Below are 54,146 nucleotides of genomic sequence, written 5' to 3' on the forward strand. Positions count from 1 at the left end.
CCGCTGACGGCACTCACCAGCCAGTGCACGATGCCCGCGCCCAGGCCCATCGCGCGCTCGACGCGCAGCGTTGGAATCACGCGTGTGAGGAGCCCGAGCACCAGCGCGCCCGCGATAACGAGGAGATACCGAACCGACTGGCCGGCCGCCTCGCCCGCCTTCAGTGCCTTCCGGCCGTAGAGCGCGAACGCGATCAGGGCCAGTAGCGTCCCCGAGATGCCGATGCCGGCGGCCCCCAGGAGACTCGACACGAGGTCGCCACCGACCAGTGGCACCAGCGCGATTCCGGGGGCAAACCCGAACAGCGAGTGCTGACTGGCTCCTCCCCCACCGCCCCGCTTGTCCCGGAGTACGCGCGCGCGTTCTGTGCGCGCGGCGCCGCAGCGCGGGCCGCCGCCGGGAGTCGCGAATCGAGCGGAAATCGAGCCGAGTTCGGCGCTCAAATCGACGCACCTCCGTCGGTCGCGACCGGCTGCTCGTCGCCATCCGATTCCCGGGGAATCGGGTCGCGAGTGTTGATCTGGAGCGAGTACGACGGCATCAAGTCGGCCGCGTTCGGCCAGTCGACCTCCTCGAAGTTCTCCGGCGAGAACAGCGTGCCTTCGCCGGGGTCCTTGCCCTTGTTCACGTTGCTCTCGAAGGGTGTCGAGCCGAACCCGAGCGGTGCCGCGCCATCCGTCGTCGGGACCGCACGGCCCGCGGTGTGGAGCCGGTAGTGGATCTTCCGGCGCCAGCGCGCCGACACCGCGACCTCGCCGTGGCCGGCGCCGACTAAGGTCACGTTGCGCTTCCGGAGGTCGGCAGTGAGGTCACCGCCCAGCTGGTGGACCTTCTGGTAACTGCCGAAGGTGTCTTTCTTCGCGTCGTCGGGGGCGATGTCCTTGATCTCGTCCCAGATGAGCGCCAGCGGCGTCGACCGGTCACGGCCGTCGACGGCCGCCAGCAGGAGCGCGACCCACCAGTGTGGCGTCGGGTCGCCCGGCGCGAACAGGTCGTCGCGCTGGGCCGGTGGCTCGACGGTCCGGGATGGAATCGACTCGAAGAGCCGCTGGCAGTGTGAGAACGTTGGGTCCGGGTAGACGACGTTGATGCCGCCCGCGCGACACTTCCGCAGCGCGTCGACGGGCCCCTGGTAGTGGACGACCTCACGGGCGAAGTTCCCGAGTTCCGGGTCCCGGCCCACAGGGTCGACCGGCCGCTCGGGCCGGAGCGTCGCGTCGATCTCGGCACGGGCCGGGAGGATCAGCCGGACCCACGGCGCCAGCGGGAGCCACTCCGAGCGCGATGGGGCGCCCCGCCAGACGACGGCCTCGCCCATCCGGTGGCCGTTCGCTTCGAGGAATCGCTGGGCACAGGTCCGGAGCAGCGTGCTCTTGCCCTTCCCGGGCGGGCCCAGCACCAGTCCGAAGATGCCGCCCTCGGTCTGGTCGGCCGGCGGGTTGGTCCAGTAGTGCTCGTAGAGGTCCGCGACCGGGCCCCAGCCTGCACCGTCCGAGCGCCACACCGTCGGGTCGTAGTGCGGGATGCCGTGGAGCCGCCGGATGCTGGCGGCGTCGGTGTGGGCGTTGCCGTTCTCCGGCGTCAGCTCCGCACTCCGCAGGTCGGCGCCGATGGCGACCGGCCGCCCGGCGTCGTCGTGGACGACCTCGCCGACGGCCAGCTCCCAGGCGTGGTGATCGCGAGCATACGCGTCGGCCATCTCACGCCCCGTATCCACGAGGTCGCCTCGGAGCCCGTAGTCCGGCGTCCGCGGGTCCTCGTGCGGCCGCAGGTCGATGTCGTCGTCGGGCGTGTTCGGTACGTCGTCGTCCGGGTGGGTGTCGTCGGTCATGGTCACATGGTCTTGCTGCGGCTCTCGGTCTCGCGGTCGCTCGACTCCGCAGCGTGGTCGTAGCGAGCCCGCGTCCCCGCGCGGAAGCGGCCGCACAGCTTCGCCGCGACCGTCTCGCGAGCGCGTCGATGCACCGGTGGGTCCGGGTGGGCCCCGTCGCCGCCAGCCAGGAGCACCCGCCGCATCGCCGGGTCGTTGACCGCGTCGGCGACCCAGTTGCTCGGGAGGGTGCCGTGACAGGCCAGCTCCAGCACGTCGCCCCAGCGGAGAATCGCCGAGAGGTCCTGGAAGCCAGCCAGCAGGCCCACCAGCGCCTGCTGCTGGTGGCGCTCGATAGCCGAGAGCGAGGGCCGCATCGCGACGTGGCGCTCGCGCTCGGGTTTGGTCGGGGCGTCCTCGCCGGACCGGCTCGGGGCGTGTTCCTGGGCGTCGTCACGGAGCGCGCGGATGGCCTTCGAGTGAGCCGGCGCCAGCGTCGAGGCCGCCAGCCGGGCCCGGATGACACGGGGGGCCACGCCGTCGACGGCGTCCGGCCGGTCGAGCAGCGCGCCGACCAGCGGCGTCGACTCCTCGCGTGCGGCGGCGACCATATCGGCGTGGATGGCCTCGTACAGCGCCTTCGGGAGTCGGCCCAGCGTCGCGCCGGTGACCGAGACCAGCCACGCGAGCACGTCAGCGCGCGAGTTGAACCCGTCCAGCAGCGCCTCGCGGTGCTCCCGGTGGTCACGGGAGAGCCGTTCGAGCGCGGGCTGGCGGCGCTCCTGCAGGTCGCTCGCGAATGCCTGGGCGCCGACCGGGTCCGCCATCGGGTCCGGAGCGTCACTCGGTAGCCAGCGGCGGACGCCACGGCTCACGGTTCCTCACCTCCCGCGTCGCCGCCGTCTCTCGGCCCGGTGGCGAGGATGCTCGCGGCCTCCGAGCGGCTGATACTGCCGTTCTGGAGCAGCCGCGCGACCCGGTTCTCGTCGGGGTGGTCGGTGTCGCCGCCGGGCGTCGTCGTCCCGCCGGCCACGTCGAGGCCGTCGCCCCCACCGTCGGCCGCCGGCGTCTTCCCGGCGCCACGGTCGGCGCGGTCGCGGCCGGCATCGTCACCGAGAATCGTCGAGAGGAACGAGCCCGCACGCTCGCTCGCCTTCTCGGCGGCCCGGCGCTCGGTCTGGGCCTCGGATTCCAGCCGCTTCTGCTCGGATTCCTCGGCCGATTTGGCCGCGTCGATTTCGCGGGCCAGCCCCAGCGCCGTCGCGAACGCGCGGCGCATATGGACGGTCGCGAACGGGATGACGGCACTCCCGTCGGACGCGCCGATGAACGCCAGGCCCCAGCCCAGCAGCGCGACCAGCACGGCCAGCGGCACCGCGCCCATGCCGGTCGGGGCCAGGACGGCGTAGGTCGCCCCGCCGACCAGAATCGGCAGCGCGATGCGGACGAAGTTCCCGAGGAACGTGTCCCGGGACTTGAGCGTGAACGACGGCGCCGAGTAGCTCGACAGGAGCGACCGGCTCGTATCGGCTTCGGGGTCGACCAGGAGCAGCTCGTCGTGGTGGCCGGACATCCGGATGCGCGAGTCGGCGTCCGCCCAGTTCTCGACGGTCGCCGTGCCGCCCAGGGCTCGCGCGAGGAATCGCAGCCAGCCCGGGAGCACGACCGCCATGTCCCCATCGTCATCGCCGTCGCCCTCCTCGGCGCCGGGCATCGGCGCGAGCAGGTAGACCCGCGAGGTCGCCGACAGCCAGTCGTGCCCGCGGTCACCGCTCGGAGCTGGGGCCTTCGACACGTCGGGTTTGAGCGCGAGCGCACGTCGGATGCGCCGCTCGCCGACCAGCTCGATGCCGACGATGAGGAACGCCAGGAACGTCGCGACGGCGAGCACCACCGGCGCCGCCGCGACCAGTGCCTGCCCGACCGTCAGCCACAGGCTCAGTGCGAGCCCGGTGTAGAGCAGCGCTATCGCCGCCGCAGTCTTGATCCAGCCGTAGCCCGGAGGTGCGCGGGCCCGGTAGAGGGCCGCGCTGGCAGTTCCGACGCCGGTGAGCGCGCCAGCCACGACGGGCAGCACCAGCGTCAGCATCCCCCACTCCAGCAGGTCCGAGTTGCTCGGGTCGTCCGGGACCGGAGCGTCTTGACTCAGTGCCGAGGAGCGATGCTGGAAGTGCCAGCGCGCGATGGTCTCGCCGTCGTCGGTCCGGAGCAGCAGCGCCACCTGTCGGGCGTGGTCGTTCGTCGGCGGCAGCGCCACCGAGACGTTCGACCAGCCACGCGAGAACGCGACGGACTGCTGCCGGGTGGAGACGTTCCGGACCGTCGTCGAGCCGTTCGCGTCCGTGCTCGTGCGGTAGGCCACGACGACGGCGGTGAAGCTGTCGGCGTCGAGCAGGTCCGGGTCCTGCGAGAGAATCGTCCGGAGCCGGACCGTGTCACGTCGGACGGTCGTCGACGGCGAGATGAACCGCCACGCGCTCCGGGCGCCTTCCTTCGCGGCCGGGTTCGAGGCCGGCGTGTACGTCGCCCAGAGGCTCATCCCGGGCGGGTCGGCGATGCGGTAGCCCGCCGGCGAGCCCGAGACGCGCTGGCCGGGTTTCTGCAGCTCCGAGAGCGTCCACGTCGTGTCGTCCGCGTTGGCGACCTCGACCGGGCCAGCGCTGGCCGGGGTCGGTGTCGCCGTTGCCGTCGCCGTCCGGGTAGGGGTCTGTGTCGGTGCCGGCGTCGGCGTCGCGGTCGCAGTCGACTGGGGCGTCACGGCCAGCGGCGGCGTCGCGGTGGGCGATGTGGTCGGTGTCGTCGTGGCGTTGTTCGCGGCGGCCGCCGGGGCGACACCGACCGCGAGCGCCGGCGCGAGCAGGCTGGCCATCGCGACCAGCGACAGCACGACGGCGCAGACCCGGCGACCGCCGTCGCTCACTCGTCATCACCTCCGTCGGCATCCTGCGGCGTCTCGTCACTCCAACCAGGCCCGACGGCCGCGGCGAACGCGACCGGCGTCTCGCCCCCGTCGGCGACTGTCTCGGCGCTGCTGGATGGGCCGGTCGCGTCGGCTTCGTCGGCGATGGTGGTCGCCTCCGGGGCCGGCTCGATGTGCTCGGTCAGCTCCGAGCCGACGCCCCGGACCCGCGCCGGGATGTCCCACTCGCCGACCGCCGTCGGTATCACGTCGCGGTCGCCGTCGGCCCACGCACGGTCGGCCTGCTTGCAGGCGCCACAGCGCCAGCGCTGCTCGGCCTCGGTCGCGTCCGCGGCATCCGGGCGGACCGAGGCCCCGAGGCCACAGACGAGCCGTGAGGCCGCCCGTGCGCCGGGCACGGCGACGAGAGCCGTCAGGACGAAGCCACCGATGGCCCCGCCGACGGATGGCTCAGCGGCACCCAGGCCCACGAGGGTCCGGACCGACATCCCGAGCAGGAGCACCGCGAGCGTGAGGAGGCCCCCAGCCGCGAACGCGTCACCTCGAATCGTCGAGGAGTAGCGCAGTGCGCCGAGCCAGCCGAACCGGCCCTCGCGAACGCGCTCGACACGGTGGGCCTCCGGGCCCGAGACTCGCGACGGGATGCCGTGTGGCGCCGGCCAGCCGCCCGTCGGGCCTATCGCCTCGTCCGGATGGCCGCCGTGGCCGGGGCGCTCGGTCGCCGCCGGGCGCTCACCGAGGCCGATGTCGGCCAGCCGGTCACGCAGCCAGATTGCGAGCCGGTGGCGGTAGTCCGCCCACGACCCGGGCGTCCGGCCGGCCTCGCGGTAGGCCTCCTCGTAGTGGTCGGCGTCCGCCGGGCGCTCGGGCGCACCGGGCATCGGGTCAGTCACGGCGCTCTTGCACCTCCTGGGCCGCGTGGACCGCGACCAGCCCGCCGAGGATGACGACGACCGCCACCGGCACACGACCGAGCGCCAGCTTCGACGCGCCGGCGGCGACCAGCGCCAGCAGCGCGACGGCGTAGATGCCCGACACCAGGAACGACACCGAGCCCAGCGTCCCCGACGACTGGGCCCGGAGCGACGGGTCGTCGTCACTCCCACGCAGTCGTGAGACCGTGTAGACCGCGATGAGCACCAGGGCCGCGATGGCGACCATCGCCGCGGCCGCCTGCATCGGCAGCCCGTTCAGCAGCGCGACCGGCAGGAAGCCGACCGCGCTCGTCCCGGTCTCGTCGCTCGTCCGCGTCGCGAGATACACCACGACGACGACCAGGATGGCACCGGCGACCAGCTGCACCGCACTGATACCGATGAACCCGCGGAGACCCAGCGCCCCCAGCGCCGCCGTCAGCAGGTTGCTGCCGGCGAGCGGGTGGTTGCCGAGCCAGCCGAACAGGCCGCCGGCCACGTCGGCGAAGAAGACGAGCGACGCGAACGCGCCGCCCAGCACCGCCGCCACCAGGCCACGGGCCCAGGTCTGGGTGCGGTCGACGGCCTCGTCGGCATCGACATCGTCCTTCCCGATGGCGGCCGTGAACCGCAGGCCGATTCCGAGGACGGCCACGCCGACCAGGACCGCGAAGCCGACCAGCAGGATCATGCCGAGGCTCGCCATCACCGACCACCCCCCGGATGCGGGGCTGGGCCCCAGGTCGGGCCTTGTGGAGCCTGCGGCGGCCGTCGATCACGCCGACGGATGGCTCCGTCAGCTGCCGATACATGTGTCTCGTTGGTGTGGATCATGTCTCTCTCCGTTGTCGTGTCCGCGTCGGTGCCGAGCCGGGCGCTCCGGCTGGGGATGATGCGACAGGTCGTTGCGAGGTGGCCGGTCAGTCGCCGTCGACGAGCCGGTCGGCCCGGCGCCGCAGCCGGACGATAAGGGCGATGGCGAACAGCGGCACCGCGATGACGATGCCCGCCGTCACCAGCCAGGGCGGAAACACCGGCACCACCCTGTTGAACCGCGCCCCGGCGCCGACGACCGACATCAACGTCGGGCCGAGCAGCAGCGCCGCCTGGATGAGCGGGTCCAGAAACCCACTCGCCAGCGCGGCGATGCTCGACAGCACCCCGACCGTCGCCGACACCGGCCCGGCCGCCTCGCGTGCGTTCTTCTTGTCCATATCGAGTCGCCCGCGTCTCCGTGCCGCTCATCGGAGCAGCCCTCCCGCTCCCGGTAGGACGCGGTCTACCAGGAGCGACAGTCCGACCACGACGCCGCCCGCTGCGGCCGCGGTTACCCCCGCAGCGACGACCGGAGCGAACGGCCCCAATGGCGTGAACGCGCCCGCGAGGCCCGCGTAGAACCCGCCGATGACGCCCAACGTGCCCGAGACGACCGGGCGGGCGCCCTCGACGCCGGCAACGGCGAGCTTGAACAGCTCGTTGCCCAGCAGGATGAACGGCGCCGCGAACGCGCCGGCGAGCCACAGCCCGCCGCCGATGATGACGTTCACGAACCACCGCCGGATGATGGCCAGGATGGCCGGAATCACGCCGCCTTGCTGAGCGACGAAGTTCCCGAACGCCAGCAGCGGGCCCGCGACCGCGGCGAGCTTGCTCAGCCGCTTGGCCGTCGTCGTGCTGAACTGTTTGACCGTCTCGCGTGTCGCCTCGTTGGTCTCCTCGCCGGCGGGGACGCCGGCGCCCAGGGCCGCGCGGAACAGGTCCAGCGTCGAGATGCTGTCGTCGTCGTCAGGCACGGGCCGTCACCTCGCCGAAGACCCGCAGCGCCACGTACGCCGAGAGCAGCATCACCGCGACGCCGATGACGATGGCGACCGGTCCGAAGCTCCGGATGGACGGCACCGCAGCCTGACCGGCGCCGGCGAGTACGGTCGCGCCGCCGCCCAGCAGCGCCGCGACGATGCCACGGACGGCCGCGCCGGCGAAGCCGATGAGCAACTCGACGCCGTCGACGAACCGAGCGATGAGCATCGCTATCGAGCCGACGAAGACCCGGACGATGCCGCCGAAGACGAACAGGCCGAGGTCGGACCAGCGGATGCCGGACTCGCCGACGTAGCCGCTCGTCGGGAGCGTCACGCCCCCGCCGCCACCGCCGCCCGGCGCCGGCGCATCAGCCATCGCGGGTCACCTCTCTCGACGGCGCCGTGGCTGTCCGCACCGCCGCGAACCGAGCGCGGCGGGGGCCAGCCATCGTCAGTCCTCCCCTTCCTCCTCGGTTCCAAGAGGGCCGAAATCGATCCCGGTCCCGAGGAAGAAGCTGTCCGTCGTCTCGCGCTGCTCGCGGAACTTCGCGACCAGGAACGCCGCGAGGAGCACCATCGCCACACCGACCGGGAGCCCGACCAGGGCGAGCTGCGACCCGGGGCCGACCGCCGAGGCCGTCCCGAGTGCGCCCGCGAAGATGGGGCGAATCAGGCTGTTGAAGAACCCGACGAGGAGGTTCTGTGTGCCGACCGCCGCGCCGCCGATGACGGCGACGAAGAAGTCGACCACACCGCCCATGATGCGGACGAGGCCGCGGGCGCCACCGAAGATGATGACGCCGATGCTGGTCGTCAGGATGGCCACGAGGGACTCCGCAGCCCGGGCCCGCGCGAAGAGGCGCGTGATACGTGACTCCTCGGTCGACGAGATGCTGACCGACAGCGGGTCGTCCGAGGCGGACATCGGTCAGTTCCCCCCGCCCATCCAGCTGAACAGCTTGAAGCTCCCGAGCCCGAGCAGCCCGGCCAGCCCGCCCAGGATGCCGAACCCGAACAGGCCGTTCCCGCCACCCTGGCGCGGCGGCCCGCCGGCAATCGCGCCCTGGGGCGCCATGACCTCATCGGCCTCGCTGTCGGTGTAGAGGATCTCCGCACCGATGGCCGCGTCGTGGTCACTCGAGGCCGAGAGCCCGGTCGCGAGTTCGACGCGGTCGCCGATGGCGCCGCTGAACTGACTCGTCGCGTCGGTCGTCGACGCCTCGGAGTAGTTGCCGGCGTAGCCGGTGGCGTAGTCGACGCTGACGTACTGGGAGCTGGGCTGGCGCTGCTCGGCGACCAGCGTCAGGGTCCCGTGAGTCACGTCGACCGGTGCCGGGATGTCCCACACCGCGAGGGGTTCGCCCTCCAGCCGGTCGCTGTAGCTGGCGTAGTTCTTCGCGTCCGTGAAGTTCACCTCGCTGCCGTCGGCCATCGCGAGCGGGTAGTTGACCGTCGCGTCACCCGCGCCGACGACGAGGTCGTGGACGTGGGCGTCACCGAAGTGGTCGGCGAGGCCGTCCAGGGACCGCATCCGGACGGCGCCGCCGTCGATGTTGGTCCGGGTCTCGGTCTCGTAGCGGTCGTCCGAGTCGTCCTGGTAGGCGACCGTGCCGAAGGTCTTCGTCTCCTTCGAGGAGATGTCCATCCCGGTGATGGCGAGGTCGGCGTCGGCGTCCGTGACGTTCAGCCGCACGTCCTCGATGTCGGTCATCGTCCCGTCGCCGGAGCCCTGGACGCCGTTGGCCGAGACGAGCGTGTCCACGCGGACGCTCGCGTAGAAGGCGCCCGTCTCGTTCGCGAACGTCTCCGCGTTGGTGTCGGCCGCGCCCTCGGAGATGTTCGCGTAGGCGTAGTCACCGTCGGCGTCGACGACCTCGAAGCGGACCTCGGCGCTGCTGTCGAGCGTGTTGACCTTGCCGGCCGTCGTCAGCACGCGCTTCCGGGCGTTGTCGAGGCTGACGTTGTCCGAGTAGGTGAACGACACCACGTCGCCGCCGGTCATGCTGCCGTCGGTGGCGAGCTGGGTCGGCGCCGCGCGGAAGTTCGGGGCCGCGCTCCACTCGGTCGCGCTGCCCTTCGCCGAGGCACCGCCGCCGATGGTCCAGTCGCCCTCCTCAGCGACGAACGACTGGTCCTCGACGTTGGCCTCGTCGTCGGTGACCGGGCCGTAGAGGTCCGGGTCGTCGATGTACGCCGGCGACACCTGGATGGGCGCGTCGGCGTCGGAGGCGTTCACCTCAGCTGGCAGGTCGGTGTTGCTCCCGTCGTCGGCTTCGTACGCGAGCGGATCGTCACCGTGCTCGCCCATCCGATGCTCCGCGATGGTCACGTCGGTCTCCTCGACCCACGCCGAGGGACTCTCGTCGCTGTCCGGGTTGATCGGTGGCGCGCCGTTCCCGCGGTCGTCGTGGTCGGCGGCGACCGGCGCCGCGACCATCGAGGTCGCCAGCAGGATGGCGATGAGCGCGACGAAGCCCTGCTTGGCCAGCGCTCTCATCGGCGCCCCTCCAGGTCGAAGATCTCGAACAGCTCCTCGTCGACCGTCGCGAGGTCGCCGACCGGGAGCGTCGAGGCGATGTCAGCGCGCGTCGCCGCGCTGTCGATACCACTGGGTCGTGCCTCCTGCGAAAAGGAGGTCGAGAGGGGCTCGCGCCCGCCCTCTGGTGTTGCGCTCATGGGTTGCGCTCCGCCCCCAGGGGCGACCTGAGGACTTCCACCAGCCCAGTGCCGGATAAAATGTCAACCGCCGGATTATACTGCGCATATACTGCGCGTATCACTCGCGGATACTGTGCAGATACTGTGCATCAGCGGTCGGCAGCGGTCGGTCTGGGCGGAGGATTTGTTACGATTCCCCCCCCTGGGTATCGTATGTCAGCGCAGAACTGTTCTATCCGGTCTCTGATGTGTCTCGGCACACGGCGGCACGGGGTGACGCTGGCGCCGCGGTGGGTGGCCGAGGCCGGACTGGAGGTTGGCGAGGCAATCGGTATCGACCGTGGAACCGGGAAGTACACCGAGCGCGGCGCGACGCTCTATCTCGGCGACTACGACCCGGACGTGGTGGACTACGAGCGGACGCTCGGCGAGTGTGGAGACTCGGTCGCGGTGACGCTGCCGCCCGGCATCCGCGAGTGGCTCGATGCCGAGCTGAAGGAGTCGCTCTATCTCATGCGGACGGCCGACGGCGAGGACATCCTCGTCGAGGCGCCGTAGATCGATCTCTCAGCAGGAGTCTGCTCATCTGCTCCGGCGTTGGCATAAGCGCCGTGCTGAATATAGAGGATGAGTCCATCAAACGCCCAGGTTGAATTCACGGATTCTCGTAGAGGAACAGCCGTTACAATGCGCTCGATTTCGTTTCTCGACAGGTCGTGGTCGACGGCGGTGTGAGCCGGCTAAAAGGTTCCGCCGGACGACGGTTTCTGGCCCCGAAGGCCTTTATTCAGGCACTCCGCAAAGTGCGGGCATGCAACGGCGGACGTTCCTCCGAAGCGTCGTAGCAGCCACCGGAGTCGCCACCGCCGGCTGCAGTCTTGATTCCCGTCCGGATGGGACGGCCACGCCTGACCCCGAACAGCGGACGCTCGACAGGGTCCGACTGAGTCACAGTTCCAGCGACGCCAAGCGGGTCTCGCTCCTTATCACGAGAGACGGGAGTACGGTGTACTGGCAGACGCTTGAACTCCCCTCCGCCGACGGACAGAGAACGAGGCAGAGTCTCACCGTTGAGCCGCCGGAGTACGAGCGGGCCCGTGGAGTCCACCACGTCTACGTGCGGAGCCTGACCGATGGGGTCCGGAACGACATCGCCATTGCCGAGTTATCCACCGAGGAGTGCTACCTCCTCAATGCGCGGGTAACGACCGACAGTATCGGGTTCAGTCAAAGCCTCAACATGGAACGCTGCTGACTGATTGTCACCACATGACACGGTCTTGGCTGCCTCGCCCCCGGCTCAGACTTCGTTTTGGACGGGGCCGTTTGTAACACTCAGAGATTCGGTTTCTCGTGACCGACTCGCGCCCTGGGGCTTGTTTAGACGCTTGAAATCGCACGGTTCAGGTGGTGAGAGACTGCTCGATGTTTCTGACAGCGGCCTTTAGGACGATCTCTCGAAACTGACCGAACCACGTTCTGGCTTTAACAGTCGCGCCGAATCGCTTGCGAAGCGCGAAAAATATCGATTCGGCGATAGACCTCTGATGGTACGTTTCATCATCTATCCGAGCATTGTGAGCGGCATCAAGCGAGTAGAATTCACGGTGCTTGATTACTGGTCTGATGCCTTCTTTCCGCAGTTTATGACGAAGTTTGTCCCAGTCGAAGCCTTTGTCAGCGACCACAGTTCCCAAGCGATCAAGATTTCTCGTGAGGACTTGCCACGCGATCTGTGTGTCGTGTGGAAGGTTCATCGAGCAGTGTACGTCGAGGATTGCCCTCGTCGAGCAATCCACGAGAAGCGTCGTTTTCACCGACTCAAACGTACCTTTGACACGTTTCGCGTAGTTATGGCTAGACGAGCGATGGGCGAGACTGGTAGAATCAATCGCCTGAATCTCTCCAGTATCAAATAGATTCACCGACAGCCGCAACAGCACTCGCCAGACCCGCATCTTCAGCTCCTGCTTCCGGGCACAAACCGTGGTAAAGTCGGGTAGCTCCTCGACCGTCAGTCCGAGTTTCTCCACGATATCAGGCATTTCACGGAGGATATCGAGGAATCGTCGGTATGGAAGGTCGAGATACTCGCGGAGGCCATGAAGAGCGACGATCACCCAATCAGCGTAGCCACCTTCACCTTTCCTGACAGGCTTGTTTTCGTCACTCCCGACAGCTTTTTGAGACAAAGCCACACATCGGTCGGTGAAGCGAGCGAGTTTCGAGGGCACATCGAACTCTGCTCGCTTCACTTCCACGAAATCCTGCCGTTCAGGCAATATTCCTAGCGTCTAAACACGGCCCGCGCCCTGTATTCAGCACGATTAGGTCGACCTGTCACGAGTACGTCGTTTGGTTCCCCATCACCTCGCCAATCCGCGCCTCGGTCGCTTCCTTCAGATACGGCTCGATAGCCGAGTAGTCGCTCCAGCCGCCGACCGACATCATCGTCCGCACGTCCCGGCCGCGCTCGACGAGGTGATAGGTCGCGAACGACCGGCGGAGATCGTGACTGCTCACCGAGCGCCAGCGCTCCTCGCCCAGCTGGTCGGCGATGGCGTCGGTCGCGTTGTCGACCCAGCGCCGCACCGTCGGCGTCGAGCGTGGGACCCAGGGCTCGTCGCGGCCGAGGTCTCGCTCTCGCGTGTACTTGTTCAGGTCCTCGGCGACGCGGTCGGGCATCCAGGCGTCTCGTAGCTTCCGGGCGCCGCCCTCGGTGTTCTTGCCCCGAACCTCGAAGAGCCAGCACTCGCCCTCCTCGCTCCAGCGGAGATGCTTGTCGGCCGGGTAGGGTACCTCGTGGGCCCGCAGGCCGCACCGCCCCATCAACTGGATGGCGACCTCGCGCATCCAGTCGTCGCGACCGGCCTCGCGTTCGAGCCGGGCGAGTTCGTCCTGGTCGAGCCAGCACTTCGTGACAGAGCCGGAGTCATCCACGCGAACCATGAGCGTCTTATCCAGAGTAGACGGGCACAAACCCTGCGGTGGGCGCGGTGATCGACGTAGGTTCACCCCGGATTCCGCGGATTCTTGAGCGGGAAGTGCAAGAACTCGCTTACGCTGATGCGGAAGACAGGGGACCGACATCTGTCCTGCGTAGTGGAAGGATTAACAACTGTGTGTCATGGGTGAGTAGGTATCCAACATGCCGGAGAGCCTCCAACACGGTGACCCAGCAAGCCGTGAAATGGACGGGACGAAGCCGGTGACCGATTACGACTCGGAAACCGTGATGCTACGAGCGGAACGCCGTGATGAGGTTTATGTGCGTGAGTGGGTGAATCGATTCGATAAATCAGCATACACTCCTAACCAATACACCGTACTGGAGCGCTCGAACCGATTCTACGGCCCGGAACTGCTCCTTCACAGTGAATCCGACGGGACCGATTTCAATTATCTACTAACTGCACCGGGGCCCGACACGTACCTCTATCTCTGGGCAGCAGAGACAGATGACAAAAACCACCGTGAGGCCTGGTTCAAGACTGCAGAGGTCAAAGTCGCTTTTGCCGACACGCAGCCGACCTACGACCTTTGTCCAGAGTGTGGTGACCCAGTTCAGACCATCGAACACGAACAGATGGCAGCACTGGGTCGCTGCCCGGGGCCCGATCCCGACCTGTGAGGCTATTCCTCGGCCACGTTCGGCCCTTGTCCGTGGTCGAATCTTCCGCGCACCTGTTCGAAGGCGTCGAACATCTCCGGAGTGACTCCTGGCCGAGAACGGAGGTAGGCCATGATATCACTGCCTGCGTCAAGTTCGTCGCGGAGGTCATGGAGCGCGAGTGATAACTGCTCTGCGTTGAACAGCTTCCGGCGGCGGCCCCGGATTCCGCTACTCACACCCTGTAGCTCATCCGCATCGAGACCCGATTCCGCCGGCCAGACCGAGTGGACCTCGTCGATGGGGACTTCCGCAAAGGCGATTGCCTCCCTATCGAACAGGCGGACGAAGTCCTCGTCCATCTGTGGAGCTTCTTCGCCCCCTTCCATCTCACTGGGATCAACCTGGAGGCCGATGTGGTTCTCACCAATAATGTCGAATCCAACACCCGATGGGGCGAAGTTCATCGCGGGGCGGAAGCCGAGCGCCCCCTTTGGGCCGGTGGCATCAATGTTGATGCCGTAGAGTACAACATCCTCCTGCAGTCGGCGGGCACCGATATGCTCAGCTATCCGCCCCAGCATCGATACCTGTCGAGCTGCAGTGACCTTCCGGCCATTGAAATTGAGGCAGAATGCCTCTACTCCGAAGTCGTGATACTGTCGAAGTAGCTTCCCTGTCCGACTCCAGCCCGTCGGCGGCAGCGTCCCCATTACGGGTTTCTCAGAAAACCTCTCCTCACACTCCATGAGGATGCGCTCAATGCTAGCCAGGTATTCTTGGAACGGCGCGTCGAGGTCTTGTTCCGCCTCATCCTTCAGCATCTGTTTGACGAGGCGAGGCTGAAGTGGCAGCGTAAGCACGTCACTGAACGTGTCGATTACGCTCATCAGCTGTTCTGCCTCCAGTGCTTCGATAGCCCTCGTTTCCTTGAACGCGAGGTGAACGAAGACCAAATCGTTCTCGCCGGCCTTCTTCACCTTGCTCGCGAGGGTATTGATCCATGATGGGTTGTCTCGCTTCCGCATATCACGGAGCTTCCCCGCGTCTACAGTCTGGTAGACCTCGGCGATTCCCTGTGCACTGTCTGCGAATTCGTCATCGCCAGTAGCCTTCGTGACCGGTAGAGCTTTGGCTGGTGTCTGGACAGTCTTTCCGTTGGTCTTGAGCTCTCGGCGAGGGAACAGACCCTCCTCCGAAATCGTGAGTGTTGTCGTGTTGAAAGTAGTCATCTATGTTACGGCCGCAGCCCTCAGCGTCTCTCGCACCGGATGCGCATGGTTTCGCATCTGGGCTGTCTGGGCGAGGATTTCAGTTTCGCCCTGCGGCCCACCGCTAAGTGCCGACGGTGTGAGGACACCGATGCGGCGGAAATCAGGAGTGTCAATCCATGCGGTGAACAGTGGGCTGACTATCCCGGGTGGCTGGGACCACCGGGACTCCGATACATCTTCCATATGGGATGTCATGTCACCGAGCATCTAGTTTGACTGGGTCGGGTGGTAAAAACGGTGCCAAGGCGCAGTGGAAGTGAAAATATCCGCCCTAAAATCGCGATACAGCAGCAGTATTTCAAGTGGAACCGAAGGGGTTTGCTAAGGCACTCCATTCGGCCGGCCTAGTTATTATGGGGTTGCTAATCCAAATCTTATATCCAAGAACCCCGACATTTACTCGGTGATCTACCTCTCAGAACCCGGCGGCGACCTGCCGCCCAACGAGCGTCGTCGAGAGGTGCTCGCGCCGGAGCCTGCCGCGCAGTTGAAGCACTCGCCTACGCTTCAGTGACGCCGAGCACGGCCTGACACTCAGGACACGAGTACATCGACTTCGTCGCCGACCCGGTTTCGTCCAGCTCCGATACCATCAGTATCATCTCACCGCAGTGTGGGCATTCGGCCATACGGTGGCTGGTAGCTGGGGGCGACCGGAAGAACCTGGCGCCGGCGCCGGCTCACGCCCCGGCGGCGTAGACGCCACCGCCGAGGACGGCATCGCAACTCGGACAGCAGACCAGTGCCGTCCCGTCGGAATAGCTGTTCTCCGAGCTGTATTGGAACCAGTCTTCGACCGTCGACTCGCTGTAGCCGCATTCGGGGCAGTTCGGCATATCCTCGACCCCGGGCGGCGGGGTGAAAACCGGTTGGGTGACAGCAACTCGGTCGGCCCACCACTCCGGACACTTCGGACACCGACGGGTGACAGTTAACACCGGGGGACGCATCGGCCACGGGCAGATGATCGACGAGCCAGCCGTCTTCGACATCGAGGGGTTCGTCCCGAGCGACGTGGTGCATCGGGACGGCCCGCTCGATGCCCTCTCGTCCTCGCTCGATGCCCTCCTCCACCACGGCACCGGCCGGCAGACGCACATCTTCGGGCCCTCCGGCGCGGGCAAGACCTGCATCGCCCGCTACGTGCTCGACCAGCTCGGAGATGAGCGCCCCCACATCCACGGGACCTACATCAACTGCTGGAACCACTACGCCACGAGCGCGTTGCTCTACCAGCTGGCCGCCGGCGTGGATGCGGTGGCTGACGTTCGCCCGGGAGCCGCGGCCCACGACGAGCTGCTCCAGCGGGTGCGTGAGGCCGACGACTTCGGCTACGTCGTCGTCCTCGACGAGGTCGACCAGATCGAGAGCCCGGATGTCCTCTACCAGCTGTATCGGATGCCCCACGTCCACTGCATCTACATCGCCAACGACGAGCAGGCGTTCTTCAGCCGGTTGGATGGCCGGATGGCCAGCCGACTGCGGACCGGCGAGATCGTCACGCTGGATCGCTACACGCGCGAGGAGTTGCTCGCCATCCTCGACCGGCGGGCCGAGGCCGGGCTGGCGTTCGGCGCGACGACGGAGGCGTCGCTGGGCCGGATCGCCGAGCTGGCGGCCGGCGATGCCCGACTCGCCGTCGAGACGCTGTATCAGGCCGCCCGGAAGGGGCAGGCCCGTGGCCACGCCTCGATCACGGAGGCCGACATCCACGACGCCGAGCCCGTCGCGCGGTCGGAGTTGCGACAGAAGACCCTCTCACAGCTGACGCGGCATCAGCGCATCCTGTTCGAGGCGCTCGAGGCGGCTGGTGAGCCACTCCAGATGGGGGCACTGGAGTCGGCGTATCGGGCCCGGGTGTCGAGTCCGCGGTCGACGAAGACGCTCCGGCGGTATCTCTCGAAGCTGGCGCAGTACAATCTGGTCGCCATCGAGGGTGAAACCAGCGGGCGGACGTACGAGGCGCAGTAGGGGTCCCCGGCGTTGATGTACCCCGGGCAGGTAGGCGGCGCCATGACTGCTGGCGCCCTCCGGCGGGTTGCGGACCCGACAGACACCGAAGCGGTTCGCGAGGCGTTCATCGCGACCTACGGGACCGCGAGCGAGACCGCCGACGCGGCGACGCTGGTCGCCCAGTACGAGCGCGTCGTCGAGTACTGCGCGGAGCACCCGAACCAGGGCTCGGGCGCCGTCGCGACCGCGCTCGGCCTCCCACGGAGCCGCATCCGGGCCTGGGTCGATAGCGATGGGCGCCCCGACGCGGTGCGCGGGGTCGAGACGCTGACCGAGCGCGGCTGGCTCCACCTTGCGTGGGACGGCCCGACGCTCCGGGCGCTGGCCGGGCTCATCGTGTGGGTGGTCGTCGGCGGGTCGCTCCCGCGCCAGGGCTGGATGCCCGCGTTCTCGGTCGCCGACGGGACCGAGCCCGACATCGAGCGGCTGGGCGACGTGCTCGGCCTGGAGTGGCGACAGCGCCACGACGACGACGGCCGCAGCGGCGTCGAGTGGGTGCCGGCACGGGATGGGTCGGTCCTGGGGCGGCTGCTCGCGGTGCTCGGGGCGCCGACCGGCGCCGGCGAGGGGCCCTCGCTCCCGCCGTGGCTGCTCCTGGAGGCGCCCCGAGCAGTGCGGTTGGATGCTGCCCGGGTGGCGGTGCGCCAGCGCGGGACGCCGCTCGACATCCCGACGATGCCGCTCCAGCTGGCCATGCACCGCGACGGCCCGCGCGAGGCTATCGTCCAGTTGCTGCGGTCGGTCGCGCCGCCGGATGGGGAGGTCCGGGTCGACGACGGTGGCAACATCCGACTCGACAGTCGGGCGGCGGAGTTGCTGGCCGCAGCGCCGCTGCTGGACGGGTATCTCCCGCGGTGACGCTGGCCGGCGCAACCGCTATCTATCGGGCGGTGAGGAGTCCGGGAGTCCCGCACGGGGCGGCCGATAATAGCGGGGGCTCCCCGCGGCTGGGGCGCTGGCCCGGCTCCACGCGCCCGATGGGAGCCCGTTGCCCGGGGCTCTCCATCAATCGCGTTCTCTGCAGTCGTCTCAGAGCCAGCAAACGGTGAGGATGGTTTATGCCGTCCGGGGGTGTCTGACCAGTCACCCACGGTGTCGCAGTGAGCCCGATGCGGCCGTGGGGAGGATCGGCGGCGGGGTTCCCGCCCGGGTCCCGACCCGCCGCCACCGCACCGCGGCCGGCTATATCCGGCCCGCGCGTCAAACCACCAGATAGCCTCAGCCTTTATACTCGCATCTCGAAGTGGCCAGTACGTTTATCAGGGCGTGGTAGCCCGGCGCAGTGCGATAGCGGCTAAACCGGCCGTTAATCGGCGGTTACGCGGCGCTCGCTGTGGTCTTCTGGATACCACACCGCCCGGAGACCGTGAGAGTGGCCGCGAGGGGCGCTGTATCTATCGGATACTAATATCCCCGGGTGAATCCGGCTTCGAACTGGAATCAGCGAGAACGGCTCTACCGCCCGATAACGCGTCGTTAAAACACTGGTGCGAGAGCTAAACCGCCCGTATCTTTATATGCATCCGTTGGATGGCTCAGGGTACGCGACCCGGGCGACGAGGTCACGCGGCGGACGGGCTCAGTTCCCGCCGCCTCGGCCACGGGACCCGGGCGCGACACAACGACAATGCACTTCACAAACCTACTCGGCGACGACGATGCGGTTTCGCCGGTCATCGGCGTGATTCTCATGGTTGCGATAACCGTGATTCTCGCGGCCGTGATCGGCACGTTCGTGCTCGGGCTCGGTGACCAGGTGTCGGACAGTTCCCCGCAGGCGAGCTTCAACTTCGACTTCCAGAATGGGACTGCAGCCACCATCACTCATGACGGTGGTGACGCGATTTCTAACGACCAGCTTGATGTGATTATTGCTGGTGAAACCGTTTACGACGGTGGTAGTGGATTCAGCGACGTGAATTCTTGCGAAGGTGGCGCTACGGAACAGTGGTCCACTTCCGGCAAGAGTTCTGGATGGTCGAGTGAGGTCACTGCGGGCAGCGTGCTTACACTGAGTTACAAGGGAGGTACCGGCGACGATTGTGGTGGAGATGACATCCGCGTCGTGTGGTCGTCCTCCAGCGGTGGCGACACGGCCACGCTCGCGCAGGCAGAGTGGTCGAGCTAACGACGTACCGTCTTCCAAATCACATTCAATCCGACACAATGGAATTCAAACAACTATTCACGGACAACGACGCGGTTTCGCCAGTCATCGGCGTCATATTGATGGTGGCAATCACAGTGATTCTTGCCGCCGTCATCGGGACGTTCGTGCTCGGCCTGGGCGATCAGGTTTCGGACAGCTCGCCGACGGCGAGCTTCACGTTCAACCAAGGGAGTGCCGACTACGACGATGGTGGTAGCGACACGGCGACGCTCAAAGGTGTCGAAATCACCCACGACGGTGGTGACGCAATTGCACAAGACGACATCACAATCTTGGTGAACGGGAATCCGGGCGTTGATGTCATCAGCAATTCTGGTGCTGATGACGATAGTTCGGTTCCGTGGAGTGGTACAAGCGACGTGACAGCTGGTGACCGCACGGAAGTGGATGCAGTCTATACCGGGACCAGCGATATTGGGTCCGTGACCGGTGCTGGCACAATTACATATGACGGCTCCGGGAACATCGATGGTGACTTCAAGCAGCTTCAATCCGACGACACCGTCCGCGTCGTCTGGTCTTCGTCCAGCGGTGGCGACACGGCCACGCTCGGCAAGTTCACGGTCGCGTAAGCGACGTTACCGAACACTTCCTCACTTCTTTCAACGACCGACGAGCGACAGCCACACTCCACCCGGAACCCTGACCCTTCCGTATGTACCCAGTCCTTCCATCGGCCTCGGGTATGATACCGAACGCCCGAGTCCTCCAAGCCGACTGGGTCCCCCGGGAGATCGTCCACCGCAACCCCGAGCAGAACCGGCTTCGGGACGTGCTCGCCCCGGTCGTCGACGGCGGGCGCTCTGGATGCGTCTGATTACCGGACCAGCAGCGCCGCCCTAGTCGCTGAAGTGGCCCGCGGCCTTGAAGTGTCGCACAATCGCGTCACCGACGGACTCCTCGTCGGCGATGTCGATGGTGTCGCCACACTCCGCGCAGTTGGTTTCGTCCGCGTCCGGGTCGACGAACTTGCTCACCTTCCGTCTTCTTCCAGCCATGCTGGATGAAAAATTCCGAGTCGCAATTGTGAACGTTACGATTGTCAGCAGTCGTGCTCTCGGAGGTCGAGGACGCCACCGACCAGGACTATCGCGTGGTCGGGGCCCGCCCCGGAGCTGGGACTCAGTATTCGTGCCGGTCCTGAATCGTGCCGTCGGACCGCCGGATGATCACCACGTCACCACTTCCAGCCTCGGACTTGGCCGAGGAGACTGCTGGGGCCTTCTTCCGGTGGTTCGAGACGACGCTGCCGTTTCCTTTCTCGACTCGCCATTGATTCCCGCTGGGGAGCACTTTGTATTCCGTCATGGTTGGTCGCCACGCAGCCCGCGAGGCCCCGGGCGGAAGGACTGTGGGTCCGCACCACGACAGCCCACCCGCCGGCACTGGTCATCCCCCCGCCGGCTTCTGTGGGTGTCCCGCTAGCCTCGGCCAATTCTCTTTATCGTTACGACGAAAATAGATGTCTCGCCGCCGAGTCCGCCCGGGTTCGGACTCTCACGCCGTGGTGACTCGTCGGGAGTAGGTGTTACCAGCAGTCGTGCTCGCGAAGCCGCTCGCGAGTCCCGAGGACGCCACACCGAGGGCACTGCTCGATGGGCGCGCCGAGGTCGGGCGCCAGCTCGCCCAGCGCCGCGCGGAGTTCCTTCCGGGCTTCCGGGTGCCGGGTGAGGCGGCTCGCTTTCCGGACGCGAGCGCGGACGAACGCATGGTCGGGCTCGGGGTCGCTCATGCGAACACCTCGCCGGGCTCCTCGCAGTCGGCGGCGTGGGCGGCGCCGCGGCACAGCGCCCGGACGCTGTCGAACTCGGCACCACAGCCGAGACAGCGGGCCAGCGGGTCCTCGGTCGCGCTCATGCCGCGACCGCCTCCAGCCAGCCCCGGCCCGGGCTCGCGTCGGGGTGGTCCTGCCAGCCGACGCCGTCGTCGACGTAGGCGACCCAGTGGCGAACCGGGCGGCCGTCGAGTCGCTCAATGTGCTGGAGGCCGTCGCCGTCGGTCACGAGAATCGTCTCGTCGGTCGTGCGGTACGTGTGCCAGCGGCCGTTGCGGTCGACGCCCAGCGCGAGGTACTTCGGGCGCACCCCAACGGTCTTGTCAGAGTGGATGGTAGTGCTCATTGTCCTTCCAGGGACACCGGCCCGAGTGCTCCAACACTCGGGCATCATTCATCCGCTGAAATCAGCCCCGAGAGGCCGGTGTGCCTACTATATGCTCATGAGCGGGAGCTACTTAATTCTTATCCAGTACTGGTCAAAGGTGGCTAGAATCAATTTCGTCTTGGTGCGCGTCACGGTAGTCCTCAATCTCTTTTGCACCATCAGCAGTAGCTAGCCAGTAGCCCGGGTCGTCGTCAGTCGAGACGAGTGTTCCACGAGCATACTCTTTGGCGTCCACCCGCTCGACCAGCCCGTCGTCTCGGAGTTCCTTCAGATAGTTCTTCAGCGAACTTTCGCTGAAGTCGGCTCCGTTGTAACGAAGATTCCTGTAGAGGACCTTCCTCGTCATCGCCATTCCAGTGTCTACAAGGAACGCGAGAACGCGGCGCTTTCGGTCCTCTTTTGCCACATATTCGTCGTCTCCCCCATCGCAAATAGGCGTGGCGGATTTGTCAAATCTCTTATCTACTGGATATTTACAACCACTTTCGAGCATACTTACCCAGTACGGGGCAAACTATACAAACCCTGCCTCGTATAGCCCTGGTGACGGCGCGACGAGCGCCGCCCACCCATGACGACCGACACCACGCGCCGGCGACGCGCCGGCTCCGAACTCCGGACACACTCCGGACATCGCGGTATCGACCGCATAGCCACCCCGAGCGACCCACCATCGCCGACCGCGCGGACTCCGGACACTCCGGACACGCCCGGGAGCGACTTACCCACCCACCGCACGCACCGTCCGGGTATGGCATCTCGCCACCAGCCCGACCCGTTCCTCGATCTCGCGGCCGACGCGGTCGCGGCCCGCGAGCAGTTCGAACAGGCCCAGCACGACCTCGACCAGCTCCGGCCCCAGCTGCGCACGGCCCTGGCGGCCGCCCAGGACCGGGCCGACCTCGCCGAAGGGCCGGCCCGGCGCATCGGCGCCTGCATCCAGCAGGGCAACTTCGAGCGCGCCCGGCGGCTGTACCGCGAGCACTGCGAGATGGAGGCCCACGCATGAGTACCGACGACGGCGCTCCGTTCGCCACGCGTGCCGAGACCATCGAGGGCATCGCATCGGCCCTGGAGTCCCGCCGGGACGACGCCGCGGCCACGAAAGCCGACACCATCGAGGACGAGGACGCCACGCCCAGTGAACAGTGGTACGAGGCCGGGCGCGAGGACGCGTTCGGCACCGCGGCCGAGCTGGTCCGGGCCTGGGACAACGGCTCGCCGGTCGCACCAGCGGCTCGTGACTGCACCGACGACCAGCACCCACCGGGCGCCATCGAGGTGCTCGGGATGGACTGGACCGACGACACGCTCGCCATCGAGTACGAGTGCCTGGCCTGCGAGACCGCACTCGTCGCTCGCGTCGGGCTCGGCGGCCGGACGCTGGCGGTCAGCGAGCCCGACACCGAGTACTGGTGGCGTCGTGACCGCGGCGAGCGGCCGGTTCCGAGCACGGCCGCGGTCGAGGGGTCCGGCACGGATGCCGAAACCATCGAGGAGAACGTCCGTGCAACCGTGACGTGGGGGACCAGTGGTCCGCCGGACCGAGACACCGTCGTCGAGACGGTGGCCGAGGACCTCGGCGAATCGGACCGGGCCGTCGACCAGTGCGTCCGGGCGATGGTCCGGCGTGGCGAACTGGTCGCTCGGGATGGTGAGCTTCGGCGTGTCGAGACCGACGGCGGCACCGAGGTCGAGGCCGAGGCGTTCACGCTCCGGGACGCGGTCGAAGCGATTCCGGACGGCGACCCGGAGAGTATCACGCTCCTCGACGATGGTCACGGCCACTTCGTCATCAACAGCGAGCCCGACGACCAGGATGTCGACCGAATCGACGAGCTACTGGGTCGAGCTGGCTACGAGCGCGACGGGCACCTGCCGGTCCCGGAGATGACCCAGCAGAACGTTGCGCCGACGGAGTCCGACCGATGAGCCTCGACTCAGTGCAGTCGAACGGTCCGGCCCACGACCAGCACGATGCCGTAGACGAACCCACCGATGACAATCAGCGTAGCCAGGGCGTACATCGCGGTCGCGACAACAGGTGGCAAGAATGCCTCCACCGCCGCGGCGGTCACGATGCCCAAAAAGCCCCCGAGCATCACTTCGATACCCAGGCGCAGCAGGCGGAAGAACAGCGATGGGTCTCGTGGCGCAACGTAGTCCACCAGCGACGCCGCCCCGGGGCCGGTCGGACGTGGGGTGTTCACGAGATGCCTCCGTGCCCCAACGTTGGGGCAACTGGCATGATAGACCTTCCGCTCACTCGCGATTACCCTGGGCGTACGCTTCGTAGTAGGACTGCTCACTCGTGGTGTAGCTCGCTGGGAGCCCGACCCGCTCGACGGCCGGTTGTGGCTCGCGGTCGTAGAACTGGTCTGAAATCGAGGTGGCGACGATGACGATGCCACCCAGTCCGGCCAATAGCGCAACCAGCGCGGCGCCGATGGTGAGTGAGACGCCGGCCAGCACGAGTGTAAGCACGCTGAGACCCGCCGCTCCAGTCAACATGAGGAGCGTCACCGCAACCGCAGTGACGAACTCCTCTCTGACCTCGACATCCGAGCTGGCCGCCGCCTGGAGGACGACCTGCAGGAAGATGCCCGCGAGTGGGAGCAAGAGGGCGACGATCTGGAGCACCTGGAAGGCCGCATCCGCGCCACTGACTGGTGGCCCGGTCGCGGCGGGTGCGTTCCCTGGCATTCATGCCGGCCCACTCAGGTGCCCGGGAAAAGCGTTCGTGACCACGACTCCCGAGTGTCAGTCGCCACACCACCTTCCGCTCAGCCAGTCGCACCGCTACGCAACTATCCCGTCCGTGGTCCCCTCGGAGCGCGCCAGCCCCTACCAAAGCCCGGCGCGCTCCGGCTCGGACCACAGCCCCGTATCAACGAGACCATGCCAAGCCTAGCGAACGCCTCAGAAGAACGTACCGACGACGAACCGAGCGACGACGAGTGGCGCCTGCGTTGGCACGTCGGGGACCTCGCGGTCCACACCGCGTGGACGAGCGACTTCGGCACCGTCGAGAACCTCTACGAGCAGTATCGCCGCTCGGAGACCCATCCGGGCACCGACTACACCATCGAGCGCCGGACCACCATCCGGCCGGGGGGCCAGCGATGAGCGCCGCGACCCGTACCGGGCCCGGCGTGCGATTCTTCATCCTCTCGCATCTGACCGTCGCGCTGCTGGGCATCGTCCTGGGCGGGCTGCTCGTCGCCGGAGGTGGGCTGTGATGGGGCACTCCCAGGATATCCTCGCCGCCCAGCGGGCGCTCGTCGAGGATGACGACCTCCGTGATGAGCTGGGGCTCGACGACGACGAGGCCGTCACCGCGTGCCCGACCTGCGAGAGTGCGAGTATCGAGTACCACGCGGGCACGGCCTTCGGCGGCGAGCCCGCGAGCGCCCCGTGGACGTGTCAGGACTGTGGCACCGACTTCGAGGCGCCCATCGAACGGTCGCCCGAGCGCGAGTCGGGCTCGTGTCGGCACGGACCCGCGAAGTCGCTGGTCGATGCCGAGCCCGACGATATCCGAACCGACGGTGGCGTTGACCTCGACGAGCACGACCAGCTCGACAGCAGCGAGGGCTACCCGGGGACGAGCGCGGCCGACAGCGATTCGATCTCGTACCCGTTCCGCGGCGATACGACGGCCACAGCCACCGTCGAGTCACCGTGGACGCACATGGAATTGGACGAGTCTGGTGCGCTGTACAGCATCGAGGAGTGCTGGAACGGGAAGGTCCAGTTCCTACTCAAATGCCGCCCTGATAACGGGTCGGTCGGCGTTCTCGCCGGGCTCGATCCGAGCGATGCGCGTCGGCTCGGGAAGGCGCTCCTGCGCGCTGCCGACCATGCGGAGGAGCAAGCTGTCGAGACCGACGGAGGTGAGCCGCGGTGAGCGGCCTGGACTGGCCCGCCGGATTCGAACGCACCCCGGCCGAGCAACGCAAGCCGTACCCGCACGGCTTCCGGGTCTCGCGGACCGAGGCGTTCGATTCCATCCTCGCCGAACTCGAGCAGATGGACGCGGTGAACCCGCGCGTCGAGACCGCGGCGCCACACACCCAGGCGAACCCGCACCGACCGTACGCCGACCGCGAGCCCGACGACCCGGGCGTCGTCGTCTACTGCGACCTCGATGGGGAGGGCCGGGCGTTCCCGTGTGACCGCTGGGACACCCTCCGGGACAACGCCCGCGCCATCGCGAAGTACCTCGCGGCCAAACGCGCCCTGGACCGCTACGGGGTCGGCACGGTCGGGAGCGAATTCGAGACGCAGGCGCTGCCGGGCGGCGAGGACGCGGTCGCGACGGGGCCGCCACCGCACGAGGTGCTCGGGGTCGCGACGGATGCGCCCGAGGAGGTCGTGCGCGGCGCCGCACGCGCTCGGAAGAAGCAGACCCACCCAGACAACGGCGGGAGCACCGAGGCGTTCCAGCGGGTCGTGGCAGCCGAGGAGGCGCTGCTGGAGGGTACGCAGTGAGCCGTGCGCCCGACCTATCCCCGCGCGAGGCTGTCGAGCGCTGGCTCGACAAGCTGCGCGTCGACAAGGCCGAGGCGACGGTCTCGGGGTACTGGTATCGGCTCAAGCTGTTCGTCGAGTGGTGCGACGAGGAGGGTATCGAGTCGGTGCGTGACCTCTCGGGCTGGGACCTCGATAGCTACGAGCAGGCCCGGCGCGCGGCCGGCGTCAGCCCGGTTACGCTCTCGAACGAACTCACCACCCTGCGGCAGTTCCTCGCGTACTGCGAGCGCATCGAGCTGGTCGAGGCGGGGGTGTCCGAGAAGATCGACCCACCCAGCATCAACGAGAGCGACGAGGTCAACTCCGAGCGGCTGGAGAGCGACCGGGCGCTGGCACTCATCCGCGCCTTTCGCGACGGCGACGAGCGCGCGAGTGCCCATCACGTCGCCCTGGAGCTGCTGTGGTTCATCGGCGCGCGGATGGGCGCCATCCGTGCCCTCGATGTGGGGGATGTCGACACCGACGCCGGGACCGTCCGGTTCGTCCACCGGCCCGAGTCCGACACCACGCTCAAGAACGGGCAGAAGGGCGAGCGGCTCGTCGGCATCCCCGACGAGACGGCGACGACCGTCAAGCGGTACCTCGCGCTGCAGCGGACGGAACTCGTCGATGACCACAAGCGCCGGCCGCTCCTCACGACGACCTTCGGCCGGGCCAGTACGAACACCATCCGCAAGTGGATCTACTACGCGACGGCCCCATGTCGGGTCGGGCCCTGTCCACACGACCGGCAGCGTCTCACCTGCGACTGGTTCGACCGGACCTCAGCCAACGCGTGTCCCTCGACGCTGTCGCCGCATCGGGTGCGGACCGGGAGCATCACCTGGCAGCTCAATCGCGGGCTCGACGAGCACGCGGTCAGCCGTCGTGTCAACGCCAGTCCCGAGACCATCAGAAAGCACTACGACGTGGCTGATGCGGACGAAGCGTTCCACGAGCGTCGCTCGGAAACCGTTACTCGATTGGCTATGGAGGACCCAGATGAATAATCACAATCACATTTCGATAAGTTACGCGAGTGAACCGCCCCAACCCATCCTTGTATAAGGAAACCACCTTCGAAGAGAGGTTTCCTTCTGCAACCCACGGCCGTCTCGGAGGTGGGGGCGATGACTGGCCACCTGGAACCGTCGGGGAACCCCCTTGCCGGGGGAGCTGAAGTCGGGAGACACGATTCCACAGCCCACGGGTAGAGGTACGCTGGTTCCAGCAGGAACGAGTCGAGAAGGTAGTGTCGTCGGTACGATACCGTTGGACTGCGCCGGTTGGTCGCTCGCGAGACGTTAACTATTCCTCAATCGCCGTTCGGCAGAGTTCGTTTCAATCGGTGTATGATACCCCCATCCCGTGGATAGTTCACCGCGCGTCGGTACCCGCAGTTTGGACAGACCGATCCGGACTCCCCATCGCGAGGCTGATGGTGATGCTCACGATGGTCGTACTTCGTTCCACACGCGAGACACCAGACCGCGTCGACGGGGGTGTCACGAGGCGTCGTCTCTCCGTCTTCGCCGGTCGTCACGTTCCTTCCTCGCGGATTGTATCCTTGTATAATCGGCGCATCTCCAGAACGCGTGCGTTGTCCCGGGGGCGGGGCAGCCTGGATGCGGCCCAGGGGCTTCCAACTGGGTCGTTCGGTGATTCCAGCGGTCCGAGTACCGGTACAGGGTGGAGCAGATGTGCCCTGGACCACGGGGATTCACTCGCTACGGCTAGAACCAATCTTAAGAGAGCGGGCGGTCAACCGTTTCGGGAGAAGACGATGGACATCGCAGATATCGCGACCCGCGAGTACGTGCAGGTGGATAGTGACGAACGGTTGGCCAAGGTGCGGTCGCTGTTCGACCGTGAGAACCCCAAGAGCGTCATCGTCACGGAGGACGACGAGTACGCGGGTGTCATCACGGAACGCCAGTTGCTCCAGTCCCACGTCGAGGACGACGCGAAGGCAGGGAAGATGACACAGACCGCGCCCAAGGTCGACCGGACGGCGAACGTCCGGGACGTGGCTCGGGTGCTGGTCGAGGGGGGAGTGAAGCTGGCCCCCGTATTCGAGGCCGACCGGCTCTGGGGCGTCGTCACGGAGGACGCCCTCCTCGAAGCCGTCCTCGACAACCTCGACGTGCTGACGGTCGAGCAGATCGCCACGCGTGAGGTCAGCACGCTCCCCGAGGACGCGAGCGTCGGGCAGGCCATCAATCGCCTCCGGGAGAACGGTATCTCGCGGCTCCCCGTGGTCAACGAGAACGGTCGGCTGACGGGGATGCTGACGACCCACGACATCGCGGAGTTCGTGGTCCAGCGCAAGGACCGTACGACCCGCGGCGACCGCGCGGGCGACATCGACCGCGTCCTCGACCTCCCCGTGGCGGACCTGATGAGCAGCCCGGTGGCGACCGTGACCGAGGGCGAGTCCGTCCGCGAGGCCGTCGAGCGGATGCTGGAGAACGACTACGCCGGCCTCGTGGTCACCCCGGACGACGACGACGACCTCATCGCCGGCATCCTCACCAAGACGGACGTGCTGCGCGCGCTCTCCTACACCGAGGAGGAGCACATGGACGTCCAGATCACGAACGTGAAGCTGCTGGAGACCCTCTCGCGTGAGGAGATCGTCCGCTCCATCGAGGAGACCACGGACAAGTTCGCGAAGATGCAGGTCCAGCACGCCCACGTCCGCTTCCACGAGCACGACGAGAAGCTCCGGGGCACGCCGCTGGTGCAGTGTCAGATCCGCCTCCGGACGAACGTCGGGCAGATGGCCGGCTCCGGCGAGGGCTACGGCGCCGAATCCGCCTTCCACGTCGCGCTCGACACCCTCGAACGGAACGTCCTCGAGCGGAAGGGGATGCGCGCCGACGAGGAGTACGAGGGCCAGCTCCTGCGGAAGCTGGGCGAGCTGTAGAAGGTCCACTCCGGTTCCCTCGCCCGCCACTCACCAGTACCGTGTTTGCGATTGCCGACCGTCCGGGACCGATATCGTGGCTGCGATTGCCGACCATCCGGGACCGATATCGTGGCTGCGATTGCCGACCATCCGGGACCGATATCGTGGCTGCGATTGCCGACCATCCGGGACCGATATCGTGGCTGCGATTGCCGACCATCCGGGACCGATATCGTGGCTGCGATTGCCGACCATCCGGGACCGATATCGTGGCTGCGATTGCCGACCATCCGGGACCGATATCGTGGCTGCGATTGCCGACCTGTTGTGACCACCGCCGGCGCGCTGCGCGCGCCGACGGACAAGCCCGCCCCGGTTGACGAGGCTCGCGGCGTCCCTGCCCTTCCCCAGGTCACGCGGGTTCGCTTTCGCTCACCACGCGTTCCCGGCCCGTAGACTGTGTCGGGTCGCGTACCCAGTCAGTCGCACAGGGCGCGCGCTGGCGGCTGTGCCCGCAGGGCCAGCCGCCTCTAAGCGCGCGAGGGCCGAAGCGCGCAGCGCTAGCGAGCACTGCAGGCGGCTGGGGAGGTGAGAGGCCCACGGACCCGACTGGCCCACTCGAGGTGTCGCCAGCGCCCGCGGGCGCTGGCGTGGGTCCCATCAGGTCGGCATCATCCTCGCTCCTGCCGCCATTCACACACTAAAATCAGAATAGACTTCGAATCCACTACACAGCCCAATATATTGCAGAATAAGCCAGAAACCAGCCCATTTCAGAACTCGGCGGGTGTCCCTTCCTCGACCCCCTCCAGCCCGTCCTCGGTGATTCGGAACCGCGCCGTCTCACCCGCGGCCTTCGAGCGGTGCTTCTCCAGCGTCGCCCGGCGGTTCCCCGCCCGGAACCGCTCGACCCGCAGCACGACCCCCGACCAGTGGGTCAGCGTGTGCCCACCCAGCGGCCGCGGGCGCTCGGACTCGCTCTCCGGGTCCGCGTACACCTGGTTCGTGATGACCACCGCGAGGTCGTGCTTGCGAGCGAGCGAGAGGAGGTGGGTCACCTGCCGTGCGACATCGCGGAGCGCGGCGCCGCCGTCCTCGTCGTCGCGCGCGAGCCGGTAGAACCCCGTCGCCGAATCGAGGACGACGAGGTCGACGCGGTCGGCGAACTCGGCGGCGTCCCGCACCGCTTCGGCCTGCTCGTCGAAGTCGTACGCCTCCGTGATGATGATGCGCGAGGCCAGGTCCTCGACGGTTGCGTCGGGGTCATCCATCCCCTCGACGCGTGCACGTGCGAGTTGCTCGAGGCGGTCGACCGAGAGCCCCTCCGTGTCGATGTAGAGGGCGGTCCCGCCACGGGCGGCGACGCCGACGGCCGCCGACAGCGCGAGGTTCGTCTTCCCGGCGGCCGGCGGGCCGTAGACCTGGGTCACGGCGCCGCGCTCCAGCCCGCCGTCCAGCAGCTCGTCGACCGTCGAACACCCCGTCGGGATGGACTCGCTCACACGCGTCGTTGGTCGCAATCCGACAAAAACGTCCGGAGTCACGGCCCGGCGCGCGCGGTCGAGCGGCCGGCGGCCCACCCGGTCACCGCTCCCGGACGAGGAACTCCTGGCCCTCCGCCATCCGCAGCGTCATCTGCGGCGAGAGCGGCGGACCGCCGTCCTCGTTCTCCCCGAGGAAGTAGAGCTCGTAGTTCCGACCGATGGTGGCGAGTGCCAGCTTCGCCTCCAGCAGGGCGAACTGGCGGCCGATGCAGATGCGCGGGCCGCCGCCGAACGGCGCGTAGGCGAAGTCGTGGAGGTTCTGCCGGAACTCGTCGGTCCACCGGTCCGGGTCGAACGTGTCCGGGCGGTCGAAGAACCGCGGGTCGCGCTGGATGCGGTAGAGGACGATGTTGATGCGTTCGCCCTCCGGGACGCGGTAGCCGTCGAACGCCACGTCCTCGGCCGCCTCGCGCGGGAGGCCGTAGACGGGCGGGAACAGCCGGAGCGTCTCGGTGACGACCTTGTCCGTGAACTCCAGCCGACCCTCCGCGACATCCTCGGCGGTCGGCAGCCCATCGAGCGCATCCACTTCGGCCTGGAACCGCTCGCGGACCTCGGGATGCTCCGCGAGCGCCCAGAGTGCGAACGTGAGCGACGTGGTCGTCGTGTCGTGGCCGGCGAAGATGATGGTCACCATCTGGTCGCGCAGGCGCTCGTCGGTGAGCATCCCCGAGTCCGTCACGCCGGCCTCGCGCAGGCCGACGAGGAGGCGCATCAGGTCGTCGGCCTCCGACGGATTCGCGGGCGGGTCCTCGGCGGCCTCGGCGAGCAGGCGGTCGGCTTCCTCCTGGAGTGTCTGCTTGCCCTGCTTGAATCGTCTGCGCGCGGGCGTGGGGACCCACTCGGGGAGCGGGTAGGACGTGGGGACGAACCAGTCGTGCAGCGCCTCGGCGGCCCGGCGGACCGTCTCGTCGCCATCGAGGCGGAGTTCGCGCCCGAGGATGGCGGCGAACAGCACGTCCAGCGTGAGGTCGGTCATCTCGGCCTGGAGAGTGAGGCGCTGGCCGTCGTTCCACCGGCCGACGCGGCGCTGGACCTGCTCGACCATCGTGTCCGCGTAGCCGCGAACGCTCTCGCGAACGAACAGCGGTTGCAGGGTCTGTCGTTGCTGGGTCCACTCCTCGCCCTCGACGGTGAGGAGGCCGTCACCGAACGCGATGCCGAAGTCGTCGGACTTGCGGAACCGGTCGCGCTCCGTGAGGAGGACGCGTTTCGAGTGGTCCGGATGGCAGAGCTGGTACCAGTCACCCACGCCAGCCAGGTGGGCGCGGAAGATATCCTGCTCGCGCCCGCCCCGGTTCAGCAGCTCCACCGGGCTCCGCATGTAGTGCAGCGAGTGGAACGCCGGATGCCCGAGGGTCTCGGGGTACGGCGGGAGTGGCAGGTCGGTGGGCCGGGAGCCGTCCGAATCGTCGTCACGCACCGCGGTCACGTCGGAGTCGGTCCCGTCGACGGTATCGATACGGCCGCCGGTCGGGCCAGCGCCGGAACTCATGTGCTATCACGTAACACGACAACAATTGCCTGTTATCCCGTCGATACGAGGGAAGCTTATCAGAAGTGGTCCGGAGCGGCTCGACCGCCGTCGGGAAGTCAGGGAGTCGGGGAGTTGGGGCGTCGGGGACCCGTCAGACCGAGAGCACGGGCTGGTCGGCGTGCGCGATGACGTACTGCGCGGCCTTCTCGATAGCCGCCTGGGGGTCGCCCGTGACCGGCTCGCGCGGCAGGACGACGAAGTCCGCCCCCAGCTGGTCGGCCACCTCCGTGATGACGCTACCGGGATGTTGGGTCAGGCGCTGGGTCGAGTAGCCGTACGCCGACGAGTGAGTCGACTCGAGGTCGGTCTCGTCGAGTCGGTCGAGGATGGGGTCGACGGCGGCGACCGTCGTCTCGGCCGCCAGCTCGCCGTCGATGGTTCCCTCCTGTACGCGGCGAGACATCTCCTCTCCCAGCACGAACAGAACGTGGACTGCCGCGTCGTAACGGTCGGCGACCGCGACGGCGTACTCGAACGCCTCGGCGGCGTTGTCGCTTCCGTCGACCGGTGCCAGCACCAGGTCCGCCTCCATATCCGGGTCGAGACGGGCAGGGTACAAGAAGCCACCCGACCGCTCTCGGCAGTGGCGGGTCGCCAACACGGCTTCGAAGCGTTCTTAACGCTCCTGGGTCTCCGTATCAGTAATATGAGCGACAAACCGGCCTCGATGTACCGGGACATCGACAAGCCGTCGTACACGCGACGGGAGTACATCACGGGCATCCCCGGCTCGAAGATCGCACAGCACAAGATGGGGCAGATCAAGAAGGACCCCGACGAGTACGAGGTCCAGGTCTCGCTCGTCACGGAGGAGTCCTGCCAGCTCCGCCACGGGTCGCTGGAGGCTTCGCGCCTGTCGGCCAACCGCCGGATGCTGAAGGTGCTCGGCGAGGAGGGCGACTACAAGATGATCCTCCGGAAGTTCCCCCATCAGGTCATCCGGGAGAACAAGCAGGCGACCGGCGCCGGCGCCGACCGTGTCTCCGACGGGATGCGCCAGTCGTTCGGCAAGATCGTCGGCACGGCCGCCCGCGTCCAGAAGGGCGACCAGCTGTTCACGGCGTGGGTCCATCCCGAGGACGCCGACACCGTGAAGGACGCCTTCCGCCGCGCCTACAACAAGATCTCCCCGCCCTGCCGCATCGTCGTCGAGCGTGGCGAGGAGACGCTCATCTCCTGATACGGCGAGCGACGCCGCGAATCACTCCCCTCCGCTCTCCCGGATAGCTCCGTCCCTGCCCGCCGAGAGTTGTTTCCTTCCGCGAGACCGGCAAGAGAACTCGAGAGTCCGCCAGCGAGCCGCGGCTCCTCGTGGGCGTGGGAGTCCGAGAACGGGCTGCCCGACTACCGACCGACGACGATGTGGTCCCGAACGGCCTGGACGTTACCGATGGGGACGAGGAAGTGCCCGTGGTCGTTGCGCTGGAAGGCGGTCTCGCGGGGGCCCGTCTCGCCGGGGTCGACGATGAGGTTCTGCAACGTCCCGGTCTTGAGGTCCATCGTGACGTTGTACAGCATGCCCAGTTCGGCTCCGTCGGCGCCCATGACCGTCTTGCCCGAGAGGTTCTCGGCCAGTATCTCCGACATATCCCGTGCGTGCCCGTGCCATCACTTCAACGTTCCTGCGGCGTCAGACGGCCGTCGGCCGCGTGTCGCGCGCGGTCCGGAACCGATGGCGGGGGATTTCGGGTCGGAATCTGGTCAACGCTTTTGCGTCCACCCATCCGCTAGCGGGACATGGAACGACGACGATTCCTCCGCGCGGCCGCGGCCGCAGGGATACCGGTCACACTCGCGGGCTGTACGAACGACGGCGGCGACGGCGGCGGCGATGGCGGGTCGACCCCGACGGCGACATACGAGCCCACGGCCACGCCGACCGAGGCGATGGGGACGACGAGCGACCAGATGACGCCCACCGCGACGGACACGGCCACACCGACGGACAAACCGACCGCGACCGAGAGCCCGACCCCGACGGGGACGCCGACCCCCGTCCCCGACATGGAGGTGACCGTGGCGCCGAGCGGTAACCTCCGGTTCGACCCGGCCTCGTTCACCATCTCCGCGGGCGACACCGTGCTCTGGACGTGGGACGGGAGCGGCCACAACGTCAAGCCCGACGGCATCCCCTCGGACGCGGACTGGACGGGCACCCCCGGGGACAATCTGACCACGTACGGGAGCGACTACAGCTACGTCTACACCTTCGACATCCCGGGGTCGTACGACTACAAATGCATCCCACACCAGAGCAGTGGCATGACGGCGTCGTTCACCGTCGAGTGACGCTCCCGGCGCGTCCCGTACGGCCGGGCCACGGCGAGACGGGTTGGACAGGTTCAAACCCCCTCGGACCGCACCACACGTCAACGAACCTTCTCGGGTGATCTCCATATGTCAAACGCTGACGCCGACGCCGACGCCGAGGACGAGACAGCCCCCGGCGAACTCCGCACGCCCATCGTGGCCGTTCTCGGCCACGTCGACCACGGGAAGACGACGCTGCTGGACAAGATCCGCGGCTCCGCGGTGACCGAGGGCGAGGCCGGGGCCATCACCCAGCACATCGGCGCGACCGCCGTCCCGCTGGATGTCATCTCGGAGCTGTCGGGCAAGCTGGTCGACCCCGACGACTTCGACCTGCCGGGCCTGCTGTTCATCGACACGCCCGGCCACCACTCGTTCTCCACGCTCCGCTCGCGCGGGGGGGCGCTCGCCGACATCGCCATCCTCGTCGTCGACGTGAACGACGGCTTCCAGCCACAGACGCTGGAGGCCATCGACATCCTCAAGCGGACCCAGACGCCCTTCATCGTCGCCGCGAACAAGGTCGACACCGTCCCCGGCTGGAACCCACAGCCGGACACGCCCATCCAGCAGTCCATCGAGGCCCAGTCCGACCGTGCCGAGTCCGACCTCAACGAGCGCCTCTACGAGATTATCGGCCAGATGTCCGACAACGAGTTCTCCTCGGACATGTACTGGCGGGTGCAGGACTTCCGCTCGAACATCGGCGTCGTCCCCTGCTCGGCGATGACCGGCGAGGGCGTCCCGGACCTGCTGGCGGTGATGATGGGCCTCTCCCAGCGCTACATGAAAGAGGAGATGTCCATCGACACCGCCGGTCCCGGCGCCGGGACGGTGCTGGAGGTCAAGGACGAGCAGGGCTTCGGCACCACCATCGACGTGGTCCTCTACGACGGGACCGTCCGCGAGGACGACATCATCGTCGTCGGCGGGCAGAACGACCCCATCGTGACGGAGGTGCGCGCGCTGCTCCAGCCCCGACCCCTGGCGGAGATTCGAACCGAGAGCCGGTTCGAGAACGTCGACGAGGTCGTCGCCGCGGCGGGTATCAAGATCGCCGCACCCGACCTCGACCGCGCGATGGCGGGCGCGCCCGTCCGGGTCGTCCGCGACCAGGACCGCGAGACGGTCATCGAGGAGGTGAAGCAGGAACTCGCGCAGTTCGAGGTCCACACCGCCGAGGAGGGCGTGGTCGTCAAGGCCGACACCCTCGGCTCGCTGGAGGCCATCGCCGACGCACTCGAGGAGGCCGAGGTCCCCATCGTCCGCGCCGAGGTCGGGGACGTGGCGCCCCGTGACATCGCGGTGGCCGACACCGCCGGCGAGTCCAAACACGAGTGCATCCTCGCGTTCAACGTCGACGTGCTCCCGGACGCCGAGCGCCGCGCGAAGGAGACCGGCGTCACCCTCTTCGAGGACGACGTCATCTACCAGCTCGTCGAGGAGTACGAGGAGCACGTCGCCGAAATCGAGCGTGCCCAGCAGGAGAACGTCCTCGACAAGATATCCCGCCCGGCCCGCTTCCAGGTCCTGCAGGACCACACCTTCCGCCAGTCCAACCCCGCCGTCGTGGGCGTCGAGGTGCTCTCGGGGACGCTGAAGCGCAACTCGAAGATCGCCAAGTGGGAGGGCAACGAGCAGACCCGTGTCGGCGACCTCAAATCCATCCAGGACGAGGGCGAGGACATCGACGAACTGCGCGCGGGCGAGCGCGCGGCCGTCTCAATCGACGGGCCCACTGTCGGCCGGCAGATAGAGGAGGGCGACGAGCTGTGGGTGGACCTGCCCGAGAAACACGCGAAGATTCTCGAACAGGAGCTCTCCGACGAGATTCCGGCCGACGAACTCGAGGCGCTCGGGATGTACCTCGACAAGCACCGCAAGCGCGACCCCTTCTGGGGCAAGTAGGCCGCCCTCACCAGTCGCTCTCACTTCGCCCCGTCACCGTCCGACGCCAGCCGCGACAGTAGCGCGTCGAACAGGAACTCTTCCCAGCGGCGTTCCCGCAGGTCGACCTGGCCCTCGGCGGCGCAGATGCCGAGGTGGTGGACCACGTCGTGGTACTCCTGCAGTAACTCCGCCGCCGGTACCGAGTCGAGCCGCTCCCGGTCGTAGGCGCTCTCGTCGTCCGTACCACACGTGCGGAGCCTGGCCTCATAGACGCTGGTCCCGGTCCTGTGCGGACACTCGGTGCGCTCAGAACACGGGCTCGTAGTCGTCGCAGACCTCGTCGAGGAACACCTCGTGCTGGGTCGCGACCCGCTTCGAGGCCGTTCCGGGGTCGTTGTTGTCGCGGATGGCCGCCACGCGCTCGGCGTGCGACCGGACCGCCGCCGCGGGGACCGGATAGGTGTTGATGACGTGGTCGAGGACCACGAGGTAGTCACGGTGGACTGCGTCCGATTCCTGCCCCTCGTCGGCCTCGACCAGTTCCACGACCACCCGTTCGAGGTCCTCGATGTCGGTCTCGAACGCTGCCGAGTACTCCACGCCGGCCCGTCGGCTGGGGGCGACAAAACCGTTCACGTCCGGGCGCGCCCCGGCCACGCTCCGCGTGCAGGAAGCACTCAGGTGGCTTGCCACTCCCCGACAGACAACCCCACGACCGGGATGAGGCTGACGAGTCCGAGGACGACCAGCACGATTCCGAGCGCAGTGAGCGCGGGGCCGCCGAACAGGATGAGCCCGGTTCCCGTGACAGCGGCCACGAACGCCTCGATTCGGAGACCGATGTCGACTGTACGTGACGCCATACCACGAGATTGTCCATCATCCGGCAAAATATTCTGGTTCGATTGCTGTTCCTCGACAGGCGGGCGATGAATCGCCACGGAATCTGCTGTTCGTCACGCTCGGACCGGCGATATCCGGTCGGAGTTGCCGAGCCCGAAGAGAACGCGGTGTCGCCGCTGGCTATCCGTTCCGTCCGTGGCGCCTCACGGCTCGGGAGCAGGGTAGCTCCCGATGCCGGTCTCGGTCTCGCCCTCGAACCTGGCCCAGCCGTCCTGCGCGCCGGTCGCGCTGAATCTGACGCGGTCGACGTAGCTGTTCCCGGTCCAGCCGCCGGCGAACCACTCGTTCGAGCCCTCGACGGAGACGACGCCGGTGACCCGGACATCGCTCCCGGCCTCGTACGAGAGGTAGACGGGTGCGTCGTACGCGAAGCAGGTCGCCGATTCCATGCTGGTGGGGCCACACGCTGTGAGTTCACGGCTCACCGCGTCGTCGGCGTACAACGTCGGCGAGGCACCGAGCGGCGCCTGTGTCTCGATGGGATACTCGACCTGCTGGTCGGCACGCAGGCCGACCGAGCGACGGTCGACCTGCTGGTGGTCGGGGTCCGAGGGGTCGTACTCGCTCTCGGAGATGCGCTCGCGCCGCCCCATTTCACCCTCCACGACGAACCGGTAGTAGCGCGGCTCGACGGTCACCTCGTCGGCGGTCAACTCGAGCATCGGGCCGCGGTCGGTCTCGACGACCGTCGCGTCGAACACCCCCTCGACGGTCCCGTTGCCGGTGAGCGTGGTCACGTTGTACGTCGCCGCCCCGTCCTGCTGGGGGACCGGAAGCCGGATAGTGACGTCCGAGACGTTGCCGCCGAGGTCCACACCGAGCGAGTAGTAGTGGTGGCTGGTGTAGCTGTCCGGATTCGGTGCGAGGAACGAACAGCCGGTCGTGAGCACGAGGCAGGCGACGAGGAGGGTGATGGTTCGGTCTCTCATGAGCAGGACGGTGTGCGGTACCCGAGACGTGGCCCGATGAAACCCTTTCGGGCGCCCGCGTAGGTAGCCCCGTTCTGTATCGGGTGGGGAGCTGACCACGTCGGTCCGAGGCAATAATATTTAATTAGCTCGCGAAGCACGTCCCTGCTGTGACCCAGTCGACCGACGCGCCGAGCGACCGCGCTCGCTCAGAGCCGGAGTCCGACCCGGTCGCCGCACACGTCCACGCCGAGGCCCATCCACAGGGGAGCGAGGCTGAGGCGGCCGCAGCGCGGGATGTGGGCGGCTACGACGCAGTGCTGGCGGCCGTGCCGGCGCCGCTGGCGCTGGGCGCAGTCGTCGCGCTGGTCTCATCGCTGTCGGTCACGCTGGCGCTGGGTGCGGCGAGCCTGGTGTCGGCAGGAATCGTCGGCTGGGCGCTGTTCTTCGCGTCGCCGGTCTGAGCCGGCGCGCGGTTCCGTCACGACGCGTGGTCCGGGACGCCCTCCGGCGAGCGGAGCATCTGGAGCGCGGCGCCGGCGGCGAGTTCCGAGGCGAGTTCTCCGGTCAGTTCGTCCGGGTCGAGGTGGACGGTCACGACCTGACCGATGGGTGGACGGACCGCGACCGTGGCGCTGAGTCCGTCCGCGCCATCGGTCACCTCGCCGCCGACGACGAAATCATCCGTGAGCAGCGACCGCGTCGAGGCTGTCACCGACGCGAGGTCACGCCGGAGGGAGCGCCGCTGGGCGCTCGTCGTCTCCTCCTCCTCGGGCCCGGCGTACGGCGTGTTTCCGTGCATTGATTGAACGGCCCGGAGGTTGGCGTGCCCCCGGCATAAACCCGTCGGCGCCGCCCGGGGAATGGGCATCCGTCCACGGTCCGCTACCGAGACACGATGGGTGTCGAATCGCCGTACACCGCCAGCGCGAGCGCCACCGTGTACCGCTCGTCGGGGACCGTCCCGCCGGCCACCACGTCCGGGTCGTCGGGGTCGGCCCGGACCGTCTCGATGCCACGGGTGACGGGCTCCCAGTCCCGGAGCGTGACGCCGTCGTCGAGGCCGGTCGCGACGACCTCGCGCGCGGTCTCGGCGTCCGGCCCCGAGGCCTCGTAGAACAGTCCCCGTCCGTCGGCCGCCCGGGTCCACCCCAGCGCCGCACTGGCCGTGTCGTCCGCGCCGGGGCCGACGGTCGCCCGCGCCTCGACGACGGTCAGCCGGTTCCCGACGGCCCCGAGGTCCGGCGCGGTCCCGACGACCTCCACCGTGGCCTCCGCGGGCACCACCGACGAGACCGTCACGAGGTTGTAGTCGTGGACGTTGGCGGCGGCGAGCGCGGCGTCGTAGGCCGACAGCGCCGTGCGCCCGGCGCCGGTTCCCGTCACGATGCGGATCTCCATGTGTCGTACTCGGTATGCGCGGAAAAGCGGCTTTCGATGGACCATCTCCCGCGAGGGGGACGCTCGACCGGCGGTTACGAGGCTCCGTACCTGCGGTATCGAAGCACCCGTCCCGGAATCTTCGGGCTCGCTCGACCCGTCATGGGGCGCCATCACTGGGTTCCTCGTGACGGACCAACTCCACGACGAACACGCTCCCTTCCGGTTCGTTGTCCGTGACCCGGACCTCTCCCCCGTAGCGGTCCACGAGCGTCTGGACGAGATACAGCCCCAGGCCAGTTCCCTCGCTCTCCAGGCCTTTCTCGCCCTTCTCGAAGATCTTCGCCTTCTGGTCGTCAGGAATCCCTGGGCCGTTGTCCGCGATACGGACCAGAAGCCGCCGGTCCTCGGCGGTCGCCGAAAGAGTGACCTCGGGGACCTCCTCGTCGTTGTGGACGATTGCGTTGTTCAACAGGTTGCGGAACACCGACTCCAGCATGTCATCAGCGAGCACCCTCGCGTTCGGGACCTGTCCGTCGACCGAGACGATGGCGCGCTCGTGGCTGGTTCGCACCTCCTCGACCTGTTTCTCGATAACCGGCCCGACGCGCAACGGCGCACGGTCGGCCTCCGAGCGGAGCAGGACCTTGGTGACCTCACCGGCGGTTCGGGTGATGTCGACGGCCTCGCGACCCGCGTCCAGAATCTGTCGGAGGTATGCCTCGCCGTCCTCCTGAACGTGGTCTTCCAGTATCCCCGTGTACGCGAGCACGAGCTGGAGGGCGTTACGCACGTCGTGGCGGACGACCTGGTTGAGCACCTCCAGGTTGTCACGCTGGCGCTCGAGCGTTCGTTCGTACTGTTTCCGGTCGTCGATGTCGAGGTGGATTCCGACGGCCCGAACCGGCTCGCCGTCCGCGTCACGCTCGGCGACCTTCCCGACATCGCGAATCCAGTTCCAGGTGCCGTCGGCGGTTCGCATCCGGTGTTCCGCGTCGTAGAGTTCGGTTCTGCCCGCGAGATGGTTCTCCAGAGCATCCTCGACTCGGTCCAGGTCGTCCGGATGGACGCGCCGTTCCCATTCCTCGAGATGGGAACCGATCTCCTCGGGTGCGTATCCGAGCATCCGGGCCCACTGGTCGTTGAATTCGACCTCGTCGGTGGTCAGATCCCAGTCCCAGACGCCCAGTTTCGCGCCTTCGACGGCGAGTTCGAACCGTTCCACGAGGCGCTGGAACTCCTTCTCTCGTCGTTTCTGGTCGGTGATATCGGTCGAAACCCCACAGATGGCCACGACCTCGTCGTCCTCGTCGTCGTAGACGGGGGATTTCCGCGTCAGCCGAACGGTGTTCCCCGCAGCTGTCGGAACCGTCTCCTCTATCTCGAGCATCTCGCCGTCCTCGACGACTCGCCGGTCGTCGGCTCTGGCCTTCTCAGCCGTCTCCGGCGGGACGAGTTCCTCATCGGTCAACCCGACGATGTCCTGGTTGCCGACGTTGAACAGGTCACGGCACGCCCGGTTCATCATCAGATACTGGCCGTCGGTATCCTTCAGGAAGACGGCCGCGGACATGGTCTCCATGACCGCCTCGAACCGGCGATGGATACGCCGTAGCTCCCGTTCCTGCTCCCGTTGCTCCGTGATGTCCCGTGCGACCCCGACGATCTGCGTTACCTGCCCGTCGTCGGTGATGGGGGTGAGTTTCGTCTGCCAGTGACTCGTTCCGCCCGGGAGGGCCAGCTCCTCCTCGTACTCGATGGTCTCTCCCTGTTCGATACAGCGGCGGTAGTTCGCTGCGACGACCGCGCCCTGTTCGTCGCCGAGAAGGTCCCGCGGGGTCTGCCCCCGTAGTTCGTCCTCGGAGAGGCCGGTCCGACTTTCGTGTGAGGCGTTGTTCCGTCGGAACGTGAACACGTAGTCGCCATCCCGCCCCTCGACGTCTATCAGGAAGACGGCATCCTCCATCTCGCGGAAGATCACCTCGTAGACGCCCTCGGGCTCACCGTCCGTCGCTCCGATCCACTCGGTGCCGTTGTCCGGAGTTTCGCTCATCGAATCCTCGCTACAATCGTGTAGACGTGGCAGCGAGTATAATCTGTGGGTTGAATCCAGGGCGAGACCCGCCAGTACTGCAGTTTCGTGGCGATTGCCGGTATCTCGGAACCGAGCCGACGTTCGACCGCCCACTCGTTCACGACCTCGGGTGAGCGGTTCCCCGACGGAGCCGGCGAGCTCGAACCCGAAAGAAGCTCGAGGACGAGCGTTATTCGATGATCTCGCCGACCGCGAAGTTCGACTTGACCTCCGTGATCTCGATCTTGACGCGCTCACCGACCTCGGCGTCTGGAACGATGATGACGTAGCCGCGCTCGACGCGGGCGATGCCGTCGCCCTGCTTGCCGAGGTCCTCGACCTCGACGTAGCGGATCTCGCCGCGCTCGACCGGCGGCTGGGGTTCGTCGGGCGCCGTCGCCGGCTCCGAGGCCTCCTCGACCTCGGCAGTGCCCTCCTGGTCGGTGCTGATGAGTGCAACCCGGTAGGTCTCGCCCGCCTCGACGGCGCCCGTGTCGACCTCACGGCGCGGCACCTCCACGACGAACCGGTCCTCTTCGGCCTCGACATCCGCGTTGAACAGACAGAGCAGCTTCTCGGAGATCTCCATGAGAGTTCTACGCTCAACTGCCGGCGGGTGCGTATTCAAGGTACCGCCGGAACGACGCTGTCGGACCGCTCGCCCGGACGCTCGTGGGACAACCATCGCTCCGTCGCTGAGCCTCCGGTGGCGTCGGATGGGTTGAGACCATCTGCACTACCGACACTATATGGCGCATTTTCTCATAATACGGAACATAGTAAAGATATATAGCACGTTACCAACGAAACATGCGTTGTCACTCGGCTCCATCGAGCGGCGTCCCGTCGGGTCGCTTCGCGCCCTCGGAGTCGTGGACAACCACGCCGCCGACGTTCGCGGGTTCGTACTCGTCGCGGACGGCGATAGCCTCCTCCAGTTCCCGGACGGCGCGCTCTTTCAGCGCGGCCGCGAGCGCCTCTGCGTCCGCCCGAGAGATATCGCGGCCGAGGCCCTCACACTCGTGGGCCCGGACCGCGCCTTCCCGGTCGACCGCCGCGCCCATCGGCTGGGCGAGTTCGGCACCCTCGTCCTCGTTCCCGTCCCCATCGCCATCGCCGTTCAGTACCACACTGAACGGGTAGGTCCGGCAGATGAGTGGGCGCGAGCCGTGGACGCTGCAGGCCCCGGTGCCGTCGTCGGCCTCCCTGTAGAAGGTACAGTCCCCACACGCATCGGTCGCGAGCGCCCACTCGAACGTCTCGCCCTCGGGGCCGTCCTCGCCCTCGTGGAGGCCGTACGGCATGGGACGGGCCGCGTCGCGCCAGTCGTACTCGCGGTCGAAGTCGTCGTTCGCGGCTGTAGCGGCCTGCAACTCGCGCACCTCGTCCGGGAAGACGGTCGCCGTGTGGGGCTCGGGGTCACCGTCGGCCGCCGCCCCGTCCTCGCTTCCGCAGGTCTCGGCCTTGCAGCAGGCGCCACAGCGGGTGCACTCGAAGCCGATGGTCTCGATGGCGTCCGCGAGGTCGGCCGTATCCAGGTCGCGCGCGGCGGCCAGGTCCGCCTCGAGTGATTGCACGAGCGTGAGTGAGGGCTCGAGCGGCAAAAGCGGCGCGTCCCGCTGGGACAGTGTTCGGGGGGACCGAATCGGCAAGTCTGTCGTGCGTAGGTACTGGTTTGGTCTGGTGTGAATTGCGGCGACAGCGCCGACGGAGGGCTGTTGAAAGCCCCCACGGGCTCGGGGCGCCGCGGCTCGCTGCGGTCCTCGGTCACTCGCTCCGCTCGTTCCCTGCGGTCCTTACTTCGCCGGGGCACCGCCGAGCCCGCGGCCCCTTTCAGTCCCGCCCGATGCGGCGTTCCAGGGTCGCGTCGCACCGTGCTAGCTCGGTGCGTGCGCTCCGTGAATCAGTCAATCCCGGGTGGGAATGGAAGGGGCTGGCCGCCTCGACCCGGTGAGGCGACGCAAGCACCGCAGGGAGCGAACGAAGTGAGCGACCGAGAAGCGCAGCGAGCCGTAACCGGTCGAGCGGCCAGGGGCTTCCAACACGGTTCTATCCACTACGGAGGTCTCTGCATCTCCCTCCAACTACACACCCTACACCCACCGACGAGTCCGACCACCACCTCGGCCGGGACCCGACAGTCTCAAAATGGCCCGGTCCAAGCCTCCGATAGTGCGAGTCCTCGACGCCTCCGCCTTCATGGGCGACTACCACACCGACGACGACACCGCGACCATCCCGCTCGTCCGCGAGGAACTCGAGGACGACGCCTCCGGCTACCGGTTCGATGCGCTGGAGGGCGGCGGGATGCGCATCCACGTGCCCGACGGCGAGACCGTCGAGCGCGTCGAGCGCGCCGCGAAGACGACCGGCGATGCGACGGAACTCTCCCGGACGGACCTCCGCCTGCTCGCCGCCGCGCTCGAACTCGACGCCACGCTCGTCACGGACGACTACGCCATGCAGAACACCGCCGACCAGCTGGAGGTCCGCATCGAGTCCATCGCCCAGGAGGGCATCGACGAGCGCCGCGACTGGATATACCAGTGCCAGGGCTGCGGCCGCGAGTACGACGACCACCGCGAGCGCTGTGAGATCTGTGGCAGCGACCTCGCGCGCAAGAACCCGTCCTGACGGTCGCAGCGGGTCGGCCGACGGTCGCGACGCCCCGGGTGGGCCATCAGCCGGTCCACCGGAGGCGCCGGTTGGTCACTCCCCGGCGTAGCTCCCGAAGCCGACGAGCGCGACCCGGTCACCCTTCTTCAGTGCCCGCGTCGATGCGGTCAGGTGGACCAGTGGCGCGTCCAGCGGGACGACCGTCGTGTTCAGGGGTGTCTCGTCGTCGCCGGCCGGCCCATCGACGAGCGGGACGACGGGGTCCACGGAACCGCCCGCACCGCCACTCGGTCCTGCCTTCCCGGTGACCATCCCGCGCTTGACCTGGTCCTTCTCGATGCCCGCGTGCAGTTTGGTAGTCGTGTCGATGAACGCGTCGAGCGACCGCCTGGCATCGGCCTTCGTGATGTCGGCCTCCGACGCGATGGCGTCGATCAGTTCGGCCTTGTTCATCGCTCGGCCCTCCGCGTCGGTGACGACCATCACGACGACCCGGTGGTCATCGCCCGATCCGAACACGCTCCAGTACCGGACCTGCGGCGGGTCGTCGGCGTCACCACCAGCGGTCCGCGTCCGCTGGACGTTGACGGCGTTCATCCCCTTGCGGCCCTCCTTCAGTTCGAACGTGTGAGCCGTCCCTACCACGCCGCCGGCAATCAGGAGCTTGTCGCTCGAGACCGCGCCCGCGACGGCGCTCCCGTCGATGGCGTCCCAGATGCCGTCGCCGTCGTCGTCGCCGGCGATGCCACGCTCTATCTTCTCGACCGCCAGTTCGGTCTCCTCGACATCGTTCCCCTCGCCGTCGCTCTCGTCGAATCCGTCGCCATCCACGTCCCGGTCGAGCGGGTCCAGCGCGAGGGCCGTCTCGCGCCGGACGGCCCGCTCCAGGCCGAGCAGGTCGCCGACCGCCTGGCGGTCCTCGACGCCGGCCAGTACCTCGATGTCACCCGCCACGATCTCCCGGACCGCCAGCAGTTCCTCGCGGGCGGCCGCGTCGTCGCCGTCCTCGAGTGCCGACTGTGCGCGCTCGATGTGGCTCTTCCGGGCACCGGCGTGTTCGCCCACGGTCCCACACGACTCCAGTCCGCAGCGGTCGGCCCGTGTCTGGATGGCGGCCACGGTGGTTCCCGTCGTCGCGACTCGCTTCGCCGGAATCTTGATCTCCTTGCCGGTCTGTGGGTTCCGACCCTTCCGGGCGCTCCGTTTCGAGGCGGTACCGAACCGCTCCAGCCCGTCACCCTCGCGGAGGGCAGGGGGAAGAAACGGGAGGAGGTCGTCGGTCGCGGGGCCATCGTAGACGAGACCACCGAGACGGCTCCGCTCGCGAGTGAGCCGTCCAGTGAGCAGCGCGTCATCGGCGCTGCCGATCTCGTCGTCACCGAGCCCAACCACCTCGTTCGGACCCGCTTCGACCAGGAGGGTGGCAGCGTCGCTGTAGATGCGCCCGGCGTCGAGCACCCAGCCGCCGACGAACAGGTAGTCCTCGCCGTGCCGGATGCGCTTCATATGCAGGAGGGCGGGCAGGTCGACCGCCGCGCCGTCAACGCCACCGACCGAGACGACCGCGGCACCGAGGATGGTCTGGGAGATGGTGCCGCCCTTGAGCGTCCGCGCCTGCTGCCACTGGCCAGGCAGCCCGTCGCCCCCGCCCCCGGTGGTCAGGCCATCGTAGATCTTCGGTGACGCCTTGTCGATCTCCTTGTGGACCGTGACGTTCCGGACCGGTGTGCCGACCGCGGTCAGCTTGACCGTGTCCGAGAGTTCCGCTCCAGGCTTGAACTTGACCGCCGCCGATGTCGAGCCACCACCGCCCCCGCTGTCGTCGCCGGCGGTGACCGCATCCAGCAACTGGTCGGGCGTGAACTCGGCCATCGGCTCTCCGCCACCGGGCGGCTTCGCGTTCGGGAGCGAGAGCAGGAACCCCTCGCCGATGACGGCCTCGCCGTCGAGGTACGCGGCCACGGCGCAGTCGTCCCACACCGTGTCGTCGTGGTCGTTGCAGTCCCCGCTCCCCGACGCACTCTCGCTGTCCGGGTCGTTGCTCCGCGTCGAGTGGTAGTTCTTCGACCGGAACTGACTCGTGGTGAACCAGCCGTCGATGTCGACCGAACCCGAGAGCCCCGCGACACTCCCCGATACCGTGAGTGCCGCCTTCGTGATGCTCGTCGTCTCGACCGAGGGCAGACCGAAGTCGAACGTCGTCGGGACCTGCCCACCCGACAGGTACGTGGCTGCGGGTCCCGACCCCGTCCGCGTCGTCGCGTTCGCGACGGTCGCGACACAGCCACTCAACCCGACGAGCGCCGCCCCAGTTCCGGCTCCGAGTAACTCACGTCGCTTCATGAGTGACTACTCGGCACGAACGTAATGAGCGTTGTGGCTGTAATTAACTAACACACCCCGGCAGAGTCCACAGAACGGTCGGTCCCCGTACGCCGGGGGCGGTCGACTCAGTCGGCGGGCTCGAGTGTGATGTCGAACTGTGCGCCGCCGCTCGGCGAGTCGTCCACCGCGACCGACCCACCATAGACATCCACCAGCCGCGAGACGAGGTAGAGGCCGAGGCCGTCGCCCTGACTCCCCGGTCCCTTCTCGCCGAGTTCGAAACAGGTCTCGCGGATCGCCTCGGGGATGCCCGTCCCGTTGTCGCTCACCGTGATGTGGACGAGGTCCTGCCGTCGCTTCGCCCCGACGTGGATCCGCAGGTCGTCGGAGTCGTTGTGCGCGACCGCGTTCGAGAGGAGGTTCAGGAACAGCTGGTGGAGCAGGCCGTCGGCGACGACCTGCAGGTCCTCGGGCACGTCGGTCTCGACGGTGACCTCGGGATGCTCGTCGCGGATGCTGACCGCCTCCTGCTCGACGGTAGTCGAGAGCGAGATGGGGCGAAGCTCCCGGTCGGAGCCGAGCGTCTCGATGAGCGTCGAGGTGTCCTCCAGCAGTCGGAGGATGGCGTCGCTCCGCTGCCTGATGACGCCCAGCGACGACTCGCCGTCCTCGCTGAGGTCCTCCTCGGCGAGGAAGCCGGCGTGGGCGTTGACGGCCTGCATGTCGTTGCGGATGTCGTGGCGGAGCAGTCGCGTCAGCAGTTCGAGCGTCTCGCGTTGGTCCTCGGTCCGTTCGGCCAGTATCTCGTTCCGTGTCGCGCGGCCGCGGTTCACGCCGACGATAGCGCCGAACGCGCCGCCGAGGCTGCCGAAGACGACGATGTTGCTGACCAGTTCCCGGGTCATCGTCGCCGCGAGGACGGCGTCCAGCTCCGACCAGACCGCGAGCCAGAAGAAGAAGAGGAACGCCGAGAAACACCAGAGGATGACCTCGCGACGCTCCTCCGCGACGAGTTCGCTCCGCTCGATGTGGATGCCCAGCAGGAGGATGACCGTCCCGAACAGTACGTGCATCACGAGCTCGTAGAGGGCGGCCGGCACGGTCTCGGTCGTCGGGAGGAGGGACTGTGACCAGAAGACGACGCCGCTCAGCACGAAGACCAGCCCCAGGGTCGCGACGAGCTCCGACCCGTCCAGCGGGAGCCGGTCGAACGACTCGGCACTCGGCTTCGACAGCGTACTCATTCTGTCGACCAGTGGTGGCGAGCGTCGTGGCTGTCGCGTCGGTTCGCCGCCCCGTCAGCAGTCGGGGCGTGTGCCGCGGGGGCGTCACTTCCAGCATCCACGTACGCCAGCCCGCACCAGTATCCCTGCCCGTACGCCCGTCCCGAAGTCATGCTACACAGCAGAGAGTGGTACAGGATAAAGCCTGTTAATTGGTAACAATATCTGAGTTGATTCAACGCCCGGCGTCGACTGGCGTTCGAGGAGCTCCGGCCAGCGAGTCAGACTCCGCCGCTGACCTGCACGTACAGCAGCGAGAACAGGATCGCGTTGTAGACGCCGTGGATGAGCGCGGGGACGACGAGGTTGTCCGTCCGCTCGTAGACGAACCCGAGGATACAGCCCAGCACGAAGGTCACAGCGATGTAGACCAGCACGCCGGTCCCCGAGCCCGAGAGCGCGAAGACGTGGGCGACGCCGAACAGCGACGACGCGATGACGATGGCCGGAATCGGGGCGTACGCCCGCCGGAGAACGCCCTGGATGGCACCACGGAACAGCAGCTCCTCGCTCGGTCCGACCACGAGGATGGCCAGCGGGATGAGGTAGAGCACGAGCTGAGGGTTCTGTCGTCCCTGCTCGACGATGGCGTTCTGTGCGGTCTCGATGCCGAGCTGGGAGACGACGAGCGCGATGGCCATGTAACCGATGAACAGCGCGACCAGCCCACCGGCTGCCCAGCCGAGGTCCCGGAGCGTCGGGAGCCGGTACTTCAGGAGGTCGAATCGCTTCGTGAGCGCCATGTAGACCGCGACCGCGATACCGAACCCGAGTCCCTGGAGGACGATGCTCAGCCCGACGACGAGGACGGGCTGTTCCCGGACGGGGATGCCCGCAGCGGCGAGCGCCTGCACGCCGGCGAACAGCACCACCAGGGCCGTGACGAAGCCGGCCACGGTGAGGCCGATACCGGTGCCGACGCTCCGGAGCCGCTCCTCCGGGCTGGCACCGCTCAGTCCGCTCAGTTCGTCCATGGGGTCGGTTCGGGCCGCCGTCGAATACCTCTTTCTCAATCGGGAGCGACGGTCGCCGGTCCGCGACCGCCGTCGGTCGGCTCTACTCCCCGCCGACGACGCGGCTGGTCTTCTCGGCGACCGCGTCGGCCTCCGCGAACTCGCCACCGCCGAGCAGGCCCCGGGCCGCGCGCTTGCCCCACTCGACGGCGGGCTGGGTGAACGTCTCCACGCCCATGAGTTCCCCCGTGAGGACACAGGCCGCCTCGACGTCGAACAGGAGCCGGCCGATGCCCGCCGCGTCGACCCGCGGAACCTCCACCCGGACGTTCGGCTGGTCGGCCGCCGCCAGTGACGCCTCCGTCGCCTCGAACTCCGCGTCCAGCAGCTCGCCCAGCGTCGCATCGCCGAGGTAGGACATCCCCTCGACATCCGTCGCCGGGATGTCGATATCGGCGCGCTCGCGCGGGCGGACCATCGTGACGAGCTTGTCGTGGCGGCCGCTCCGGTAGAGCTGGAGCTGGGAGTGCTGGTCGGTCGCACCGAGCGCCCGGGCGGGCGTCTGCCCCAGGCCGTCCTTCCCGAGCGACTCGGCCCAGAGCTGGGCGAACCACTCCGCGAACGGCTCCAGCGACTCGGCATACGGCAGCATCGCGTTCACGGTCGCGCCGCGCCCTTCGAGCGCGTACGCCACCGCGCCGTACGTGTAGCCGGGGTACTCGAACAGCGACCCCCCGTCGAGCAGCGCCTCGCGACCCGCGGCCCCGCCCGCCAGCACCCCCTCGATGTCGCCGCCGAGGATTGCCGCCGGGACCAGCCCGACTGCCGAAAGCGCGGAGAACCGGCCGGGAACGCCCTCGGGCACGTCGAGCGCGGGGAGGCCGTACTCGCTGGCTGCGGCCCGGAGTGGACCCTCCTCGCCCGTCGTCACGACCGTCCGCTCGGTCCAGTCGACACCGGCCTCGTCCAGCGCCGCCCGGACGACGAGGAAGTTCGCCAGCGTCTCGGCGGTGGTCCCGGAGCGCGAAACGACGTTGACCGCCGTACGGTCCAGCGGGAGCGAATCGAGCAGCCGGCGCGTCTCCTCGGGGTCGACGTTGTCGAGCGTGTGATGCCGGTCGCCGAGGCCGAGCGCGGCCGAGACGGTGACCGCGCCCAGCGCCGACCCGCCGATACCGACGGTGAGGACGTGGTCGGCATCGATGTCCGAGACCGCTGACTCGATAGCGGCCGCATCGGTCCGCTCGGGCAGGTTCAGGCTTGCGTAGCCGAACTCCCCCTCGTCCATCCCGGTCGAGATGGTGTCGTGCGCCGTCGCGACGCGCTCGTCCAGGCGCTCGAGGCCCTCCTCGCTCACGCCCGGCGTCGCCTCGACATCAAGCGCGTTCCCGAAGTCCACCGTGAGGTCGGTCATACGCGGCGGGTCGGGCCGGGCGTCAAAACGGGTTCGGGTTGCGGACCGACGCCACTCCAGGCCGCCGGGAAGAGTTATCTCCTGCTATCGCGAGTGGAACGCAATGACTCCCATCGCCGACTTCATGATGTGGCTGGCGACGCTGCCGCGGTGGCAGACGCTCGTCGTCATCGTCCTCGCCTCCGTACTGGCCGCGCGGGCCGTCCAGGTGGGCGGCGACGCGCTCATCCGCGCGCTGACGGCGCGCATCGAGGGGGAAGTGGACGACGTTGCACTCCAGACGGTCCACCCTGCCCTCTACCTGAGCGCCCTGCTGGCCGGGGCCTACTTCGCACGGGCGCCGCTCGCACTCGACGCGGCGCTCGACGCCGACGTGGCCGCGGTCGTCGTCTCCGCGCTCGTCCTCGTCTGGATGGCCACGCTCGTCCGCCTCGGCCGCCGCGTCTCGAGGACCATCACGGCCGCCGAGACCACGACCGCCGAGCGCTCGGTCGTCCCCGTCTTCCAGAACGTCTGGTCCGCCGGTGTCATCGCCCTGTCGTCGTTCGCGCTCCTGCGTGTGTGGAACTACGACGTGACGCCGCTGCTGGCCTCGGCGGGGATTCTCGGCATCGTCCTCGGCTTCGCCGCCCGCGACACCATCGCGAACTTCTTCGGGAGCATCGCGCTCTACTTCGACGGCACGTACAAGGTCGGCGACTACATCGTCACCGAGAACGGCGACCGCGGCCGCGTCGAGGACGTCTCCATCCGCTCGACGACCATCCGGACCCGCGACGACGTGCTGGTGACGCTCCCCAACAGCGTCCTCAACTCCGCACGGGTCATCAACGAGTCCGGGCCGAAACGGGAGCGACGCATCCGCATCCCCGTCGGCATCGCCTACGCCTCGGACCTCGACCACGTCGAGGAGACGTTGCTCGCGGTGGCGGCCGCGGAGTCGCTGGTGCAGGAGCGCCCCTCGCCGCGGGTCCGGTTCCGCGAGTTCGGCGACAGCGCTATCGAGACAGAGCTACTCGTCTGGGTGGCCGACCCGGTCCTGCGCGGGCGGGCGACGCACCTGCTGCTGAAGGCGGTCCACGCCGGCCTCCGGGACGCCGACATCGGCATCCCGTTCCCACAGCGCGAGGTGCACATCGTGGGCGACAACCCGCTCGGCTCGCCCACCGGGGAGGGTGTGACGGCGACCGTCGATGCGGACGGGGGGACCGACGTCGCCGGCCACGACGTGCCCGGTGCGGACTGACTGCTGAACCGGGGGCAGCCAGCGCGGCCGCTATCGAGTCGAGAGAACGAGAGAGAAGTCCGGTCTACGCGTAGCGCTCCAGCTCCGGCCGGTCGAGGTCCTCGAGGAGGTCGGTCGCGACATCGCTGAGGAAGGCGCGCCCGTCACCGGTGACGGCGCGGCCCGCGCTACCCTCCTGCTGGACGTAGTCGGCGTCCTCGAGCTGCTGGAGGATGGTGCGGACGATCTTGCCCGAGGACTCGGTCTTCTGGTCCGGGCGGACACGGTAGCGCGTCGAGCCCTGCTTCGAGTCGCCGTAGCTGGTGCGGAGGCGCTGGACGCCCACGGGACCGTCGACGGCGACCTTCCGGAAGACGGAGGCGGCGCGGCGCTGCCAGAAGTCATCCTGCTCGGGGGGCAGTTCGCGACCGACGCCGGTCTTCGCGACCGCCGCCCAGTCGGGCTCGTCGAACGTGTCGTCCTCGGTCAGTCGCTCCGCGAGGGCCTCGATGAACTCCTCGGTGGGTACGTCGTAGAGTGTCGCCATTACCGCCCTCTTCCCGACGCCCGGGTTTAATCCTGACGTTATCCGGGTCGCACGGGTGCCCCCGTGTTCCGCTCGTGGCCCGTCAGGGCTCGCGGTCGTCATCGTCCCCTCCCGCGCCGGCCGCGCCGGTGGCGCCCTCGGTGGCCCGCCGGGTGAGGAAGCCGTCGGCGCCGAGCGCAGTCGCGGTCCCACCGCCCAGCAGGAGCGGGACGAAGTAGGTCCCCATCCGGTGGATGAGGACGCCGGCGGCGGCCGCGCCCGCGGGGACGCCCAGCGCCACCAGCAGCGCGATGAGGACTGCCTCGACACCGCCGAGGCCGCCGGGGAGCGGCGTGATGCCGGCGATGGCGCCGACCGGGATGACCACGAACACGACCTCCGGGTCGATGGGCGAGCCGATGGCCAGCAGCGCGAGGTAGAGGGAGGCCCCCTGACAGAGCCAGCCGGCCGTCGAGAGCCCGAGTGCGAGCGCGAGTCGCTCGCGGTCGCTCGTGACGCGCTCGATGGCGTGGAAGAAGCCCTCGATGCGCTCGCGGATGACGTCCGGGTCCAGCGGGTTCAGCCCGGGCACCACCCGGCCCACCCCCCGGATGAACGGGGTGAACGCGCCCACGACCTTCTGCTCGACCGTGTAGCGGTTCTGCCAGCCGTAGTAGCCGGCCACCGGGATGACCAGCGCGAGGCCGACCACCGCGACCGTGGCGAACTGCAGGCGGCGACCGAACGCGACCTTCGTCGAGAAGTACGCCAGCCCGAGCGTCGCCAGCGTTATCGAGGGGACGAAGTTGAGCGAGTCGACGCTGGCGATGGCCGCGAGCCCCGTCTCGTACTCGGTGTCGGCCACCCGAGAGATGAACAGGGCCGCGATGGGCTCGCCACCAGCCTGTCCGAACGGCGTGACGTTGTTGGCGAAGGTGGCGGCCGTGAACACCAGCACCGCGACGGGGGCGCGGAGTGACGCCCCCAGCACACGCAGGACGGTCCGCAGCGCAAGTCCCCACGCGGTGAGCCACGCCAGCGCCGCCACCAGCACGCCGACGAGGAGTCCGGGCTCGGCCCGGACCAGCGCATCCACGATTCGCCCGACCCCGACGAACGCGAGCAGCGCCCCGAGGACGACGAGTGCGCCCACGAAGCCGACGACGGTCGCACGGAGGTCGACATCCATCACCGACTGCTCCGCTCGCGCCACACGTCAATTCACCGAACGACGTTTCTGTCCGCTGGCTCCGAACGCGACCACGGGTCGACGACCCGACCACCGCTGAAACGACCACCGCTAAGTGGGGTCCCTGCGACCCGCGCCCATGGTCGATACGAAGACGGTTCTCATCACGGGCTGTTCGTCCGGCATCGGACGAGCGACCGCCTACGCGTTCCTCGACGACGACTGGCAGGTGTACGCGACCGCCCGCAACACCGCGGATATCGAGAAACTCGGCGAGGAAGGGTGCGATATCAACACGCTCGACGTGACCGACCCGGAGGACATCGAGCGCGTGGTCGAGCGCATCATCGAGCGCGACGGCCGCATCGACTGCCTCGTCAACAACGCCGGCTACGGCCAGCACGGGCCGCTCGAGGACGTGAGCGACGACCTCCTGCACCGGCAGTTCGACGTGAACGTCTACGGCCCGCACCGCCTCGTCCGCGCGGTGCTGCCCCACATGCGCGAGCGCGAGGACGGCACCATCGTCAACGTCTCCTCGGTCGCGGGTCGGCTCGCCTCGCCCGGGATGGGTGCCTACTCCGCCTCGAAGTTCGCGCTGGAGGGCTACAGCGACGCGCTCCGCAACGAGGTCGCCCCGCACGGCATCGACGTGAGCGTCGTCCAGCCCGGTCCCGTGAAGACGAAGTTCCGCGAGCGCGTCGACGAGGAACTCGACCGCTACGACCGCACCGACGCCTACGCCGACATCTACGAGTTCCAGGAGGACGCCTCCCTGTTCGGTGCGGACTCGCCCGTCGCCGTCCATCCGAAGGACGTGGCCCGCGTCATCCTCGAGGCCGGCGTCTCCCCGGACCCCGAACCGCGCTACGTGGTCGGTGGCCTGGCCGACCTGATGGTGAAACTGCGATTTTTGCCGGACCGGGTTCGGGACAAGATTTTCGGGCTGATTCGGAAGTTCGCGTAGAAAGGAGTGGATTTCTGTATAATTTCCCCACCCCGAGGTCAAGAAGAGCTATTGTCGGTCTGTCTATCGGCGGGTCGATACCCTCGTCAGTCGAGCGGGCACGCGCTGGCGGCTGTGCCGGAGGCCAGCCGCCGCTATCGCGTGCGAGGTCCTCGCGAGCAACGCGAGCGAGGGCTCGGTAGAGCTTGCTCTGCCGGTGGCTGAGAAGCGCAGGCCGGAGTCGTCCGAGAGAGCGAAGTTCTCTCGTGATTCCGAAAATCTTCGATTTTCGGACGACGAAGCGGAGGCCGAGCATCGCAGGCGGTTGGGGAGGTACGAGGCTCACACAGTCCGACTGACGAACAGCGGT

66 protein-coding genes (1 of these 66 running past the window's edge) are annotated in these 54,146 nt (G+C 67.8%); 22 read left to right on the top strand and 44 right to left on the bottom strand.

What is annotated here, in order from left to right:
- From NL115_RS02140 to NL115_RS02195, 12 genes are all read right to left on the bottom strand, one after another.
- A protein-coding gene (locus NL115_RS02140) for a hypothetical protein (RefSeq protein ID WP_254831579.1) crosses the window boundary here: on the bottom strand, nt 1-251 show its 5' portion. Its footprint begins 13 nt before the window's first position; only the first 251 of its 264 coding nucleotides appear in the window; its start codon is at nt 249-251; its stop codon lies off the left edge, out of view.
- 188 nt (nt 252-439) lie between these two features.
- The gene (locus NL115_RS02145) at nt 440-1,831 is read right to left on the bottom strand and encodes a hypothetical protein (protein WP_254831580.1); all 1,392 of its coding nucleotides are present in this window, start codon (nt 1,829-1,831) and stop codon (nt 440-442) included.
- 2 nt (nt 1,832-1,833) lie between these two features.
- Nucleotides 1,834-2,685, bottom strand: a complete 852-nt coding sequence (locus NL115_RS02150) for a hypothetical protein (RefSeq protein WP_254831581.1) — start codon at nt 2,683-2,685, stop codon at nt 1,834-1,836.
- The gene (locus NL115_RS02155; protein WP_254831582.1) at nt 2,682-4,730 is read right to left on the bottom strand and encodes a hypothetical protein; all 2,049 of its coding nucleotides are present in this window, start codon (nt 4,728-4,730) and stop codon (nt 2,682-2,684) included. The genes NL115_RS02150 and NL115_RS02155 overlap by 4 nt, the downstream gene beginning before the upstream one ends.
- Nucleotides 4,727-5,623, bottom strand: a complete 897-nt coding sequence (locus NL115_RS02160; RefSeq protein WP_254831583.1) for a hypothetical protein — start codon at nt 5,621-5,623, stop codon at nt 4,727-4,729. Before NL115_RS02160 ends, NL115_RS02155 begins: the two co-directional genes overlap by 4 nt.
- On the bottom strand, nt 5,616-6,350 hold the full coding sequence (locus tag NL115_RS02165; RefSeq protein ID WP_254831584.1) for a hypothetical protein: 735 nt from the start codon (nt 6,348-6,350) through the stop codon (nt 5,616-5,618). The genes NL115_RS02160 and NL115_RS02165 overlap by 8 nt, the downstream gene beginning before the upstream one ends.
- A 214-nt stretch (nt 6,351-6,564) precedes the next feature.
- Nucleotides 6,565-6,858 carry a hypothetical protein gene (locus NL115_RS02170; RefSeq protein WP_254831585.1) on the bottom strand — a complete coding sequence of 98 codons (294 nt, stop codon included), beginning with the start codon at nt 6,856-6,858 and terminating at the stop codon, nt 6,565-6,567.
- A 27-nt stretch (nt 6,859-6,885) separates the two neighbouring features.
- A complete protein-coding gene (locus NL115_RS02175; RefSeq protein ID WP_254831586.1) occupies nt 6,886-7,437 on the bottom strand; it encodes a hypothetical protein in 552 nt (183 codons plus the stop codon).
- Nucleotides 7,430-7,822, bottom strand: a complete 393-nt coding sequence (locus NL115_RS02180) for a hypothetical protein (protein ID WP_254831587.1) — start codon at nt 7,820-7,822, stop codon at nt 7,430-7,432. Before NL115_RS02180 ends, NL115_RS02175 begins: the two co-directional genes overlap by 8 nt.
- 75 nt (nt 7,823-7,897) lie before the next feature.
- On the bottom strand, nt 7,898-8,371 hold the full coding sequence (locus NL115_RS02185; RefSeq protein WP_254831588.1) for a hypothetical protein: 474 nt from the start codon (nt 8,369-8,371) through the stop codon (nt 7,898-7,900).
- 3 nt (nt 8,372-8,374) lie between these two features.
- Nucleotides 8,375-9,943 (bottom strand): hypothetical protein, encoded by a 1,569-nt coding sequence (locus NL115_RS02190; protein WP_254831589.1) that lies wholly within the window; start codon nt 9,941-9,943, stop codon nt 8,375-8,377.
- Nucleotides 9,940-10,122 carry a hypothetical protein gene (locus NL115_RS02195; protein ID WP_254831590.1) on the bottom strand — a complete coding sequence of 61 codons (183 nt, stop codon included), beginning with the start codon at nt 10,120-10,122 and terminating at the stop codon, nt 9,940-9,942. Before NL115_RS02195 ends, NL115_RS02190 begins: the two co-directional genes overlap by 4 nt.
- Nucleotides 10,123-10,317: 195 nt before the next feature.
- On the opposite strand from NL115_RS02195, the gene NL115_RS02200 reads away from it, so the two are divergent.
- Together NL115_RS02200 and NL115_RS02205 are read left to right on the top strand one after the other, a co-directional pair.
- Entirely contained in the window at nt 10,318-10,662 is a 345-nt protein-coding gene (locus NL115_RS02200; protein ID WP_254831591.1) for a hypothetical protein, read from the top strand.
- Nucleotides 10,663-10,915: 253 nt separating this feature from the next.
- Nucleotides 10,916-11,359, top strand: a complete 444-nt coding sequence (locus tag NL115_RS02205; RefSeq protein WP_254831592.1) for a hypothetical protein — start codon at nt 10,916-10,918, stop codon at nt 11,357-11,359.
- Between the two features lie 148 nt (nt 11,360-11,507).
- Here NL115_RS02205 and NL115_RS02210 read toward each other — a convergent pair whose 3' ends face one another.
- Nucleotides 11,508-12,338 (bottom strand): IS5 family transposase, encoded by an 831-nt coding sequence (locus NL115_RS02210; protein WP_254833135.1) that lies wholly within the window; start codon nt 12,336-12,338, stop codon nt 11,508-11,510.
- A 106-nt stretch (nt 12,339-12,444) separates the two neighbouring features.
- Nucleotides 12,445-13,053 (bottom strand): site-specific integrase, encoded by a 609-nt coding sequence (locus NL115_RS02215; protein ID WP_254831593.1) that lies wholly within the window; start codon nt 13,051-13,053, stop codon nt 12,445-12,447.
- 259 nt (nt 13,054-13,312) lie between these two features.
- Here NL115_RS02215 and NL115_RS02220 point away from each other — a divergent pair, with 259 nt between their 5' ends.
- On the top strand, nt 13,313-13,735 hold the full coding sequence (locus NL115_RS02220) for a hypothetical protein (protein WP_254831594.1): 423 nt from the start codon (nt 13,313-13,315) through the stop codon (nt 13,733-13,735).
- 2 nt (nt 13,736-13,737) lie between these two features.
- Here NL115_RS02220 and NL115_RS02225 read toward each other — a convergent pair whose 3' ends face one another.
- A complete protein-coding gene (locus NL115_RS02225; RefSeq protein WP_254831595.1) occupies nt 13,738-14,946 on the bottom strand; it encodes a hypothetical protein in 1,209 nt (402 codons plus the stop codon).
- 722 nt (nt 14,947-15,668) lie between these two features.
- A complete protein-coding gene (locus NL115_RS02230) occupies nt 15,669-15,824 on the bottom strand; it encodes a hypothetical protein (protein WP_254831596.1) in 156 nt (51 codons plus the stop codon).
- A gap of 127 nt (nt 15,825-15,951) precedes the next feature.
- Between NL115_RS02230 and NL115_RS02235 the strand changes: the two genes are divergently transcribed.
- The 5 genes from NL115_RS02235 (at nt 15,952) to NL115_RS20575 (ending at nt 19,988) form a co-directional block, all read left to right on the top strand.
- Nucleotides 15,952-16,959 (top strand): Cdc6/Cdc18 family protein, encoded by a 1,008-nt coding sequence (locus tag NL115_RS02235; protein ID WP_254831597.1) that lies wholly within the window; start codon nt 15,952-15,954, stop codon nt 16,957-16,959.
- Between the two features lie 42 nt (nt 16,960-17,001).
- Nucleotides 17,002-17,859, top strand: a complete 858-nt coding sequence (locus NL115_RS02240; RefSeq protein WP_254831598.1) for a hypothetical protein — start codon at nt 17,002-17,004, stop codon at nt 17,857-17,859.
- A 769-nt stretch (nt 17,860-18,628) separates the two neighbouring features.
- Entirely contained in the window at nt 18,629-19,129 is a 501-nt protein-coding gene (locus NL115_RS02245) for a type IV pilin domain-containing protein (RefSeq protein ID WP_254831599.1), read from the top strand.
- Between the two features lie 38 nt (nt 19,130-19,167).
- The gene (locus NL115_RS02250) at nt 19,168-19,743 is read left to right on the top strand and encodes a type IV pilin domain-containing protein (RefSeq protein WP_254831600.1); all 576 of its coding nucleotides are present in this window, start codon (nt 19,168-19,170) and stop codon (nt 19,741-19,743) included.
- A 113-nt stretch (nt 19,744-19,856) separates the two neighbouring features.
- Entirely contained in the window at nt 19,857-19,988 is a 132-nt protein-coding gene (locus NL115_RS20575; protein ID WP_286667647.1) for a hypothetical protein, read from the top strand.
- 22 nt (nt 19,989-20,010) lie between these two features.
- Here the strand turns inward: NL115_RS20575 and NL115_RS02255 are convergent, their stop codons facing one another.
- From NL115_RS02255 to NL115_RS02275, 6 genes are all read right to left on the bottom strand, one after another.
- A complete protein-coding gene (locus tag NL115_RS02255; protein WP_254831601.1) occupies nt 20,011-20,169 on the bottom strand; it encodes a hypothetical protein in 159 nt (52 codons plus the stop codon).
- Between the two features lie 124 nt (nt 20,170-20,293).
- On the bottom strand, nt 20,294-20,479 hold the full coding sequence (locus tag NL115_RS02260; RefSeq protein ID WP_254831602.1) for a DUF2188 domain-containing protein: 186 nt from the start codon (nt 20,477-20,479) through the stop codon (nt 20,294-20,296).
- Between the two features lie 220 nt (nt 20,480-20,699).
- Nucleotides 20,700-20,903 (bottom strand): hypothetical protein, encoded by a 204-nt coding sequence (locus NL115_RS02265; RefSeq protein WP_254831603.1) that lies wholly within the window; start codon nt 20,901-20,903, stop codon nt 20,700-20,702.
- Nucleotides 20,900-21,028, bottom strand: a complete 129-nt coding sequence (locus NL115_RS20580) for a hypothetical protein (protein ID WP_286667650.1) — start codon at nt 21,026-21,028, stop codon at nt 20,900-20,902. Before NL115_RS20580 ends, NL115_RS02265 begins: the two co-directional genes overlap by 4 nt.
- Entirely contained in the window at nt 21,025-21,291 is a 267-nt protein-coding gene (locus tag NL115_RS02270; protein ID WP_254831604.1) for a hypothetical protein, read from the bottom strand. The genes NL115_RS20580 and NL115_RS02270 overlap by 4 nt, the downstream gene beginning before the upstream one ends.
- Before the next feature lie 133 nt (nt 21,292-21,424).
- Complete coding sequence (locus tag NL115_RS02275) at nt 21,425-21,826, bottom strand: hypothetical protein (protein WP_254831605.1); 402 nt, start codon at nt 21,824-21,826, stop codon at nt 21,425-21,427.
- A 258-nt stretch (nt 21,827-22,084) separates the two neighbouring features.
- On the opposite strand from NL115_RS02275, the gene NL115_RS02280 reads away from it, so the two are divergent.
- Entirely contained in the window at nt 22,085-22,342 is a 258-nt protein-coding gene (locus tag NL115_RS02280) for a hypothetical protein (RefSeq protein WP_254831606.1), read from the top strand.
- Nucleotides 22,339-23,265, top strand: coding sequence for a hypothetical protein (locus NL115_RS02285; RefSeq protein WP_254831607.1), 927 nt, complete (start codon nt 22,339-22,341; stop codon nt 23,263-23,265). Before NL115_RS02280 ends, NL115_RS02285 begins: the two co-directional genes overlap by 4 nt.
- 8 nt (nt 23,266-23,273) lie before the next feature.
- Here NL115_RS02285 and NL115_RS02290 read toward each other — a convergent pair whose 3' ends face one another.
- Nucleotides 23,274-23,543, bottom strand: coding sequence for a hypothetical protein (locus NL115_RS02290; protein ID WP_254831608.1), 270 nt, complete (start codon nt 23,541-23,543; stop codon nt 23,274-23,276).
- 52 nt (nt 23,544-23,595) lie between these two features.
- On the bottom strand, nt 23,596-24,036 hold the full coding sequence (locus NL115_RS02295) for a hypothetical protein (protein WP_254831609.1): 441 nt from the start codon (nt 24,034-24,036) through the stop codon (nt 23,596-23,598).
- Between the two features lie 195 nt (nt 24,037-24,231).
- Between NL115_RS02295 and NL115_RS02300 the strand changes: the two genes are divergently transcribed.
- The 5 genes from NL115_RS02300 (at nt 24,232) to NL115_RS02320 (ending at nt 28,771) form a co-directional block, all read left to right on the top strand.
- Nucleotides 24,232-24,459, top strand: coding sequence for a hypothetical protein (locus NL115_RS02300; RefSeq protein ID WP_254831610.1), 228 nt, complete (start codon nt 24,232-24,234; stop codon nt 24,457-24,459).
- A gap of 112 nt (nt 24,460-24,571) precedes the next feature.
- The gene (locus tag NL115_RS02305) at nt 24,572-25,240 is read left to right on the top strand and encodes a hypothetical protein (protein WP_254831611.1); all 669 of its coding nucleotides are present in this window, start codon (nt 24,572-24,574) and stop codon (nt 25,238-25,240) included.
- The gene (locus NL115_RS02310) at nt 25,237-25,824 is read left to right on the top strand and encodes a J domain-containing protein (protein WP_254831612.1); all 588 of its coding nucleotides are present in this window, start codon (nt 25,237-25,239) and stop codon (nt 25,822-25,824) included. The genes NL115_RS02305 and NL115_RS02310 overlap by 4 nt, the downstream gene beginning before the upstream one ends.
- Nucleotides 25,821-26,855 carry a tyrosine-type recombinase/integrase gene (locus NL115_RS02315; RefSeq protein ID WP_254831613.1) on the top strand — a complete coding sequence of 345 codons (1,035 nt, stop codon included), beginning with the start codon at nt 25,821-25,823 and terminating at the stop codon, nt 26,853-26,855. Before NL115_RS02310 ends, NL115_RS02315 begins: the two co-directional genes overlap by 4 nt.
- A 773-nt stretch (nt 26,856-27,628) precedes the next feature.
- Nucleotides 27,629-28,771 carry a CBS domain-containing protein gene (locus tag NL115_RS02320; protein WP_254831614.1) on the top strand — a complete coding sequence of 381 codons (1,143 nt, stop codon included), beginning with the start codon at nt 27,629-27,631 and terminating at the stop codon, nt 28,769-28,771.
- Nucleotides 28,772-29,526: 755 nt separating this feature from the next.
- Here the strand turns inward: NL115_RS02320 and radB are convergent.
- The 3 genes from radB to NL115_RS02335 form a co-directional block, all read right to left on the bottom strand.
- Nucleotides 29,527-30,255 (bottom strand): DNA repair and recombination protein RadB, encoded by a 729-nt coding sequence (gene radB, locus NL115_RS02325; RefSeq protein WP_254831615.1) that lies wholly within the window; start codon nt 30,253-30,255, stop codon nt 29,527-29,529.
- Nucleotides 30,256-30,337: 82 nt separating this feature from the next.
- Nucleotides 30,338-31,792 carry a cytochrome P450 gene (locus NL115_RS02330; RefSeq protein WP_254831616.1) on the bottom strand — a complete coding sequence of 485 codons (1,455 nt, stop codon included), beginning with the start codon at nt 31,790-31,792 and terminating at the stop codon, nt 30,338-30,340.
- A gap of 133 nt (nt 31,793-31,925) precedes the next feature.
- Nucleotides 31,926-32,366 carry a universal stress protein gene (locus NL115_RS02335; RefSeq protein WP_254831617.1) on the bottom strand — a complete coding sequence of 147 codons (441 nt, stop codon included), beginning with the start codon at nt 32,364-32,366 and terminating at the stop codon, nt 31,926-31,928.
- A gap of 114 nt (nt 32,367-32,480) precedes the next feature.
- Here NL115_RS02335 and NL115_RS02340 point away from each other — a divergent pair, with 114 nt between their 5' ends.
- Nucleotides 32,481-33,014, top strand: a complete 534-nt coding sequence (locus tag NL115_RS02340) for a 50S ribosomal protein L16 (RefSeq protein ID WP_254831618.1) — start codon at nt 32,481-32,483, stop codon at nt 33,012-33,014.
- Between the two features lie 164 nt (nt 33,015-33,178).
- On the opposite strand, the gene NL115_RS02345 is transcribed toward NL115_RS02340, so the two are convergent.
- Entirely contained in the window at nt 33,179-33,421 is a 243-nt protein-coding gene (locus NL115_RS02345) for a PRC-barrel domain-containing protein (RefSeq protein WP_254823151.1), read from the bottom strand.
- 150 nt (nt 33,422-33,571) lie between these two features.
- Between NL115_RS02345 and NL115_RS02350 the strand changes: the two genes are divergently transcribed.
- Entirely contained in the window at nt 33,572-34,123 is a 552-nt protein-coding gene (locus tag NL115_RS02350; RefSeq protein ID WP_254831619.1) for a plastocyanin/azurin family copper-binding protein, read from the top strand.
- Nucleotides 34,124-34,231: 108 nt separating this feature from the next.
- Complete coding sequence (gene infB, locus NL115_RS02355) at nt 34,232-36,052, top strand: translation initiation factor IF-2 (protein ID WP_254831620.1); 1,821 nt, start codon at nt 34,232-34,234, stop codon at nt 36,050-36,052.
- A 20-nt stretch (nt 36,053-36,072) separates the two neighbouring features.
- On the opposite strand, the gene NL115_RS20585 is transcribed toward infB, so the two are convergent.
- From NL115_RS20585 to NL115_RS02370, 4 genes are all read right to left on the bottom strand, one after another.
- Nucleotides 36,073-36,198, bottom strand: coding sequence for a hypothetical protein (locus NL115_RS20585; protein ID WP_286667660.1), 126 nt, complete (start codon nt 36,196-36,198; stop codon nt 36,073-36,075).
- Between the two features lie 142 nt (nt 36,199-36,340).
- On the bottom strand, nt 36,341-36,634 hold the full coding sequence (locus tag NL115_RS02360; protein ID WP_254831621.1) for a hypothetical protein: 294 nt from the start codon (nt 36,632-36,634) through the stop codon (nt 36,341-36,343).
- Between the two features lie 77 nt (nt 36,635-36,711).
- Nucleotides 36,712-36,897 (bottom strand): hypothetical protein, encoded by a 186-nt coding sequence (locus NL115_RS02365; RefSeq protein WP_254831622.1) that lies wholly within the window; start codon nt 36,895-36,897, stop codon nt 36,712-36,714.
- Nucleotides 36,898-37,080: 183 nt separating this feature from the next.
- Nucleotides 37,081-37,866 (bottom strand): hypothetical protein, encoded by a 786-nt coding sequence (locus NL115_RS02370; RefSeq protein ID WP_254831623.1) that lies wholly within the window; start codon nt 37,864-37,866, stop codon nt 37,081-37,083.
- Nucleotides 37,867-38,015: 149 nt separating this feature from the next.
- Between NL115_RS02370 and NL115_RS02375 the strand changes: the two genes are divergently transcribed.
- Nucleotides 38,016-38,309, top strand: coding sequence for a DUF8015 family protein (locus tag NL115_RS02375; RefSeq protein ID WP_254831624.1), 294 nt, complete (start codon nt 38,016-38,018; stop codon nt 38,307-38,309).
- A 17-nt stretch (nt 38,310-38,326) separates the two neighbouring features.
- Here the strand turns inward: NL115_RS02375 and NL115_RS02380 are convergent, their stop codons facing one another.
- The 5 genes from NL115_RS02380 to NL115_RS02400 all read right to left on the bottom strand — a co-directional run bounded on the left by NL115_RS02380 (nt 38,327) and on the right by NL115_RS02400 (nt 42,876).
- Nucleotides 38,327-38,647, bottom strand: coding sequence for a DUF5811 family protein (locus NL115_RS02380; RefSeq protein WP_254831625.1), 321 nt, complete (start codon nt 38,645-38,647; stop codon nt 38,327-38,329).
- Between the two features lie 83 nt (nt 38,648-38,730).
- Nucleotides 38,731-39,246 (bottom strand): pyruvoyl-dependent arginine decarboxylase, encoded by a 516-nt coding sequence (locus tag NL115_RS02385; protein WP_254831626.1) that lies wholly within the window; start codon nt 39,244-39,246, stop codon nt 38,731-38,733.
- Nucleotides 39,247-39,385: 139 nt separating this feature from the next.
- On the bottom strand, nt 39,386-41,278 hold the full coding sequence (locus NL115_RS02390; RefSeq protein ID WP_254831627.1) for a PAS domain S-box protein: 1,893 nt from the start codon (nt 41,276-41,278) through the stop codon (nt 39,386-39,388).
- A 211-nt stretch (nt 41,279-41,489) separates the two neighbouring features.
- A complete protein-coding gene (locus NL115_RS02395) occupies nt 41,490-41,888 on the bottom strand; it encodes a TRAM domain-containing protein (RefSeq protein ID WP_254823163.1) in 399 nt (132 codons plus the stop codon).
- Nucleotides 41,889-42,117: 229 nt separating this feature from the next.
- Nucleotides 42,118-42,876 (bottom strand): YkgJ family cysteine cluster protein, encoded by a 759-nt coding sequence (locus NL115_RS02400; protein ID WP_254831628.1) that lies wholly within the window; start codon nt 42,874-42,876, stop codon nt 42,118-42,120.
- Nucleotides 42,877-43,471: 595 nt separating this feature from the next.
- Here NL115_RS02400 and NL115_RS02405 point away from each other — a divergent pair.
- Nucleotides 43,472-43,933 (top strand): NOB1 family endonuclease, encoded by a 462-nt coding sequence (locus NL115_RS02405; protein ID WP_254831629.1) that lies wholly within the window; start codon nt 43,472-43,474, stop codon nt 43,931-43,933.
- A 75-nt stretch (nt 43,934-44,008) separates the two neighbouring features.
- Here NL115_RS02405 and NL115_RS02410 read toward each other — a convergent pair whose 3' ends face one another.
- The 5 genes from NL115_RS02410 to NL115_RS02430 all read right to left on the bottom strand — a co-directional run bounded on the left by NL115_RS02410 (nt 44,009) and on the right by NL115_RS02430 (nt 49,890).
- Nucleotides 44,009-46,258, bottom strand: a complete 2,250-nt coding sequence (locus tag NL115_RS02410) for an HU family DNA-binding protein (RefSeq protein ID WP_254831630.1) — start codon at nt 46,256-46,258, stop codon at nt 44,009-44,011.
- A 107-nt stretch (nt 46,259-46,365) separates the two neighbouring features.
- Nucleotides 46,366-47,484: a sensor histidine kinase gene (locus NL115_RS02415; protein WP_254831631.1), complete on the bottom strand. Its 1,119-nt coding sequence runs from the start codon at nt 47,482-47,484 to the stop codon at nt 46,366-46,368.
- Nucleotides 47,481-47,636, bottom strand: a complete 156-nt coding sequence (locus NL115_RS02420) for a hypothetical protein (protein WP_254831632.1) — start codon at nt 47,634-47,636, stop codon at nt 47,481-47,483. Before NL115_RS02420 ends, NL115_RS02415 begins: the two co-directional genes overlap by 4 nt.
- 108 nt (nt 47,637-47,744) lie before the next feature.
- Entirely contained in the window at nt 47,745-48,497 is a 753-nt protein-coding gene (locus NL115_RS02425) for a CPBP family intramembrane glutamic endopeptidase (RefSeq protein WP_254831633.1), read from the bottom strand.
- 82 nt (nt 48,498-48,579) lie between these two features.
- A complete protein-coding gene (locus tag NL115_RS02430; RefSeq protein ID WP_254831634.1) occupies nt 48,580-49,890 on the bottom strand; it encodes a phosphoglucose isomerase-related protein in 1,311 nt (436 codons plus the stop codon).
- Nucleotides 49,891-49,993: 103 nt separating this feature from the next.
- On the opposite strand from NL115_RS02430, the gene NL115_RS02435 reads away from it, so the two are divergent.
- Nucleotides 49,994-51,136 carry a mechanosensitive ion channel family protein gene (locus tag NL115_RS02435; RefSeq protein WP_254831635.1) on the top strand — a complete coding sequence of 381 codons (1,143 nt, stop codon included), beginning with the start codon at nt 49,994-49,996 and terminating at the stop codon, nt 51,134-51,136.
- A gap of 64 nt (nt 51,137-51,200) precedes the next feature.
- Here the strand turns inward: NL115_RS02435 and NL115_RS02440 are convergent, their stop codons facing one another.
- Both NL115_RS02440 and NL115_RS02445 read right to left on the bottom strand, forming a co-directional pair.
- Nucleotides 51,201-51,662 (bottom strand): 30S ribosomal protein S19e, encoded by a 462-nt coding sequence (locus tag NL115_RS02440; RefSeq protein WP_254831636.1) that lies wholly within the window; start codon nt 51,660-51,662, stop codon nt 51,201-51,203.
- An 82-nt stretch (nt 51,663-51,744) separates the two neighbouring features.
- Nucleotides 51,745-52,833, bottom strand: coding sequence for a lysylphosphatidylglycerol synthase transmembrane domain-containing protein (locus tag NL115_RS02445; protein WP_350355333.1), 1,089 nt, complete (start codon nt 52,831-52,833; stop codon nt 51,745-51,747).
- A gap of 136 nt (nt 52,834-52,969) precedes the next feature.
- On the opposite strand from NL115_RS02445, the gene NL115_RS02450 reads away from it, so the two are divergent.
- Nucleotides 52,970-53,797: an SDR family oxidoreductase gene (locus NL115_RS02450; RefSeq protein ID WP_254831637.1), complete on the top strand. Its 828-nt coding sequence runs from the start codon at nt 52,970-52,972 to the stop codon at nt 53,795-53,797.
- The last annotated feature ends 349 nt before the right edge of the window (nt 53,798-54,146 follow it).

The organism is Haloglomus salinum (assembly GCF_024298825.1).
GTDB lineage: Archaea > Halobacteriota > Halobacteria > Halobacteriales > Haloarculaceae > Haloglomus > Haloglomus salinum.

Excerpts from the sequence above, each read along its gene's own strand:
- NL115_RS02305 (WP_254831611.1), top strand. The coding sequence starts at position 24,572 with ATGGGGCACTCCCAGGATATCCTCGCCGCCCAGCGGGCGCTCGTCGAG.
- NL115_RS02165 (WP_254831584.1), bottom strand. The coding sequence starts at position 6,350 with ATGGCGAGCCTCGGCATGATCCTGCTGGTCGGCTTCGCGGTCCTGGTC.
- NL115_RS02380 (WP_254831625.1), bottom strand. The coding sequence starts at position 38,647 with ATGCACGGAAACACGCCGTACGCCGGGCCCGAGGAGGAGGAGACGACG.
- NL115_RS02435 (WP_254831635.1), top strand. The coding sequence starts at position 49,994 with ATGACTCCCATCGCCGACTTCATGATGTGGCTGGCGACGCTGCCGCGG.
- NL115_RS02270 (WP_254831604.1), bottom strand. The coding sequence starts at position 21,291 with ATGAGCACTACCATCCACTCTGACAAGACCGTTGGGGTGCGCCCGAAG.
- NL115_RS02340 (WP_254831618.1), top strand. The coding sequence starts at position 32,481 with ATGAGCGACAAACCGGCCTCGATGTACCGGGACATCGACAAGCCGTCG.
- NL115_RS02420 (WP_254831632.1), bottom strand. The coding sequence starts at position 47,636 with ATGACTTCGGGACGGGCGTACGGGCAGGGATACTGGTGCGGGCTGGCG.
- NL115_RS02410 (WP_254831630.1), bottom strand. The coding sequence starts at position 46,258 with ATGAAGCGACGTGAGTTACTCGGAGCCGGAACTGGGGCGGCGCTCGTC.
- NL115_RS20575 (WP_286667647.1), top strand. The coding sequence starts at position 19,857 with ATGATACCGAACGCCCGAGTCCTCCAAGCCGACTGGGTCCCCCGGGAG.
- NL115_RS02350 (WP_254831619.1), top strand. The coding sequence starts at position 33,572 with ATGGAACGACGACGATTCCTCCGCGCGGCCGCGGCCGCAGGGATACCG.
- NL115_RS02170 (WP_254831585.1), bottom strand. The coding sequence starts at position 6,858 with ATGGACAAGAAGAACGCACGCGAGGCGGCCGGGCCGGTGTCGGCGACG.
- NL115_RS02185 (WP_254831588.1), bottom strand. The coding sequence starts at position 8,371 with ATGTCCGCCTCGGACGACCCGCTGTCGGTCAGCATCTCGTCGACCGAG.
- NL115_RS02285 (WP_254831607.1), top strand. The coding sequence starts at position 22,339 with ATGAGTACCGACGACGGCGCTCCGTTCGCCACGCGTGCCGAGACCATC.
- NL115_RS02225 (WP_254831595.1), bottom strand. The coding sequence starts at position 14,946 with ATGACTACTTTCAACACGACAACACTCACGATTTCGGAGGAGGGTCTG.
- NL115_RS02260 (WP_254831602.1), bottom strand. The coding sequence starts at position 20,479 with ATGACGGAATACAAAGTGCTCCCCAGCGGGAATCAATGGCGAGTCGAG.
- NL115_RS02265 (WP_254831603.1), bottom strand. The coding sequence starts at position 20,903 with ATGAGCGACCCCGAGCCCGACCATGCGTTCGTCCGCGCTCGCGTCCGG.
- NL115_RS02440 (WP_254831636.1), bottom strand. The coding sequence starts at position 51,662 with ATGGCGACACTCTACGACGTACCCACCGAGGAGTTCATCGAGGCCCTC.
- NL115_RS02425 (WP_254831633.1), bottom strand. The coding sequence starts at position 48,497 with ATGGACGAACTGAGCGGACTGAGCGGTGCCAGCCCGGAGGAGCGGCTC.
- NL115_RS02295 (WP_254831609.1), bottom strand. The coding sequence starts at position 24,036 with ATGCCAGGGAACGCACCCGCCGCGACCGGGCCACCAGTCAGTGGCGCG.
- NL115_RS02180 (WP_254831587.1), bottom strand. The coding sequence starts at position 7,822 with ATGGCTGATGCGCCGGCGCCGGGCGGCGGTGGCGGCGGGGGCGTGACG.
- NL115_RS02230 (WP_254831596.1), bottom strand. The coding sequence starts at position 15,824 with ATGCCGAACTGCCCCGAATGCGGCTACAGCGAGTCGACGGTCGAAGAC.
- NL115_RS02145 (WP_254831580.1), bottom strand. The coding sequence starts at position 1,831 with ATGACCGACGACACCCACCCGGACGACGACGTACCGAACACGCCCGAC.
- NL115_RS02365 (WP_254831622.1), bottom strand. The coding sequence starts at position 36,897 with ATGGCGTCACGTACAGTCGACATCGGTCTCCGAATCGAGGCGTTCGTG.
- infB (WP_254831620.1), top strand. The coding sequence starts at position 34,232 with ATGTCAAACGCTGACGCCGACGCCGACGCCGAGGACGAGACAGCCCCC.
- NL115_RS20580 (WP_286667650.1), bottom strand. The coding sequence starts at position 21,028 with ATGAGCGCGACCGAGGACCCGCTGGCCCGCTGTCTCGGCTGTGGTGCC.
- NL115_RS02240 (WP_254831598.1), top strand. The coding sequence starts at position 17,002 with ATGACTGCTGGCGCCCTCCGGCGGGTTGCGGACCCGACAGACACCGAA.
- NL115_RS02385 (WP_254831626.1), bottom strand. The coding sequence starts at position 39,246 with ATGGAGATCCGCATCGTGACGGGAACCGGCGCCGGGCGCACGGCGCTG.
- NL115_RS02330 (WP_254831616.1), bottom strand. The coding sequence starts at position 31,792 with ATGAGTTCCGGCGCTGGCCCGACCGGCGGCCGTATCGATACCGTCGAC.
- NL115_RS02415 (WP_254831631.1), bottom strand. The coding sequence starts at position 47,484 with ATGAGTACGCTGTCGAAGCCGAGTGCCGAGTCGTTCGACCGGCTCCCG.
- NL115_RS02280 (WP_254831606.1), top strand. The coding sequence starts at position 22,085 with ATGGCATCTCGCCACCAGCCCGACCCGTTCCTCGATCTCGCGGCCGAC.
- NL115_RS02345 (WP_254823151.1), bottom strand. The coding sequence starts at position 33,421 with ATGTCGGAGATACTGGCCGAGAACCTCTCGGGCAAGACGGTCATGGGC.
- NL115_RS02300 (WP_254831610.1), top strand. The coding sequence starts at position 24,232 with ATGCCAAGCCTAGCGAACGCCTCAGAAGAACGTACCGACGACGAACCG.
- NL115_RS02245 (WP_254831599.1), top strand. The coding sequence starts at position 18,629 with ATGCACTTCACAAACCTACTCGGCGACGACGATGCGGTTTCGCCGGTC.
- NL115_RS02200 (WP_254831591.1), top strand. The coding sequence starts at position 10,318 with ATGTCAGCGCAGAACTGTTCTATCCGGTCTCTGATGTGTCTCGGCACA.
- NL115_RS02370 (WP_254831623.1), bottom strand. The coding sequence starts at position 37,866 with ATGAGAGACCGAACCATCACCCTCCTCGTCGCCTGCCTCGTGCTCACG.
- NL115_RS02430 (WP_254831634.1), bottom strand. The coding sequence starts at position 49,890 with ATGACCGACCTCACGGTGGACTTCGGGAACGCGCTTGATGTCGAGGCG.
- NL115_RS02450 (WP_254831637.1), top strand. The coding sequence starts at position 52,970 with ATGGTCGATACGAAGACGGTTCTCATCACGGGCTGTTCGTCCGGCATC.
- NL115_RS02395 (WP_254823163.1), bottom strand. The coding sequence starts at position 41,888 with ATGGAGATCTCCGAGAAGCTGCTCTGTCTGTTCAACGCGGATGTCGAG.
- NL115_RS02335 (WP_254831617.1), bottom strand. The coding sequence starts at position 32,366 with ATGGAGGCGGACCTGGTGCTGGCACCGGTCGACGGAAGCGACAACGCC.
- NL115_RS02275 (WP_254831605.1), bottom strand. The coding sequence starts at position 21,826 with ATGCTCGAAAGTGGTTGTAAATATCCAGTAGATAAGAGATTTGACAAA.
- NL115_RS02235 (WP_254831597.1), top strand. The coding sequence starts at position 15,952 with ATGATCGACGAGCCAGCCGTCTTCGACATCGAGGGGTTCGTCCCGAGC.
- NL115_RS02215 (WP_254831593.1), bottom strand. The coding sequence starts at position 13,053 with ATGGTTCGCGTGGATGACTCCGGCTCTGTCACGAAGTGCTGGCTCGAC.
- NL115_RS02390 (WP_254831627.1), bottom strand. The coding sequence starts at position 41,278 with ATGAGCGAAACTCCGGACAACGGCACCGAGTGGATCGGAGCGACGGAC.
- NL115_RS02320 (WP_254831614.1), top strand. The coding sequence starts at position 27,629 with ATGGACATCGCAGATATCGCGACCCGCGAGTACGTGCAGGTGGATAGT.
- NL115_RS02255 (WP_254831601.1), bottom strand. The coding sequence starts at position 20,169 with ATGGCTGGAAGAAGACGGAAGGTGAGCAAGTTCGTCGACCCGGACGCG.
- NL115_RS02250 (WP_254831600.1), top strand. The coding sequence starts at position 19,168 with ATGGAATTCAAACAACTATTCACGGACAACGACGCGGTTTCGCCAGTC.
- NL115_RS02205 (WP_254831592.1), top strand. The coding sequence starts at position 10,916 with ATGCAACGGCGGACGTTCCTCCGAAGCGTCGTAGCAGCCACCGGAGTC.
- NL115_RS02190 (WP_254831589.1), bottom strand. The coding sequence starts at position 9,943 with ATGAGAGCGCTGGCCAAGCAGGGCTTCGTCGCGCTCATCGCCATCCTG.
- NL115_RS02195 (WP_254831590.1), bottom strand. The coding sequence starts at position 10,122 with ATGAGCGCAACACCAGAGGGCGGGCGCGAGCCCCTCTCGACCTCCTTT.